Raw genomic sequence first — 57,671 nt, forward strand, 5'->3', positions numbered from 1 at the left:
TTATAAGTTATGATTTTGCCATTTTAAGTGTTACCTATCTGCCGTTCCAAGTGTTACCCATCTCCCGCTGCTATACACTTGTTCGCGGGATCCAGTTCGATCTTGATGAATACACTATGTTTGTTAATGATACTTGATCTCTGGATCCCACGAACAAGTCGCGAGACGTTGGAAATAAATAGATGAATTGTCAACACACCCTATATTCAATACATTTAAGTATATTTTTACCACAATGAATAAGAGATATCTCGATTAGATAATCCACGTTGATTAAAATAAATACAAAATTTTCTCTGTCACCTTGATAATTTGCTGTGCTACTGGTTATTTTCGACTATATTTTAATATAAGTGTCTTAATACTTGTCACTTGAATTAATAAGGCATGCTTGTTGGTTCTTCCTATTTGCAGGTGAACGTATGAGACGAAAACTTGATAAATTTATTGGTGGTTTATTTAAGAAAAGCCCTGACAAACCTGAATCCAGTTCTCATGAAGAGCACATTTCCAGCCAAACTCACAAGAAGACTACCCAAGCCATAAAAGCTCCCAAGATACCTGATGTCAATGCAATGCCAGAACTTAAATCCTTTGATGCAGGAGAATTGCCAAAGGACGAGATGAAGCAATTCAGATCGGATGTAAACAAATTGATACACCAATTTAACAAAAGTTCTGATTCGGTTCAAAAAAAACAGATTCTGGAACAGATTCAAGCCACAATAAAAGCGGTTGATTGTAAGTATCCCCCCAGTATGCTTGCTGAATCCAAAGGGTATAGAGCTGCACATGATACCTTGTTTAACGAAATTAAGAAGCAAATGGGACTTTTGGGAATTAATTCCTTGCTTCCGCCGCAATCCAAGAGTTCACCTCTTGCTCATGTCGTCGCCAATATGTCCCCAGAAAAGGCAGAAGAATTGCTTACCATTTTAGCTAAAGGGAAGCAAAGTAATTTAACATACAAGCTTCAGTCCATCTATGAAAAAAGCGATACCAGCGCTGAGGCGAAGTCGTTTCGCGAATTCCTGAGCAATCATGAAATTAGTTACCTGGGTGGAGGAAACTCAAAGAATTTTTCAGTAGTCAATAAAAACGATCAAAGTACTTTGGTATTAAAAGTAGATTGTCGGTTGGATATGCCTAGAAATGCTGAGATACATCTGAGGGAGAAATTGGGCACTAGTTTTGCTCCAAACCACGCAGAACGGCAACTAACCTATAATGATCCTGACGAAGGACTTCAATCACGTACCTTACTGGTTACTGAATATTATAGCGGTAGTGATGTATATGATTACAGGAAACAATCAAAGACTGCTCCTGATTTGGCGAGTAGTGCTTGTGATGTCTTTAGCCAAATGGCTGATGCGATGTTGAAAATTCAAAAACAGGGATGCATGTTTCCGGATGCAAAATTGACAAATTGGCTGGTAGATAAAGAGGGAAAATTAATTATTGCTGATACTAAAAGCTTTGTATTTACTGATAAGGATGGGAAGTATTCAAAAGGATTACCTGGAAATGAATATTCAGGGGGACTATTATGCACTAATAATTTTTCCCCCCCAGAGTTTGATAGTAAAGGTCCATATGCAGGGAAAGTTACTGCAGACAGTACCCATGCTTTTATACTGGGAAAGAATTTGTATACTTTTGTCACTGGTAAATTTGAAGAAAAAGACAACGGTTATAGGTTGGATTTTAGTTCTGAAGCATTTAAAACTGGAAAAGGGGTAGAACTCAAAAAGTTAATACAAGATCTTGTAAAACCGAATCCAGAGGATCGAATTTCTGTTGCAGAAGCTCATTCTCAATTATTTAATATCATTAAAAATGAAATTTTCAATGATCTGGAGTCTTTAAAATTTGGTTCCAAAGATGCAACAATGAATCGATTTATTAGCGACAAAAAAGAACAACTTGATGCTGCCAAGAACAATCCTGCCGAGCAATCCAGAATCATTAATGAATTAAAATCAACCGTTACTGCTTTAAAAGCAGATGAGGCAGCAAATGAAGTAAGAAACATTGCCAATAATTACAGAAATAAAGCCGGGCTGTTTACTGTTGGAATGAACGAAAAAGCTGATAAGATAGAATCAGCCATGTCAAAAGTTCCTATCGAGGCAAGAAAAAATTTACTTGCATCACCTGAATCAAAAGAAGTACTGCAAGCCCTTGCTTCCCATCGTTATATAGGTAAACGCGGAAATGTTTATTTTAAACCTGGGACTGAAGAAATTAATACCGAAAAGGCAGCTACAACTTATAAAAATTTTAAAAGTCGGTTTAACGACCAAATGCAAGCCATGAAAACAAGTAAAGAAGAGCCTTTAAAAGAGGTTGAAGAAGATCATAGCCCTAAAATGAGATAGCACGCTGGATAAAGGAACATTTAAAATGAACTTAGAAACATTATGCGAACAGTTGGGAGTCAATTCAACAAGTTCAGAAGAACATAAGCTGCACTTATTGGAGTCTTGGTGTCTGGAGCATGTTTCCACGGATATGCGAATGAATACTGGAACAATAAACGAACGATATACTCAATACTTGGAATTGGCACAGAATTATCTGGAGCATTTTGCGCCCTACATACCGCAAAACTTGAATATACCGGTACCCGAGTTTGAGGGTAAAACCACCATTGAAGCGGCATCTTATTTTGGCCTGGATCGAGTACTTGTTTCTTTAGCACCTTCTTCTGAACTGGTTAATACGCCAAATTCTTTTGGTTTAACTCCTTTACATATTGCTGCAATTGAGGGGAATTTTAATACAGCTCATACTCTTCTTAATTTGGGCGCAGATCCCGCCAAAAGAAATAATCAATTACAAATGCCGGTATTTAATGCCTTGCAATTGCCTGTACTTTATGAAGATGAGTTGAGAGAAAACAAAATTAAAATATACAGATTATTAAAAGAAACAGCACCTGAGACCGTCAATAATCAGGATAGCAATGGAGATACGGTACTTCAAAAGATGGCCATCCATAATTTTTCTTCTTTGATGAACGAGGTATTGAGTACCAATCCCAATCTTGCCTATATAAAAAACAATCACTCACATTATCCAATACATACTTCAATATTAAATAACACGATAATTTGTGCGGGCATTCTTTTAAGAGACAAAGAAATGGCACAGGTTGCGGACAGTAAAGGAAGAGTACCCTTACATTATGCTGCGCGTTATAGCGGTGCTGATATGGTTGCTCTATGTTCAGAAGCATCTACCATTATTGATCCTGTGGATTTTGAAGGTAAAACCCCCTTTATGTTAGCCGCCGAGGTGGGTAACCTGGCGGCAATGCAGGCACTTTTGGATCACGGTGCCAATGTACAATTAACTGACAATCAGGGATATACGGCATTACATCTTGCCGTGTACCAACGTGCAAAAAGTGCAGTACGTTGGTTGTTAGAACATACAAAAATTGATGTAAATGCCGTTGATCCACATCATCAAACGGCGCTTTCAATGAGTGAACGGGCTGGTACGGATGAATTGAGTGAATTGCTATTAAATAGTGGAGCCATTTCAAGCATGACATTAAGACAATAAGACGATTCTTAGAAAGGCAGGTAGCGTTTGTAACGAGTACCAGCCTTTCCAAATTACTAATTGTGCTATATTTATACTATGTGGCGCATATGAGTAACCTGAGGTCGTCATGAAAATTACTGAAATTCTCAACCATTTGAAAAAACAGCCTCCTAAACCACTGACCCAAGAAGTGTCGCAAAATCTACAAAAAATAAAAGAAATCTGCGATAACGAATTTTCTAATCAATCCTTTTATGGAAATGCTGCCCTTAATCGAAAAATGCTGCTGGATCCGCGAATTGCCAGGCTTCTAACTCCTGATGTTATTGCTTATTTGTTCACAAATGAGCCCACACAGGAGACTAAAATTTATCGAAATTCCGGTGGCTCGATTAATCTTAGAGATGCTATATATTATGGTTTTAATGATGGATTATATACTCTTAAATACATGACTAATAATGAACATGATTATAACTCCAAGCAATACGAACAACAAAAAGCAGAATTTGAGTCCAACACGTTGTTCATAACATCCAATATTACAATTGCTGCCGGAGTGAATGAAACGGAAGCTGAAGCCAATCCTTACAATATTTCTTTATCAGAACAATTTGAACAAATAGTGACAGAGATTAATTCTTTAAAAAAATCTGGAAAATCAGCTGAACTATTGAAAGTTCCAGGATATACCACCGAAAGTATGAGATCTCAGGTTGGTGGCGGATTTAAAACACTTTGTGGCGTTTTAAAGGTTAATTTAATTGTAGATGAGGACAGGAAAATACAAATACCCAATGAAACATTGGATGGTTTCTGTGAAAAATTTCTACAAAATCCTGATGCCATGCTCAATGGAACGGTCATTCATCTGTTTTACGACCGTGCTCATATTGAAGCGGCATTAGAACAAGACACGACAATACAAATTGGCAATGGAGAGTACAGTTATCAAGATATATTCAGAACAATGGTGAACAAAGTTGCAAGTCAACCTGATAATTACCCACCTTGCGCCAAAGAACAATTTTACCTGCGCATGGGATTGGTCGCTAAAGATTTAAACAATCGCTTTCAATCAGAAGTATCACTGGCTCAACAAAGTTTAACGGATGCAGATCATAAAATAATACCAATTCAAACTGATGATATTGCTCAAAGAAAGCGCTTTGTTAGCTTATTAAATCAAATAGAAGATAAAATTGGACAATTTCATGACAGAAAAGAAATCAAGGCTGAAGCAGCTGCTAGAACCTTACATTCGGAATTAACGAAAGAATGGGTCAATTATAATATTAATCCTAATCAACAATCCTACGAAAAATTTAAAGAGAATTGTGATCATGCTATAAAAGATGCAAAAGAAGTACTTCAACACCACAGAGGATGGAAAGATTTTTTTGTAAAAATAGCTTTGAATATTGTTAGTTTAGCATTAGCGATAGACAGTAAAATCAAAACTGGGAGTTTCGATTTCAGAGTAACTCAAACAGACAGCGACAAGAAACTGGATGAAATTTCAGAGAGTGTATCCAGCATGAGAGCTGGAATGGGGGGATAGATGCTATCGAATATCCTGTTCCCGCCAATCATGACGGGCTTATCGCTTGTCAATTTCAACAAGTTTGCCCACTATTCACGGTTGAAACCGAGGAGTAATGGGCTTTGTCTTTAGTTAAATGAATTACCAAGGTCCGTTTCAAGTTTTTGGGCATCCTTATTCGCATCTGACTGCTTTATAGTAAAGAAGCCTTGATGATTCGAATACCCAAAAGTGAACACCTGCGCAACGGTAGACGTTACTGCGTTCACAATCATTTTGGTGAGATTAACCAGATAGTCACCCCAACCCAAATCTCTTTGCAAAACGGGAGTAGCTTCTTTAATTGCCGATATCGCTTTGGTTCTAAATGTTGCTACTGATTCTTGACTTGGATTGCTAAACGCTTCTGATTTAGCATTCTTTAATGTATTTAACAGCTCCAATGCTTTATCTTTTGCCTCAGGATGATATGAACCAATGGTATTAATTTTTGCAGCAAAATTATCTAAAACACGATCCAGCTGTTCTGCTCGCCCTTGATAGGTTTGTTCCTGATGCTTTGGCTCATCAACAAATTGTTCTGGTTTGGTATCAATTTTTTGTTGAAGATCCGGTACATTTTGACGCGGAGCAACACCAAGGTTCTCCAGGGGATTTTGATCCTCCATTTTCTGCTGCTTCTCTGTTCTCGGCTCTGGCATTAACGCAATTTTTTGTCCATCATTAGAGACGACATAGACCGCTGCTGAAAAATTGATATTTTTTGCTTTGGCCAGAGCTTGCCAATTAGAATAGCTTTGGGGTGGTTCATAGGAACCATTCTTGGGGTTATATACTCCCTTCACGCCGGTAATGACCGCCATGGTATCGGTACTGGCAGCCTTAACACCATCGTCTGTTGCTCTGCTGCCAGGCCAGAAATCATTGCCAGGCCAGGAAAATTGATCCCACGCAACAAAAGAAGTTAATGTGTGAGTGCTTGCAGAGCTGCCTTTGGGGTACTCAAGTTGTCCTGTTGTTTCTTCAATGCTGGATGGAGACACTCTATAATCAATATGGCCTATATTTTTTGCTTGTGCTTCATCGCCACTATAGGGGTCGTAGTGGATGATATCGATTTGTGTCAGTTGAGCTTCATTCTTTTCTAATACGTATTCAAGAGCAGTTCTGAATGCTTCTTTTATTATATCGCCATACTGACCTGCGAATTGGCCGGTGCCTATGCCGGGAACGGTAATCGCAGCCAGTTTTCCTTCGTTTTTTGCTTGCGAATTGATGTTTAATAACAGAGGCAGTAATCGTCGTTCATATAACTCGTTAAATCGTTGTTGATTAAAGTGACCATCAACAATTACCTCTTGCAGATCTGCTGAAGTATTACTTAAATCAGAACGGAGTAAGGCTCCTGGAATGTAGGCTAAATTACCAGAAATTGGAGGCGTATGATTGTTAAAACTACTGTAATGTCCACCGTCATTGAAAAAAGAAACCGGCATATGGATGCCTATATCACCTAAAATACTTTCTTCTTGTAAGGTCCAGTCACGCTTGTCGTGGTAAACACCTGATTCAGCGAATATTTTAGGAATTTTGGATTGAATAATGAACTGGGTAAAAGTTACTAAATCCATTTCTTCAATGGGAAGAAGACTTGTTTCTAATTGTTGTTTTAAATAGGCTCCAGCCTCATCTATTCCTTGTGTACATAAATATTGATGATACTCTTTAATTTTTTTCAGGGTTATTTCACTAATTAATATCTCACCAGATGCCATGTTTTATTCCTATTTTATTGTGTAAAAATTCTCTAATTCTACGCCTCTAATATTAAGATTCTATTAAATCAGCATAGAGTAACCAATCCTATAAGGGGTGTGTTAAGGCATATCCATTCCATTGGAATGATGTGTATCCATATCGAGTTTGGGAGGCTCTTGCACTGATTTTGCTTGTTTGAAGAAACTGTTCACTTGAGCCATATCGACAAATAATCGATAAAAATTCTTTGTTTGCTCCGTGCGACCTCTAATCCAGCTCATAATACTGTTGTTATTTAATCCAGCACGAAAAGCAACAAGGCACATTTTGTTTAATATATCTAAATAATTGACCTTGGATTGCGAGCATCCAAGATCATGTGTATTGAGCATTGAAATCATATTTTCGGGAATTGGTTTGGAAATTTTTCTCCCATCCAGTTGGGTAATCTGAATCGTTCTTCCACGTTGCCAATCAGTGGTTAGAATTTTATTAACCAGATTATTGACAATAATTTGCGCAGTCGTTTCTTCGATATTATCCAGTTTGTCATTTATTATGGTGCGTTGATTTAATAATACAGCATACTCATGTGGCTCTGATGCGTTTTTTACTTCTTTTATTTGGTCTTCAACGTCATGAAGTTCTTGTTCCAAAAGTCGTTTTTGTATGGGTTTTTGCCAAATAAAAATTGAGCCGATATTCATGACTGCATATTCGATAAATTCATTGAGTTCTTGTCCATTAAAGAATGAAAAACAGTCTTGAATTGGTGTATCTCTAAGAATTTTATTATAGCGAGATGTAGGTTCTGGATGTTCTACCTGCTCTTCCTTGCTCAGATCGAGTGGTCTAAAATTCACAGTGACCAAGTCCATCAATCGGTAACTTGGGATAGAGAAACCATTTAAATGTTCAAGAGAAGCGCCACCGGCGATAAGAACCTGTTTACAAAAGTCGAAACAGTTATGCCATAATCCGCCCCAAAACCATCTTTGTTGACATAGTTTAACCAGTTCTTTACTTGCATTATCAGGATTTTCTAAAGGTACTTTTTGTACCGCTACTACCCTTTTTCTCCATTTATCCAGGTAAAAATCCCTGAACTCCTCATCACTGATATAGACAGGATAATTATATAACCCATCAATGTGCACATAACCTTTATCTTCCCCCAGGTGCAACAAAGTATGCCCCATGCCCGGTTCTATACCGCGGCCACCGGAAACATAGATAATTGAAAAATCTACGGCTTGTAATAATTTATGCAGAGGAGGTGGGCTGTAATTCCAATTGAACAGGCTCACTGCAACATTAGGACTGATTTTTTCATCCCGGGTATATTTAAAACGTCTCTTTTGATAAAAATCGCGATTTTTGCAGAGTTGTGCCAGATTTAGTAGAAGATGATTTTGATCATAGCTAAATTGGCCTGACTGAATTAATAAAACCAACCGCTCACTCAATCGATTTAACCTGGCTGAAAATAACTCTTTGTCTTGTGTTTCACCGAGTCGCTTGATTTTCTGGTGTACCTTGTCAATCAAGGGTTGTTGTTCCCGAGAGAGAGCAGGGAATTGTGTTTGCCTGGATAAATAGCTCACCAAATCCTTATCATCAAGTACATCATAATAAGATTTGAGCAATAGATTAAGATGTTCCTCGAATGCCTGTTCCAGATCTATAGTGTTGCGATCCACTAAATTAATTGACACCCCTTCCTGTTTCAATAGCTTCACAAGCTGATGAGCGGTTAATGAGTCTCTTTGAACATATAATTCTAACAAAGTTCGTAATTGATGTATGGACTTTAGCCTGTCTTCATTAAGCTCTTTTAGTTTTTTTTCATTAGTATTCACAAGTTGAGTGAATCGTTTGAGTTCTTTTGAATAGTTGAATAGGCTTGGCATATCGCTCACTTTAAACTTCAATTATGATTGAATGAGTAGTCTTGTCGATCAATTATAATATAAAATGAAATAAATATGAACACATTTGTGTTGAGATGAGCATAAATTGAGTCATTTTTGTGAGACTCTCATGGACAAGCCGTGCCATGTAGGAGTTATAGAGCTCTTGTCAACAGACTCTGGAGAGATTATAAATGAAGCAGTAAAATGATATGATCATCAGACTGAATCGTCTCTTTAAGAGTTCGTTAGATCACTTCAAAAATTAAGATTAAGTTATTTTATCCATTGGAAGGTACATTTGGACTTATTTCCTCTTTGAGCTCAACACTATGGTACAGCACATTAATTTACTTGAGTTGGATAAACAAAGTAACCAGTTGCTGGCTAAATTATTTGCAACATATCCAGATAAAGTGGACTGGGCAGCCGGATCGTATTTTATAGATAAACAAGAAATCTCCATCAGTCACAGGATAATCAAACATTATAACGCTACAGGTATAAAACACGTTTATGAAGTCCTGGATGATAACCCAATTGATCAAGGTTGTTTTGGGACCGTATTTTTAAGCAAGCTTACTTTAGTTCCTGATCAACAGTATGATGAATTGATAGTTAAAACTAAATCCGAGATACAAAAACGACTTATAAAAATCCAGAATCTTAAGTATTTCTCGAAAGAGCGAGCAGAACGAGAAGTTGAAAATTTACGTCAAATTGGTTTTTTTCATTGTAAACCATTAAGTTACAATTCAACTGATAGTTTTATAACCATGCGTAAATTACCAGGACAACCATTACAAAAAATTATTGAAGAGAATAAATTAACTCTTTTGGAGCGATATCAATTGACCAAATCATTGGTGCTGGCTTTGAAGGAACAGGTTCATGACGCTGATTTTATTCACAGAGATATTAAACCTCAAAATATATTGGTGGATGGTCACTCTATTATTTATTTCGTTGATTACGCTCTAGCGATTCATAAACATTATGATGATCGTTACGATACTCTACGTGGCTCAATACCTTACGTCGCTCCAGAAGGATTTTCTCCTCATGATTGTACTACCATCAAAAGTGATGTTTATGCTTTAGGAAGAGTATTAATGATGTTATGGGGAGATGATTATCGGAATAATCCTGATTTTAACCCAGTAGATTGTGTTCATTCTGCAAGAAATGTTTCTTTTGTTCGATTATATAATCGTCTGGCTGAAATCCCGGAGTGTCATATGGAACTTCGGTCGCTTTTATACTCTATGTTGCATGAAGAGTCATGTTATAGACCTCCTTTAGAGAACATCATGGACGTATTAAACGCTTTAAGTGAACGAATGCAACCAATACCCAATCCCAAATGGAATAATTGTTCATTTAAATTAACCAGCAGTACTAAGTCCACATCGTTTTATGCAGTTCCTTCAGATTCGATTTTGAATAATGCTCCTTGTTTAATTGATCAGAGCGAAGATTCAGATGAAGGATATAGTGAATATTATGGTTTCTGAGTTAGCAATGATTTTGCCAGGGTATGTTGACAGGTCACTCTAACCGCCCATGTTCCTTCGAGAAATGAATAAAAACGGAGCAGTCTGCTGGGTACAATACTCAGCAGGCTAGTACTCTTTTACGAGGGAAAAGAGTACGAAAGTAAGGAGTGAATGATTATTTTGAATAGAACAGATGCAGGATGCGCTTCTGTGCGAGGATAGGGAGTATTTTCTGATCGCTTTGACTTAACTGTTCTACATCAAGAGTATGGTGCTGTTTGATTTGATTAACCAAATCAATTTCACTTTGATTATTCAGAGTTTTATTAAGAAAGCTTCTTTTATAGTTTATGGACAATCCTAGTTCCTTTTCTGTAATAGAACTGATTGACCGTGATAAAGAAGCACGTACCGACTTTAAAGAATAAGGCATTTCTTGTTGTAACCATTCCCCGTTGTACGAGCATGAAGAACAATTGGCTAACAAGGCAAAAGTCATGGCTTCCTTGGGTGTAGTGATACGGGTTGTATCCAATTGTATGTCTACGAATACTAATTTTGGCTCAGTACCGATTCCAAAGAGAGTATTCAGATAGTGAGATAACTTTTGAGCGAGCTGCTCTTCTGATAAAGAACGCATTTTGGTATGACTTGCGGGCTGTTTTTTTGCCGTATAAACAACAATATTATCCTTTATGAAACAGCTGTCTTTCTCCATGCTTAAGGCAGCTTCAGCAAATTGATAGGAAAAAGCTGAGTATTCTGCTGGCTCAATGTTACATTTTTTAGAGAGATCATTCAGTTTATTGAACAGAAACTCATTGGCTTTTTCTATGGGTAACGGTTTCGTTATATCAGTAATCTGTTCCTGACATAACAGGATGCGTGGCCGCCAGGACAATTCGTATTTATTGCTACAGGCTAACCAATGTAATGCAGCTTTTACCCAATACTTTAAGGCTTGCTCAGGATTACCTGCTGCTTCAAACAGACTTCCCAGATTCATGTTGTAATAAATGTGATCGGAAGTAGAATACCCACCTTCACTAATTTCATTATAGGCGTATTGATAGTAATCCAGTGACTGTTCAAATTGCTTATTTTTTTTGTATAGACGCGCAATGTTAATGAAGTTAACGTATTTTAAACCAACTGTCTCAATGTGATGTTCTTCAATATGCTGTTTAATACGAAATTCCAAATCGAATGCTACATCGATTCTGTCTTGTAGTACTTGAAATAATGCGAACAGATTCAGGCGATATAGTGAATTTTCATCGCTTAGGGGCATATGTTCATCGATACCAAATCTTTTGAAAAAAACGTGTGCTGTTGACAGATTTCTACTCAGAGTGGCAGCGTAGGCTTTAAAAAACACCAAGGTTTTAATATCCGACTCTTTAAGGGTACTAAAGGAATCAGGAAAGTCGGATTCGGTAACCAATCCATACTGATGAGAAAAAAATCGCATCATTAATAGATGCATGAAGATTTGTTCCTGATCTGCGCGATTCAATGAGGTTTCTTTTTGTGCTTGCTCTAATAAAGTACAGGAGATATCGTATGCTCCTGCTTTCAGGTTCATCCAGCAATAACCTATTAATTGGTTCAATATGCCGGGATTTGACAAATTATTCTGTAAGACCGTCTCATTTAAAGTAAATCCCAATGAATTAATTAATTTAATGCGTTTGTCTTTCAGGTTGCTCAGATTGGTTGAGGAATTTGTTGTTGCATTAGTACTTAAATAATTAAATTCAAAGACTACATTGCCCTTGCTGGTTAATACTTCAAGCTGTTCTTCTAATTCAGAAGTCGATTGATGAGGTGTATAAAAAGTCAGTTTGAGGGATGGTACTGATTCGGCAAAGTAAATAAGACTGAATAAATTATCAGAGCCCAGAGTATGGGCCGATAAATAAATATCGAGGGACAAAACATGAAACGGGCTGCGATGGAATAAACTCACCAGAATATCAACCATTGCTTTTGCCCTGATCGCAACAGGTATTCCTAACGATTCAAGATTAATCCAGTCATTTGTTGATTCCAAATCACAAATTGGCATGAAGGCCATGTGCTTAAAACGTGGAGGGCAGTCAGCGATCTGCTCTGCAATGTCAATTAGAATTTGATAGGGGCATAGTAGGGGTTCATTTAAATTGGAAATAAACTTCATGTTTGATTCTCAACTTCTGGTTAAAATAAAAATTGAATGGCACTTGATTGGTTTTCTACCAAACTAAAAAATAATAGTGAATGTTCTACAACCATAAAAAAATCCCGAGCCAGTTGTTTCAATAACTAATTCGGGATTATCCATATTTTTTATAACAATTAATTATTCTTCAGTTTCTGATGATGCAGCAGTACAGCAGCAGCAGCAACTACCCAAAGAAGGGTCAAAATTAACACTGTCATCAAATAGTACATCGACTTCCAAACTGAATTCGTTATTTGAATTATCCATTAGCTTACTCTCCTATTTATAATATATTAGACTGGGAATCCGTAGTTTATTCCAAGAGCCACATTCAAATCACCATCGCCAAATTTGCTATTTACAGGAATTTGATATCCGGCGTTTAATTTAATCCCCAGATTATTAGCGAAGCGATACATTCCAAATAGTTCGACCTGAGGATCAATTCGTGAACGGCCTTGTATTGATTCAGAAGTTGCTCCATTAATACTGGTAAGAACGTATACATCACCATCATTAGTATTTTCTATTACCGCTCCAGCGCCCACTCCATAGCTTAAGGAATGAAAATCACCGAAGACTTTATCCACTGTAAAGGCCAGTTTGACTGGAGCAAATTTAATAGTTCCTGTATGAAATGGATTAACTTTGTCTTTTGTGCCATACATTTCATAACGGGCATTAAACAACCAGTTTGCAGGAACATAATAAGATGCTCCGATGTACCCACCCCAGAAATTATTCGGATAAAAATCATTCAGATTGATTGCAATTCCAAATGGAAATTGTGGGGTTATTGTTTCAGGAAAAACAGCAGAATCGCTATAAAAAGCATGGGTAAACGTAGTGCCGGCTTCTAATAGGAGATAGCGATCTGCGGTCATTACAGGTCCCATTGTACCCGCTATAGTTGTAGACGAAACTAATGCAAGAAACAGGGCGCTTAATTTATTGTTATACATACAAATTCCTTCTAATAAAAAGTTATCATCCTGAAAAACAAACTACACTATTTGATAGTGGAGTATATCAAATAGTGGCTTTATTTTTCATCATTACTAATTGATATTAAAATCGTTATTCACTTTACCATTTTCTTTTAATTTATGTAAGTTAATATTGATCCTTTTGTGCTGTTACATATTCCTGAACCCTGCTCCATCAGGGAAACGGAATTTTTCCCATAAATGCATTTTGGGGGGTAATATTTAATAACTGAGCATATTTGTTTTGGATATTAAGATTATTATTTAAAGACATATGAGTAAAAAAATCTGGGCTCAGAATCTTGGTAAAATGCAGTCCTAAAGCCCTGTCATGAGCATGATAATAATAAATATCATGCGATATGTGTTGTAGCTCTGTTAATAGCTCGTCGTATGAATATTTTCGAGCTTGATTTAAATCCTGAATTGAGTTTATGGAGCAGGGTCTTAGGTGTTGCATAAACGGGATGGTTTCTCGAACTGCTTTCGTGTTGCATTTTTGAAACTCCAGATGGTATCCAGAACCAGCTTTGTTTTCCAGACCAACCGAGCTTTCCATATTGTATAAAAAAGAATAACACTGATACAGTTCCTCAAAGGATGACAGTAACGCTTCCTCAAGGGTTAATCCACTGCTGGATCCTATAGAGTATTGAACCATATCTGCATCAGAAGATGCAAAATAAAACATAATGACCGTATGGCCGGGTAATTTGTTTCCATTATGAAAAATATAGAGTTCACCATTTTCTAAAAATAAATCAGCTAATTCGTCGTAAGGAGTTATATCTTTCAGTAACTGTGGATTGATGCGGTACTGATAACTTTGAGACAACCAACTGCCTAACAACGATTGGCGTTCAAGAAATTCCATCAACGAATTATAAAGTGCTTTTTCCTTTTGAGGATGTGATGCACAAGCACAGCTGTCGCTGTAATTAATAAATGGACTGTCTTCTTTGTTGCTGGTTAAAGATATTCCGTTATAAAAATATTCCTGTGGTTCATGGTGAAATAAATTGAACACTTGGGTAAAAGCGAATGAATGTTCCAGGCAGGTTTCTTTATCGGGGACTTTTAATTGACATAAGGAGCTCAATTGTTCCTGATAGGACAAGGGCTGTATCTGTTTTAACTGTTTGTGGCTGGTCACCTGAACACTGGTAAATAAATGATTACGCTCATAGTATTCACCATAGGCTTTACAGGGAAGCTTCATGCCAATCCCGGTACTGCCGCCGTAGCTTATAATTCCATCAATTATCATTGATTTGGGAGTAAATAAAAGACTTTCATTACTTAGTTTAATCTTCACTGGATAATGAATGGACGCATGTTTTACGGTACATTGTGGCAGGTGTGGATAATCTCTATAGCGGGCTAGATCCATTTTATTCTCCATAACCGAATAATTGCGTTGTTAAGGGTAAATAAATCCCATGATCAAGACCCAATTCATAGAGTATTTCTTGTTCACTAAAGGTTGACCAGACGTTAGTCCGCAGATTACTCTGTTGCGATATTACGGTAGCGTGCTGAAACATAGAGCCTGCTTCCATCAGTGCATGTCGATACCCTCGATAGCGGTATTTAAAGATGGCTTTGCCGAGGTGAGCTAAATACAAAATAGTGAAGTTAGGCCAACATTCCTGGTTGCTGCCAACTGATCCATGGAGGACCTTATCATAAAATGTCTGCAGTTCAATTTTTTTTATAAGCTGCAATTTTTTACTGATGGAACGAAAATGATAGCAGCCTGATGGCCCATTAAAACCCTCAATTCTTTCTTGAAACAAAAATACCAAAGGCTCAACCGGATAAAGACCACCTGCAGAGGGATAAGGTCTTTTATTCAATTCATTGGGGGAAAAGAAATTGACTAAAAGTTGTTGCAAAAGGGCAAAATCAATTTTTTGATTACTAAATCGGGGAGTGGAAGCTTTCCTCTGGAACGAGGTACTTTCCACAGAGCTGCAATCAATATCATGGCGATGAAAAGGAGATAGTTCACATTCGGTAAATTGCACCCGATTGATGAGCTTGGGATTAATGTTGGTAATCGATAGGTTACCATGTTTTATAAACGATATTGTTTCTCTGGCAAAGGTTCTACGTAAATCCTGGTACACTTGAGGGTCCAGGCTTCCCTCAATTAGTCCGTTGATAAATGTTGTTTTATTTTCCATAATTTAAGCCATCTCCCGCGCTTTCATATGATTTAAATTCAGTTTCATGTCCTGTTCTGCAAAAGGAGAATGAAGCGCTGCTTCACTGACAATGGAGAAACTATTGAGATCTGCCTGCCAAAAGCAATTAATTTGATCCAAAGGAGTAGGAGCCTGCCAGAGATTGGTAAATTGAGCAATAAATTGATTCAGACAATAAGCAATATACGCTTGTTGACAGCTATTGATTTCTGGATCAGGGAATTGAGCCATGGAATTTTTTATCATTTCACGGTATAGCAACAACCAGTTATTTTTAGTAGCAGGAATAGAGCTGTTCAGGTAAGCCATCATTTGATGCAGATTAGAACAATGAGTTGGTAATCCACTGCCAGCAATATAGAGGTTATCAATAATTAATAATTGGTGAATAACTCCTGCGGTAACAAGATATACATCTTCATCCAGATTTTGGTATAAAGAATTGAATGATTGATGCGAGTAGTTATTACGAAAATAAATCACCATGGAATTTTTTTCATAGGGATACATCTCTTCACTAACTAATTGTACATTATGATGTATGCTCAGAGTTTCCTGCAAAATACTCCGGATCAATGCGACATCGCAATTAATATAAATGAGAGGTATTTTTTGCTGCAGCATGGGTTTAAGAACATTCAACTGCTCAATAAGTACTTTTTTTAATGCATTAATATCCAATCCGAAGCGTTGCGACAGCTTCATCAAAAAATCTTCAGAGCACTCCAGATGATGACATTGCTTCAATTCAGCTAAAAGTTCTGCGAATTTTGGGTGAGGTATCTTGGCGCCAAGATTCGCGTTAGTCAGGTATACATCAGAAGCGACAGTAACCAATTGATATTCGTTAATTACGTACATGCATCATCCCCACGCAAATAAATTAAAGGGTTCAAGACCCCTGTACTCATCCTTTTCCTCTTTGAAAGAGTATTAAAGATGAGAAGCATTTTATACATAAAAATCAATAAGGGGTCTATCAAAAAGGACATTTAAAATGTAATTCAGCTTATTTATTTTCTATAAAGAATTGTGCTGATTCATTAATTTTACATTTAAAAGTAATTTTATTGGATAATGGCGTGAAATCTATCGCGTTTAAAGGAATCAAACTGATTGAAACGTCTCCGTTACTCGCAATAGTGTACCGATTAAACTCATAGATTGGTTGATTGGGAAACTGGGGATGATTCACGGTGAAGTGCATCATTGAGGCAGCCATATAACCTGCATCATTATTAATTGCAATTTCATTAGGGGTGTACGCTGAATTATAGTTGGCCATTTTATAATTTTTGGTCGGTCCAGAGCATTGAGCATAATCTACAAAAATGCGAACTAACTGTCCATTTGCAACGGCTTCTTTGATTTTTTCATAAGAGTGCAATTTATCCGCATAACCATTTAAAGCGGAGAATATCATGGTTAAAGCAACGAGTTTTCTCATATAACATCCTTCTTTTATTGTTGTGAAATCCTAAAGAAATAAAGCAAGTGCTCATTCAGTGGCGGCTAAGTTACAAGATAAGTGCTTTCTTATCAATATTTTTAAACAAGACTCACCCAAAACACCCTATCTCAAAGACTGTTCCTAATGAGCTAATTGCAAGGAATTTAATCTTACCTTATACTATGTGATCTAAAATAGAGCATTTGTTTTGTGAGATGTTGATGCCTAGAAAAAAGAATGCGCGCACTTTTAAATGGAATCTTGCTTTTGACAGATTATTGGCTGAAATAATAGATACGCGTTCTAGTCAAACCTGGACCAATATTGCAAAGCAATTAGAGACGAATATCCTCGCGGAAAAAAACTATGCACATCTGACGAAATTTCCAAATGGAAAACAGTGTCGTGAACGATGGGTTGATCATTTGGATCCAAACGTTTCACACGATTCCTTTACCCATGAAGAATTAGATTATATTTTTAAACGGAAAATGGAAGGTGCGGGATTTGCTGAAATTGGTCGAGAATTAGGTCATTCTGCGCGTCAGGTTAAAAACTCATACCATAATAACAAACATAAAAGAGTGGGTACTCCTACGGAACCCAGGGCTTTTGAAGTTGAATTGCCCAATCCAGAGAGCGATATGGGTACCTCTTCAACTTCAGTGTCTGATGATCCCGTTACTCCCAGGCTCTTTTCGGACCCCTTTATAAATCGGAATTTAAGTTTTTTTTCTGTATTATCAGAACCATCCTGTGATTTACTAAATGAATTACATGATTTGCGTGGTTTGGGCGAAGTGGTCGATGATATGCTCAGAGAACCTTGTAGTGGTTATGGGGCAATAGACAAGGGCTTCTAAGCGTTTGTTAGGGGCTTATTCTAGCGAATTGTAAACAGACCCTATATTAAATATCGGACATGTTCCTGATGATTCAGTTCAGTCACTTGCTGTTCAGGATTCCAGAAAGTTAAACCAAACACGCTGATTTTAACAGGGAGTTGTCTTACTTGAGTATTTATTCATACAGTATTTCATTTTTTTATGGAAATTGCTACCCGGTTTTCAAACCAGTGTTGCTATCTTTTGATTCTGGCTTATGATGCAGGAAATCTGAGTCCCAGAGCTTGTCTCTCTTTTAAATCAACAATTCATCAAATGAGTATGAGAGCATGGTCTATACTTATTTTGTACTAATCGAAACGATAAAATGGGTAAAGAGCCAGGATATAAATTGATCGGTATTCATTAGGAGTGGTTTTATTCCCGTGAGTGAGGGTTGATTATAAGATGTTCTATGATGTTTTGGTTCCTGGTTGAGTGCTGGCTTTGATGTGGTGAATAAATGGACAAGTACGCCGATAGAAGTGAAGCAGGAATAATTCTGGCTAAATATCTAAAATCATATGCTAACCAACCAAATGTTATTATTTTGGCATTACCTCGTGGGGGAGTCCCTGTAGCATATGAGTTAGCAACGGCACTTTCACTTCCATTTGATGTGTTTATCGTTCGAAAATTAGGCGTTCCAGGACATGAAGAGCTCGCTATGGGGGCAATTGCATCTGGTGGAACAGTACTATTTAATGAGCCCTTGATGACTCAGTTAAATCTGGACTCAACATCAATTCATAAGGTAATCGAACGAGAGCAAAAGGAATTGGAACGTAGAGAACTTTTGTATCGTGGAAATCGTTCTGCTCCACAACTCAATGGAAAAACCATTATTTTAGTGGATGATGGAATAGCGACTGGTTCTACAATGCGCGCAGCGATAGAAGCAATTCGTAAACAAAAACCTGCATCCATGGTCATTGCTGTACCGGTCGCTGAATCTTCAACATGTGAAGAAATGGCTTCATTGGTTGATCAAATAGTCTGTCCGCTTAAGCCAATTAATTTTTATGCAGTTGGTCTTTGGTATGAGAATTTTCCGCAGACCTCTGATGAGGAAGTGATTTACCTGTTAACGCAATCCATTTAAACAAAGGATATTATAAGATGTATCATACACCGTATATTTTAAACGAGAATCCGATTCGATTGAGTGAGCTTAAAGGGGTGCTATGTATATTTTTAGTAACGGATTCAGCAAGGAATCATGATGATACAGCATAGAGAGTATCATCGAATTGAACGAATAGGGTGGCTACGTGCCGCTGTGTTAGGGGCAAATGATGGGATTATTTCCACAGCGAGTTTATTAATCGGTGTTGCTGCAGCGAATACATCATTTAATAATATTTTAATCGCAGGAATTGCAGGTTTAATAGCCGGTGCTATGTCGATGGCCGCTGGCGAATACATTTCAGTCAGTTCTCAAGCTGATACGGAACAGGCGGCTTTGCAACGTGAGCGCAATGAACTGGAATTGAATATTCCTGGCGAAATTGAAGAGCTTACATCCATCTACACCAAACGAGGCCTGGAACCTGAGCTTGCCAGGGAAGTTGTATTACAGTTGATGGCTAAAGATCCCTTAGGCGCACACGCACGAGATGAGCTTGGCATTTCAGATTTACTGAGCGCACGTCCTTTGCAGGCTGCATTATTTTCATTCTGTAGCTTTACTGTAGGTTCAATTTTACCCTTACTTACCATTTTGATTGTTCCAACGGCTTACATTATTCCTTCCATATCAATAATCGCTGTTTTGTTTTTAGCATTATTGGGCGGGTTGGCAGCACAATTTGGAGGGTCAAGTATCTTCATTGGGTCGATTCGCGTTGCTGTATGGGGAACTTTGGCAATGATTGTCAGTGCAGGAATCGGGGCTGTACTTGGGGTGGTTGTCTGAGTTTATAAAAAGCGTGGAGCTCGCCTCTCGAACCATGGGATCAATTGTCCACATATTATAAAGGACGAGCATTTGGTTTTTAATCGATAATTTTTATTATATGCTGATGATCTTATTTAATAGTTAAGGATTTGAGATGAAAAAACATGCAACACACGCTGCATTGTTTTCTTTTTTTGTTTCGGGAAGTGTATTGGCCGGCACAATTGAGGAAGTCGAAGTTCCTTATAATTGGGCAAAAGTTCTGACTTTAAGTATTGGTCCTGCCTGGACCAACACTAATGAGACGCAAACCTTTTTTTTAAAATCTGATATTGAAAAAACTTATGCTGGAAGCACTAAATATCAGTCACTTGGCATGGCTGAATTATTCTTTGGCTGGCAAAAAATATTCAATGATACCTTTTCAGGTCATGCAGGTGTGGCTTTTGGAGCAACAACACATGCCGAAATTACAGGTGATGTCTGGGAGGACGCAGATCCTGATTTTAATAATTTCTATTATACTTACCAGGTAAATCAAGTTCGCGTCGCGATTAAAGGGAAATTGTTGGCGGATTTATCAACTTCCTTTTTTCCTTATGTCAATGGAAGTATTGGACTGGGTTCTAATAGAGCACGTAATTTCGTGTTGACTTCCAAGATTGATGAGGAAGTACCAGCGCCCGGTTTCACCGCACACAGACAAACTACAGTAACCTACACACTAGGTATGGGTTTACAAAAGTACTTAAATGATAATTTACAGGTAGGGATAGGGTATGAGTTTGCCGATTTGGGTAAAAGTCAACTGGGCATGGCGCCTGGCCAGACCTTAAATAGTGGCCTGCATCTGGATCATTTATACACTAAAAGTATCCAGTTTAGTTTGACCTATGTTGCTTAAATAATGTACGAAAATAATGGGATACACTACTATGGGAATGGGACGTATATTAGCCTGTATTGCAGTATTTTTTTGGGGTGCTGCTTACATTTGGGGTAAAATAACCATGACCTGGTTATCTCCACTGGATACCGCAACAGCACGATTTGGTTTTGGAGCGATAATACTCCTGATACTGATCCTCTTCGTGAAAAAACCAAAAAGCTCCTCTCTAAAAGGTCATTGGTGGCATTATTTTTTACTGGGGTTCATCGGAATTACCTGTTTCCAAGCCAGTTTATTTTTTGCATTAAGTGTGACCTCTCCAATTAATGTTGCAGTCATTATGGCCCTATCTCCTGTATTTACTGCGATTGCTGAAGCTATCGTTAGCAAAGAGATGCCAAGCATTCATACGGTAATCGCAATTATTATTTCAGTAGGTGGAGCAACTTTGGCCGTTCTAGGCTCCAACCTTGAAGGTACTTCGGATCTAAGTCTCAATTGGGGTGATACTTTTGCGATTTTCTCTGCTCTTTGTTTTACCTTTTATACCGTCGCGTCACGTCGTTGGTTGCCCGGCCATATTACCTCTTTAATTAATATAACTATTGTTGTGACTATTGGAGCTATTCTGTTGCTTCCCCTGGCTCTAGCTTTAAGCCCCATGCCGAAACTTCCCGTATCTTGGGAGCCGGTTTGGTCGTTGATTGCTTTGGTAATTGGCGCCACGGTGGTTGCATATATTTGCTGGACACAGGCAATTGAGCGAATTGGAGTCTCTGAACCGAATTTAATTTATAATTTTATGCCGCTAGTGACCATGATTTTATCCGCTTTTCATGGTGCTCCACCTACCTGGCTACAAGTATTAGGTGCGGGGATGGTTATTGGTGGAGTAACCTGGGCGATGGTGCAAAATAAGCCTGTGGTTGAGGAAGTCGATAAGCTCATCGTGTAATCAATTTTTATCAAGTTGACGCTGGGCTGAGTAATCCCCTCATTGTTCCAGTGAGAATAATGATCAACTACTCACTTTAATCAGAAACGTTCTTCTCTGCGTATGAAAATTATGCAATCCAGAACAGGTACCCAATGATGCTTCGTTATGGATTGCTTCGCAAAGACGGGTATTCATAGGCACAACAAGACTTAAATAAATACATTTTTGCCGTTATCAATAATGAGGGTATTACTCCGGACACCAGAGTTGGGATTTTGTCACTCAATCACCAAACGATCATTTTTTATTGGGAGTCTATTTTTGTGTGTGACTCATATTCTTGGTGCGCCGTCTCCAGAGCATCGATGTTGTTGTCGCAAATCAAGTTTTTTAATTGATTCCATTTCTCTTCCGGCCAATCGTAAAGTTTTAATTTAAGTATTCTTTGGATTACTTCATCCTCAAATCGCATTCGTATTGTTCTGGCTGGATTTCCCGCAACGACAGAATAGGGAGCAACATTTTTGGTCACCACCGTATTCGCACCAATAATCGCCCCTTCTCCTATGGTTACGCCAGGCATAATCATTGATCTCATACCCAGCCAAGCCCCGTCGTGTATAACCGTATCGCCTCTTTTTTCATAGGCCTCAAGGTATTTGTCAGCAAAGGGATAGAAACTGAACCAATCCACCTTATGGTTATGATTTCCGCCCATCATAATAATGACCTCGGCAGCGATGCATACATAATCACCAATGTACAATTGATCCAGTTCCCATTGTGGCGTCCAATGGTTTAAACTGAATTCATCCCCATAAAGATATCGGACTACTGTTTCTTCAAAACTTCCAGTCCAGGCATCGCTGTAGTAACTGTGTGTCCCTTTAATATGGATATTGGGATTTTTAACATTCTGGTGTAAGAACTCAATCTTGGACCAATGTTTTTCTTTAAGTGTTTCCATTAATTAGTTCTCATTACACTAAGTGACTCTATTTTAAACAAATTGAGGATTGTTGACAATTCATCAATTCATTTCCAACTCGAACTGGATATTACGAACGGATGGCGTGTTCTTAATAGTTGCTTAAGTTTCGTACTATATAATTGTCGGCCATGGCTTCTGAATAACAACTATCGGTATATCATTATGACTGTTGAACTAGCACAATTAGATACTTTATTTCTTCACATCAATTCAAAATTACCCAATATTAATTTAGAGGGAGGAATTAGTTTAACCAAAGAGCAACTCGATTTGCTCTTGAGTATTAATAAAGACAATCTGACCCAGGCTTTGTTAGAACACAGTGAATACACACAGGATCACCAATTAAACAAAGAAGGTAAAACGCGCTTGCGCCAAACTCTGTTGATACAACAAAAAATTGTAGAGAAACTGGAGACCGCAAAGAACCTTTTAGCGCAATTAAGAAATGCTTATGAACAGAATGATGATGCCTTGGTAAATGAACTTCATCGTGATTTTTTTAATGATTATTTAACCTGGTTTAATTTGAATTGTTTTGATGCAGAGCAATTGGATGTGTTGAGTCTCATTAAAGCGAATCAATTAATGCCTCACGAGATATCTGATCGTGTCACTGCAACCCATTTAAAAAATCGAACCGATGAACCAAAGGAGCTTGTTATTATAGGGGCAGGTCCAACTGGTTTAATGGCTGCATTAAAGCTCTATGAATCCGGTGCAAACATTACTCTTCTTGAAACACGCCAGGGTTCACAATTACATACCCGTAAACAGGCCGTTGTATTAGACCCATCAATAATGGCGGATTTACGCCATTATCTTGGCTCGGAAGATTATATCGGAATATTTAAACGTGGGTACATATATCCTGATGGCCGTGGCCACTTAGTCATTAGGGATTTAGAGCGGGCGTTAATGAGTCGGTTAATTGAGTTATCGAGAGTTAATTCATCGGATCTTAAAATTGTAACCGGGATGAAAGCTAATGAAATTATTCCGCCTAATGACCTCAATAAAAAGTTTCGCGTTGGTGTTTTGAATCATGATACGAGCTTTGATTGTGATTATGTATACTGCGCTGAAGGGGGTAGAAATGCATTTTCTAATCCGCTTTATATGCTGAAATCACCTAATAAAGCAGAAGTTAATCGCGATCAGACCCCAAACGCATACATTACAATGATTTATGACATCGTTGAAACCAATCCTCAAAACCCTTTTCAGATTGATGGACAATTAACTCATATTAAGAAAATTCGTGATGAATTTCAGCCATCAGTGATGCAAATTAAGTCATTTATTTCAGGTCTTTTGCGTTCATCTAATCATCTTTTTATTGATTTGCAACGTCTTATCGATAATAAGGAATTAGATCAACAACTGAATCAGGTGTTCAATAAATTGTTAAAAGCAGAAACGTTCAAGATCAAGGTTGATGAAAAAGAAGATAATTTGAGAACTTTTGAAACCAAGGGGCAATTTTATATTGCCACCAAGGTGCCCCCTGTACTACAGACGTTTATGCAATTGCTCAATCAAATAGCTAATGATTCTAAAGCTAAGGAAAAAAGCAAACAACTTGCACGAGATATCCAAATCAATATTCAATTGGAATGGTCTAAATTATTGACCCATAAATTCCCATTTTTAAATGATCGACGTGTTACATTAGATTATAAAAATTCGCAGAGTTTTGTGGTGAATCCTCAGGGAACTGCTGTTGCCGCGCGCATCTTAAAGCATCAAGAACAGGAATTGATGGTATTGGCGGGGGGAGACTTATTCAGAGCGCCCCATTTTTATAGTGGCTCCGGTCTATCAAGCGCTCATGCTGAAGTGAATGCCTTTAATCAGTATTTTCAATGGGTGAAGGATGATCCGAATAATCAGCGAAATTACCAGGCTTATTTTTTAGGGGAAATGCGACATATTGCGCATTTTGTTGATAAGAAGATGGCTGAATATTGTTATTTGGATCGCGTACTGCATTCACCAGTAGATATCACTATAGAGGAAGTTGGAACAGAAGCCATTAACATGGAGCGTATGCTACAAAATATTCGCTCTCATCGTGATTATTTACGTGAGGGACTTTCTTCATTCCGTATTGTAAGAACTTTGTTTCAGGGTTTAAGGCAAGAAAAATTAACCATTCTTGATTTATTGGTGAACAAGCTGGAGGCACAATCGTGTTATCATGATTGCCAGACCGCTTTAAAAGAGGTTTTAACTGAAGATAAAGTAAAAACACTGCAGCAGCATCGTTACTCTTTGTGGAGTTCAGCAAAAACACGATCTGCGAACTTTGTTGATAATCTGAAGGAATCCTTAGAAGTTATTAATGAAAGTGAGCGATTTTACTCTGAAACACCTGAGATAAAATTGTAAGTCGACGTGGCAGCAGTCCAAAGGCAGTTTACAAATTAATGGGGCGTTTATTTGCGGTTACTCTATTTAAAGTGACGCAGGTAAACTGCTCCTAACGAACTGTTCTGCTCCTTTACGTTGCGATGGGTGGTTCGTGGCGATATCCTCATTAATGTCACAACATGACCTATGCTATACTTTTACAATCACAAACCCTTAAGGGTACGTAAAGATGATTCCCAGACTGACAGCTTCCTCAGCTGTAGCTCCATCAGTTCTTTTATTTTTACAAAATCTTAAAGAATCTATCGGGTTTCATGGCGAGATTGATCAGTCTTTGAGTAGCCGCTTAATTGTTTCCACGGATAACAGCGTCTATCAGGTTGTGCCACAGGCTGTAATTTTTCCTAAAAATGAACAGGATATTGTATCCATTTTTACTTTGGCAAAGCGCAAAGAATTTCAGGATGTTTCTTTTTCCCCCCGGGGCGGTGGTACAGGTACGAATGGTCAGTCCTTAAGTTCAGGTATTATCATTGATTGTTCGCGATATATGAATTCCATAATTGAGGTGAATCCAGAAGAAGGATGGGTTATTGTTGAGCCAGGGGTTGTATTGGATCAATTAAATGAATTCTTAAAAAAATTCAATAAATTTTTTGCGCCTACCTTATCGCCAAGTAACCGAGCGACGCTAGGAGGCATGGTGAGTACGGATGCCAGTGGTAAGGGTTCTCGCTTATACGGTAAAACCAGTCAACATGTTCTGGCAATTACCGCGGTGTATCCAGATGGTCAGGTTCACACCAGTGAAGAAATAGATGTTTCTCGTCTTGACGAAATGAAAAATCTTCCAGGCAGGGTGGGGCAACTGTATCGGCAAGTGGAACAAACAGTTCGAGATCATCACTCTCTGATTAGCAGTCAATTTCCAAAATTACATCGTTTTATGACCGGTTATAATCTGACCCGTATTTATTCTTCGGATGGCAGGATATTTAACCTGAACGCGGTATTAACCGGTTCAGAAGGCACATTGGCTTATGTGACGCAAATCAAATTAAAACTAACCGATATTCCGAAATTCAAAGGTCTTTTTGTGGTGTTGTATTCTTCTTTTAAAGAGGCGCTTGAACATGCGAAAGATTTGGTTCTGTCCGAGCCAGAAGCAATTGAAACTATGGATGAAACTGTTTTGAATTTAGCAAAAACGGACATTATTTATCACAGTATTCGTGGGTTTGTCACATCGACAGGCTCTATTAATACTGCAGCGATCAATCTTGTTGAATTTGTTGCTGATGATGAGAAGCGATTGAATCAACAAATAGATGCTTTAAAAGTACATTTGCAGAACTACGACTATCATTACGTCGACAATAAAAAAGACATTAATAATCTCTGGGAACTTCGTAAACGCAGCGTTGGTTTATTGGGTAAAACAGAAGGAGTCAGAAAGCCGGTGTCGGGTGTTGAAGATACGGTTGTTCCTCCAGAACATCTTCCTGAATATGTGCGTGAATTTCGTGAGATACTGGATTCTTTGGATTTGAAGTATGGCATGTTTGGTCATATAGATGTGGGGTGTTTGCATGTACGTCCGGCATTTAATTTAATGGATGCAGAAGACAGGCAAAAATATTATGAACTCACTGAACAGATAGCACATCTCACCCAGAAATATGGCGGTGTACTATGGGGGGAACACGGTAAGGGTTTTAGAAGCGAATACGTCCCTTTGTTTTTCGGAGATACTTTATATGAAGAGCTCAGAAAAATTAAATCAAGTTGTGATCCTTATAATCAATTAAATCCAGGAAAAATCGCAGTTCCGCTTGGCATAAATACTCCCTTGATGAATGTGCAATCAGAACAGACCCGAGCCAGTTTGGATATGCAGATCCCTGAAGAGTTGAGGGATCCCTACCGATTAGCCTTAAATTGTAATGGTAATGGGGCTTGTTTTGATTACAAAAGAGAAGACGTAATCTGTCCTTCTTATAAAATCACCCGTGATCGAATTCAATCGCCAAAAGGACGGGCAAGTCTTGTAAGAGAGTGGCTGAGGCAACTGGGGAAATCAAATAGTGATACCTCGCCCGCAAATACAATGAAACGCTTTATTAATAGCTATCATAAAAACAGGGGGCAATACGATTTTTCTCATGAAGTGTATTCTGCCATGGAAGGGTGTCTTTCCTGTCAGGCCTGTAAGTCACAGTGCCCTGTAAATATTAATGTGCCTTCGTTCAGGGCACGATTTTTAGAAGCTTATCATTCGCGTTATATTCGGTCACTGAAAAACTATTTGATAGCTTATAGTGAGCGTATGGGTTATTACCAAAGCAAAGTTCCCAGGTTGAGTAATTTTTTTCTCTCTAATCCAATTATTATCCGGATTTTGGAACACACAGCGGGCTTCATTAACCCACCTTTGTTTAGCAGCCCCAATCTTTCCGTACTTCTGAAAAAAGTACACATTCCCCTGTTGAATTTAAATCAATTGCCTCCATCCAGAAAGTCTATAGTTTTGATCCAGGATTGGGTGACCAGCTTCTACGAGGCTGATTTAGTCATTAAAACCTGTTTGCTGGTGCGGCAATTAGGTTATGAAATTTACGTGATGCCCTGGTTTGAAAATGGAAAATCGCTTCATGTTCAGGGTAAATTGAAGCAGTTTGCTCGAGTAGCTCATAAAAATTCATTGGTCTTAGAGAAGCTGGCACAACATCATTTAACGATGATAGGTATTGATCCTGCTATGGTTTTAACGTACAGGAATGACTATCCGGAGATATTAAAAAAGGCAAATCAGTATCAGGTGATGTTAATTCAGGAATGGTTATCAGAAAGCATACGGACTCAGGATTCGTATCTATTGAAATTTAAAAATACCGGGATAAGGACTCAATATAATTTGTTGAGTCATTGCACTGAACAGGCGAATTGTGGTGAAGCACAGGAGCAATGGCAAAAAATATTTGAATACCTGGGACTCCAACTGACTCCGAAAAAAACAGGGTGCTGTGGTATGGCTGGTTCTTATGGTCATGAGGTTATCCATCAAAACGAATCTCAAGGGTTATTTGAGCTGTCATGGCAGCCATTTTTTGTTGATGAACATGAAGTAAACACTAATCTTGTGGATGGTTATTCGTGTAGATCTCAAGTGAACTATCGGACAGGTTATAAGGCGAAACATCCGGTTGAGTTACTGTATGAATTATTCACAGGAGTTATGAATAACACTCAGTCTCTTAGTTAAAAGTTTGGGAAACGTCATCCCGAATGCAATGAGGGATCTCCTGAACGAGGTACAGTGCCTGCATTTGGAGATCCTTCGCTGAGATCAGGATCTGAGTAATCCTCTCATAATTCTAGCGAGGATAATTATCTACTATTCAGTATAAACTTTCGTCTTTACGAACGAAGTGAAGTAATCCAGAATACAGTTCCAATAAGGCTCCGTTCTGGATTGCTTCGCTTTGCTCGCAAAGACGGGTATTAACTCGCAAAGACGGGTATTAACTCGCAAAGACTAGCGTTAAATTGATCATTGAGACTTAAATAAATGCATTTTCGGTGTTGTAAATTATGAGGGGATACCTCAGCACTGCGTTCAGGATGACGGACTTCCTGAGGTGATTAAGACGTGACATAACCTTCTTTTGCCTCGACCTTGGGGCTTTTCGTAAGTCCAGATTTAATGAAAATCATCAGCATATTAATCGGAGCTTATCTCGATTGACGCTAATCCAATCTTTTTTAAAGAAGTTGTTAACGACTCGTTTTCTCTGGTTGCATATAAATCAAAAGGATCACGAACTTGAACTCCCAGGGATTCTTCAAATACCTGTTGATTACCACTGGCCAGAACTGAATGAGGATTATTATCACCAAGATTTGAAGTAAATATTCCTGCTGCGCTAATGGGGAGAAAATCTTCATAAATAATGGGCGTATACTCCAAAAATCCATCGGAGATTAGATTGATCACGTTATTGTTGAGGATTGTTCCTGCATGTTGAATGCCTTTTTCAGTAGCATGATACTCAAGATACACCAAGCCTTGCTTCATCATTTCATCAAGCGAATCAGGGAACGCTAAAAATTGGTCTTGCAAAACCTGATAATATTCAGCTGAATTGCTTCCATCAAGTGAGGGAATGATGTTTAGGCGCACCTGATTGAGCAGGTTCTCATACAGCGCTTTTCCTTTGGGAGTCAAAGCGATTCCTCTCTGTTCAATTTCCCCAAAACGGGCTTTATGAGTTCCTTTGACCTCATTTCCTTGCTGCGTAGGAAAGTATATTGCTTCATCAAGTGCTTTGAATGAGGTTTGACGTAATAATATGGGAACGCTTCGTTCAGGAGGTCCTTCTATTATCGCCTTCGGGTTTAACCCTCGTTCATACATTTTTTGTTGAATGGTGCCGATGTCCAGGGTTCGTGGTGTGAGATGGTTAATATGTGGTCCTTTAAAACAAACAACATCAGCTATTAATGGATGGACTTGTTCCAGAAGATGATGCTGTTCAAGTGATGTTATTGCTTTATCATGCCAGCGAAAGGTTTCCAGTGCTTCATGCACAAATTCTTTTGCCTGAATCAGGGATAATCCTCCCTTATCAGAGTTGATCGCTATAAGTTCTCTTACTCTTGGAGTGAAAATAGAGCGAGAAGCCAATATGTGTTCTGCCATATGACGGATTTCAGGATCATCAATCAGCTCTGTTCGAAGCAATGAGGTAAAGATCCTGAATGGATTTTTTTTTAAATCCATATCACTTACTGGTCTGAATGCTGTTGCATGTACGGGTAGATCCGCGATGGATAGATCATAATAGCCTACTGGATACATCCCCATAACAGCAAACAGCTCTCTCATGGTCTGCAATTCTGCAGCTGTTCCCAGCCGAATAGCGCCATGGCGTTCCTCACTAATTCGTGCGAGTTCATTATTTTTTTTTAACGAAGCAAGTAAATCAGGATTCGCTGCCAGTGTAGTGGAATTCACCTCATCAACAAGATCCAATAGAGTTCCATATTGAGGAACTTCCTTGCGATACATGTCAGACATTGCTCTTGAAAACAGGGTACGAATCACATGTTGTTCCACACATTCCATGATTGCTCCATGAGCACCAAAAGGTTCATCTTCACAGTATAGTTGAAAAATAATTGATTCATCTGTTGTGAATTCTATCTTGTGATAGAGGCAAGTATCGGGTTAATTAAAGTTAAATGATTCTCATTCTTATGTTGACGTCTGAACATTTATATGTCACTTTAAAAATGAAGGCCGCTTTTTCAATTCATAAATAATCTAAGGAAGGATATTATGTCTCATAAGAAGAACCGCAGTCTTAAATTTGCTCAAGGATTAGGTTATGCCGTTTTAACCGGAGTCAGTGCCGTTGGAACAGTTGTACTAGCCACTGCTACTGTTGGTTTAGCCATGTCAGTTGTAGGAATTCCACTGGCAATCCTTACCGCTGCTGGTACTGCAGGATGTGTTGCGGGAACAGTGTATTTTGGTTATAAAACCGGTCATAAATTCGGTCGTGCTTTTGAATCAGATGATTATGATCATGATCAGGAGCATTACGTGACCCAAGTTGAGATAAAGCATGTATCGGAACATTTTACTGAAAGTCAGAATCAGGTCAAAGAATCTCAACTAAAAAATCAGGAAGATATTACTGGTACTTCAAAGCCACTCTTTGCTCCTGCATCCAAACAAAGCGCTTCTAATGCTCCTGTAATGGATACAGTTTCTTCTATCATTCTTGAGGATGAGACAGTTGCAAAGGCTGGTATGTAATTTGATGTAGCATCAGGGGCTCTGTCATGAGCCCCATCCCTCAGGTTCTGTGTAAATCTCGACTAAATCTCTGCCTGAATTTTTTGCTTTATATAATGCTTCATCAGCTCGTAATATAATTGTTTCCAAAGTGTCATTTTTTTGAAATGAAGTCACCCCAAAACTTACTGTAAGCGATATTTTATAAGAAAATTCATGAACTTTAAGGTTTTGCCGGATATGCTCTGCTAAAATTCCTGCTTGCTCCAAATTCGTTTTTGGGGTGACTATTAAAAATTCCTCACCTCCCCATCGTGATACAATATCGCTGCTTCTTACTGATTTTTTTAAAAGATTGGCTAATTCAAGTAATATTAAATCTCCTACTGTATGTCCAAAAGTATCGTTTATGGATTTAAAGAAATCGATATCAATAAGGATTACAGAAAGATCAGTTTTGTAGCGGTTGATTTGGTTTTTTTCATATTCAAACAGTTCTTTTATTTTATATCGATTGTATAAACCGGTCAGTTGGTCAGTATAAGACAATTTTTTTAAAGTTAATTTTTCTTGTTCCAATAAGTGGTTCGCCTGTCTGAGTTCATTGGTTCGTTCCTGCACCTTAAGTTCCAAATCCAAATTTAAGGCTCTCAGCTCTTCGGTTTGTTTTTCTTTAACCTGTTCATAGCTGTTAACGATAAAAAACAGGCATATTATTGCGAAGCTGCTGACCAAAATATCGAGGTGAGAATAACCAATTGCATCAATAAAAAAGAAATCCCCTATAAAAATAGCAATCATAATTGCCAACATCCAAAGCAAACCTTGCTTTCTCCCTTTTAGGAATAATGCCGTGGACATTAATAAATAAAAGAAAGACAAACGCAGAGTATAAGGAAAATTTAATAAATAAAGACCTATTGCCATAATATAGGATTGTATTAATACTAAAGTACATACCCGTTCAATTTGTTCTATATGACGTTTTAAATAATAAAGGAAGTAAAAGCCAGTGAATGAATAACTCAAAGTAATCAGTGCGAGAAGGGTGCTTTCGTAGCAACGAATCAAACCCATAATAAAGCTGACAATACATACTATAAAATAGATGCTGTTTAAAAAATCATATTTATAACGAATACTCTGAAGTTCTTTAGGAACTTCTTGATTGAATAATCGAAATCTATGATACAGTTTCTTCAAATTCACACCATCAATTAAGATTGATATGTTGATTATAACTCATGTACTTATATTTTATGTAGCAGAATAAGGTGTGCTTCCAATTCATGCCTTCTGGCAATTGTTATAAGATTAGAATTACCTTGATATTGAAGTATCTCTGATTGATAGATTACACTCTAAAAGAGCGTTCAACTAAACGCAGATTACCTACCTTGGAAAACTCAATTCAGCCCTGATTTCTGGAATGTGATTTACAAACTCGTTTTATACTTAGCAGAGGGGTTTTCAATGTGAAGACAGGATTCTAACAGTGACTTAACAATATCCACCTTTTCTATAGGATCCAAAGCAGAATTAAGAATTTGTTTTGTCATGTTTTGAAATATGACTACCAAAGCGGGATAAGTAGTTTGAGGTCCATCTTGTAAAAATTGTGTGATCTCCGGGTGGTTTAAAGCCAAATTAAAGCCCTCAATCATTGAAGAGATAATCAGCTTGCAACTTGCTGATGAAAGGATAACATCATCTTGACTGGAAGATGCGGCAGAACTAGTATTATTGTGTTCCATCATGCTCATTGGTTGATCCGATTCGCTGGATAATCCCTGCAATTGTTTGTGGCGACTGGACTTTTTGGTCTCCGGTACTGTGAAAAAAGCGTGTCCCTTTTCTTTACTGGGATCTCTATCACCTTTTGGGGGATTATAATTTACAAAAGTGGGTTCTAACCAGTTGACCAGTTTGTTGGGGTCTGCGACATGCGTACTAAGAGAACTGTGGGCACAATCATCCGATATGCTCTGGCCATCACGTATATAGGGTTTATGGTCTTTTACCAAAAAGTACTTTTTGGTTTCTTCAAAAGAGGACAGGATTTTACCTGGATAAATGATAAAGTTGTAACCTAGACTGCCCCCTAACCACATAATCGAAGGGTTTTCCTCCGTTAAATAGTTCACCGAGCGATGTCTCCATAATTCCTGAGATGCTGCTGTATCATCTCTATGTCTCATGACAAAACTATCTACATCGGTATCTATGGCTGCCCTGAGTCCATCCGTTGTTTTATAAAGTGGGATCATTTCTTGTATTTTTTCTTCGGCATTGTCTTGGCTAATCCATGTATGCCAACGCATGATTTCAAAATTCTTGCCCATGTCCAATGCAAGTTTATTAATAAAAGCAATTTGCTCATCAACAGATTTATCTGCATTACTGGAACTAAATTCAATACTGTTTAACCCGAGGGGTGCAAGAAATTGGTCTAAATTGGCTTTAAAATAAGCTTCTCCCATGGCTAATGCCTGTCTTTTCAATTCCTCTTCGCTTTCAGCCTCAGGAGGCAGGGATCGAAGATTATGCCAGTAAATTTCATCAGCAATTAAAAAAGTAGTTTTACCTTTAGAAGTAACACCGTCAGGTTTGTTCTGGTGCGTATCAACAGCATATTGAACCAAGGCTCCCAAATATTTTCCTTCACATTGTTCATTTCCTTTAATACTCAGCAGTACTAGATCTTTTGTGTCTGTTAGTGATGGGAAACGGCTCTTTACCGTTCCGTTGGCTTTCCCTTCGAAAATGGCAGATGAAAATACACTGTCTTTGGGGCCTTTAACTTTAGACATTTTATATTCCTCTGTGTGTTAATCGTACCGCTTAGTTCAAGACAATCAAGGCACTAAGTTATTAATATATTCAATTATTTAAATCGGTCAGGTAGTTTCTTGTTTGGGCTATTAGTGTGTACCAATAAAAGGAAAACCTGTAGTTTTGTACTGCATATAGCATAGTATAAAGCATTTTGAAGAAAAAATAACCATTTTATTTTAAATAGTACTAATTAATCTGATAAAATACAGTTGCCTGTTGGACTGTTCTATAAATATACTGATTTCGCTCACAAAAATGTACAGAAGTCGATTAATTATCACGCGTTATTTGTTTTGCTGGGAATATTAATTGATGTTGTTTGGAATATACGACAAGGGTGTTGTCTCTCAGCTATAATGTTAATAAAGGCAGGAAATGGTTTTGAAATAATGAACGATATGCAAAATATTATTGAACAAAAAAATAAAGAAATACAAAAGCTTACTCAAAGTCTGGAAGAAGAGAGATTAAAATTTCAGAATGAGTTACAGGCTGTTCATGATTATTATGAGAGTATTATTGCTTTTATGCCGGGGCATGTGTATTGGTTGGATAGGAATAATGTATTTTTAGGGTGTAATGATTTACAGGCTAAAAATGCCTGTTTGAATTCACGAAAAGATATTGTTGGAAAAACAAATTTTGATATGCCCTGGAAGGATCAGGCAGAAGAATTGAACAGAATTAACAATTTGGTTATGGAAACAGGAATACCTCATACGGCAGAGGAATATGCCATCATGGCTCAGGGCATGGCTATTTACATTTCTCAAAAGGTTCCATTACGTAATAAAAACAATGAAATTATTGGTGTTCTGGGTATTTCACTGGATATTACTGACCGGAAAAAAATGGAAGTTGCCCTTCGACGCGCAAAAGAATCTGCTGAAGTGGCAAATCAGGCCAAAACTGAATTTATTGCAAGCATGAGTCATGACATTCATACCCCGTTAAGTGGTATTGTAGGTATGTCAAAATTATTAGAAGAGCAGGCACTGGTACCTGAGCAAAAACAGTATGCTCGCTGGATCAATGAAAGTGGCGAACAATTATTGGGATTGCTTCAAGGAGTATTGGAAATTGTAGCCGCTGATAATGTCAGAGAGAATGATGTTCAGGTCGAGTTATTTGATTTATATAAAAATATTCAGGATATAGCTTATCTGGTTCGACCTACCGTTCAAATGAAACAAATTCAACTACGAATTGAGATGGATAAACATGTACCTCGCTGCGTGATTACAGATGGTTCAAAATTGCATAAGGTACTGTTAAATCTTTTGGGAAATGCAATTAAATTTACTGAGCAGGGTGTTGTTACGATTAAAGTAACGACTTTGGCTAATGAAAATGATTATGTTCAACTTCGATTTAATGTGATCGATACTGGAATTGGTATCCCCCCCGAGTTACAACTTCGAATTTTTGATCGGTTTTTTCGAGCCGTTCCCTCTCATAAAGGCAGGCATACCGGTTATGGTGTTGGATTGCATATTGCTCAGAAATATGTAGGTTTGTTAGGTGGCGAAATTAAACTGGAAAGTGAACCAGGAAAAGGCTCTAATTTTTATTTCACTCTAACGATGAAAGTGGACAGCAGTGAACGGGAACGATTGGCTAATTGCTCGTCAAAAGTAGAGGCATTGCCTGATTCTCCGCTGATTTTATTAATCGAAGATAATATTCTCTCCCTTCGTCTCCTTGAAACGGTTGTGGAACAGGCTGGTTATCATTTTTATTCAGCAGTTGATGGTGAACATGCAATGGAATTAATAGAAACGAATGATTTTGATTTAATTCTTACTGATCTGGGAATATCAGGATTTTCCGGTAAAAACATCACTCAGATCATTCGTGATTGGGAAAAAACAATGCATAAAAAGTCGATACCAATTATTGGCTTGATGAAAGAAGAATCCAACGTATCAGAAAAGGAATATTTAGAGTACGGAATGAATAAAATTCTGAAGAAACCAATGCATTTAAAATCTTTGCAGAATGCAGTAAGTGAACTGGTTGAAGTGGAACATAGTGAACATGAGGGAAATCAAAATCATTAAGATGCTGAACCGCAGGAGTATCGGGCTATGCACCATTTAAAACTGCTTTTACTTGCGTTTTTTATGTTGGTTTTTTTGCCTTTTTACAGTTATGCGGCGAATGGCGTTAATAATGAGCCCTATTTGCAAATGGATAAAGTCTGCGTTACTAATGGAATGAATAACTTAAAATTAAAATACCCGAATTTGTCTGATGAAGATATAAAATATATTACTGTTTATGGTTGTTTTTGTGCTTATAAAGAAGCCCTGAGAAGCTCACTCCCTTCAGTGGCAAGCGACTTTAGAAATGCATCAGATTGCACCTACTATGCGGTCTTGCGCAATTCAATGAGACAGCAAGTGGATGCCAATTCAACGAAGGACATGAATGGTACCCTGATTGAAAATGAGTGTTTGAATGGTTACCCGCATGATACAACTGATGACAGTGCAAATGATGATCTGGCCAGTTTTTGCAAGTGCGCTGCAATTCCTATCACTAAAATTAATAGTGAACGACGTACTATGAACTTAAATGAAGATCAGATCTACGATAAAATTATTAGAGTGATAAAAGGATGTCGGTATAACTTTTAAGTGACAAGGTTTATTCAATCGTCAATAACCAGAATTTCTGGGAGACACAGGGTGCCTGAATGAACTCTTAAAAGGGGTACATGTTGCGTTGAGTCCGATCCCAATTAAGTGTTTTGGTCTCATCAGTGTAACCAGTTGTAAAAAACCCAATTCCTGATAAAGCAGAAGCGAATCCCAGACTGGCTGTTACAATTCCAGCGGTTCCCAATGAAGCAGCATGTAGCACAGTAAATGCAAGGGCAATAGCAACAGCCCCCAGAGCCATCATAAATCCAGATACAATCTTATAGTCAATGTGGTCAAATAGAGAGTCCAGAGTGTGTTCTTTTTCAATATCAGTAGTTCCTGGTGTTGAAGAATAGGGTTGGGGAGTGATTTCAACCTCAGTTTGTTCAATCAAGGTAGATTCAGTTCGGTCTTCATTATCTATGATCAGGTGGGGATATAGAGCCCTTGCTGTCTTCTTACTTTGCTCAGTCAGTTCATAATTATAGGTGCCATCCTGTAATTCATGAAGTTCGTATATTAATTCTCTGGTTATTGCTGCACAATAAGCATTCATGCTAATAAAACGTATCCAGGAATCGAACAGTGCGTTTTGCCAGGTATTTTCTTGCCATGGCTCAAACTCCTTAATGCTACTGCTGCTAAAAATCTCCAGTTTTGATTCAATAGCTTTTTTGTTCGTGCTGTCTGTTCTGATTTTTAATATGCCTTTACGGTTCTCTTCAGCAAACTCCACTTGAAAGCAAACATAGTAATTCGGTTCTTTATCAGAATAAGTCTCTGAATAGACTAGAGTACAAGCAGCTGATATAGGTTTTCTGGGGCGCATTGTGTTCTTAAGTGATATCAAAAGTTGAACTGATTATATCTTATATTTAAAACAGGGAATACAACACAAGGTTAGGACTTACGAACGATACCCAGTCTTCGTTGAAAGGAATTTTTAATTATTTCGAGAGGCGTCATCTCGAACGAAGTGAGCGATCTTCTGAAATCGGCATGGTGCCTGCTTTTGGAGATCCTTCACTGCGTTCAGGATGACGAAATTTCTTATAAGTCAGATTCAGCGTCCACCATCCAACACATGATGAGCATTATATAAAAAACTAATAACAGGTATTAATATTTTGTATGTACATTTAATGAACAGTTAATCCAGTTAATTATATGATGAGATATCAACGCAGCAGGAGGTATCTTAATCATGCCAGATAATGATAACACGAACACGAGTAGCAGTTCTCAAGCATCAATTGATTTCTTAACAGATCTTGAGTTGGCTGATTATCATTCAGAACCTGAACAATGCTCTGTTTTGTCTGGAATTCGTGACCTTGGGGTTGCGGGCAACCAACGGTGGCTTATGCCTGTAGGCGCAGGGTTTATTTCATCCAATGCCATGTATGATTTGCTAGTTACGGTATTGCAAGGTTATCCAAATCTGATTCCGCAAATGAAAAAAATATTGGCTGAGTATCAAATCCCTGCTGTGGCCGCAACCTATGCAACTCTTGGTGCTTTAGATGCGGTAGGAATTGAGGAAGTTAAAGAATCGAATCGAGTTGCTTTATCCGTCATGTCTGGGTTAGGTGCTACGACGTTTAGTCTTCCAATGACCATGGAGATTTTGACGCGATTTATTCAATTAATTCAGGACCAACCACGAAGTTCCGACGTACTAATTCCCAACTGGTCAGCTGCTATTATAATTACGTTTTGTGGTTTGTTAGGAGTAATACAAGCACTGCAATCAGATTATCTGAAAACCAACGCTGCAGATCCGGAGCGTGAAAAATCGTGGATAAATGAAATAGTCACTCATCCATTTATGTTAACGGCTTCGGCTGTAATGAAATCAGCATCAAGTATCCACGGAGTCACTATGGCCGCCATGGATTTGGCACAGGTGGATACTCAGGCCAATTTGGAATATTACTTGCGCTGGGGTATTACCTTGGCCGCTGGAGTAGTTGGGGGATATGTGCTTGGCAGACCTAATCCTGAGGAACGAAAAGATGCCGTGATTTTTAATGGTGCATTAACAGCAGCACAACTTTTTACTTTATGTCTTGCTTTTGCGGGTACCTTTTATTTTTCTCCTCATGCCGAAGAAATCTATGGTGATGTGATTGAAGAGCAAACCCTCTTGTGGACTGCCATGATTCCCGCTCTGGTAACCATGATTAATTTGTTTCAGTATCTTTGGGTGGCTAGTCCTTCGTTAATCAACAAATTTGAGAATGTTCTGAATCCCTATTTTGAATCCTCTATATCGGCTTCCGAACTGGTGGTGAATGAAGAACTTCCGCTCAATTCAATAAATAGTACAACTTATGGCACAAGTACTGTTGATAGCAATTACAGTAGCTCAAACTCTCAAACTTCATTAGATTTCGAGCTTGATACCAGTAGTTTAAGTGACTCAACTTCTTCAGTTGATGATGCATCTTCTGAACCAGAAGAGCGTTCATCGGATGATGAACAGTCTCAACTCAGCGATGAAGAACATGAAGAATGTGATCCTGATGAACAAACAGAAATAGTGCGTGAATCCCAAAATAAAGAGGAGCCGATAAGTTATGCACGATTAATTGGACAATCCAGCCCCATCTTAAGGGCAGCTGCAGTTGCAGCTAAATCTGATGACTCGACGGATTCAAATACGTTAAACACAGAATTAAGAATTAATTAACTGGAGAACTAAGATGAACAAATTATTAATCGCGTTATTTGCGCTTGTCACGGTACTTGTATCACCATTTGCTCAAGCCAAATCACTCACAGAAAACACGCTAAACACCAATGTGAACTACATGTTTGTGCAAACAGGAAAATACGGATCTTTAATGCCTATTAAAGGAAAAGCCGGATTTTACCAATTAACATTAAAGAATTCAGGTGAATATGTGCATTATTTTTCTGATAGGCCTAATCGCATCACTGGAGTATATCCAACTGCACAATTCGTCAATAAATGGATTAATAATAATACACCGGATGGTTTTAATAAAATGGCACCTAATGCCGCTCTAAGTGCGTTGAATGTGCATTTATTAAAAAACAATCAAGTGAATATTATCGTGCAGTTATCCGAGCCTGCTTATAACCCTAAAAACCAGACGATGACCTATATTGCTCAAATATTGCCTGGAGAGAACAACATAAAACCAATGAAACATCTGGAACAGGTCGCTTTATTTATTGATAGTTATTGTGCCAGTTGCGTAGGTAAAGGATTTTAAAGCATCCTTTTTGTCAATGCCCCGCTATCACGGGCGGGGTAATCCCCTCATTGTTCTAGTGAGTATTATTTTCTACTGTTCAGTATCAATGTTCGTCTTTGCGAACGAAGTGAAGCTGAATACGTATCCAATAAGGCTCCGTTGTGGATTGCTTCGCGTTGCTCGCAAAGACGGCTATTTACATGGCCGTTTGTTGCGCTACTTTATTGGTATTTATTTTATCAATATGTACTATAATTATCTCGCTGTGGACTCAAATCACTGTTTCAGGACACAGTACATTGGAGTTTTTACAAGGAGATTTTATGAATAATAGCAGATTAGCCAGAAGCTTCGGGTTCTCTATATTACTGGGATCAGCACTATTTTTCACTTCAATAGAATTTGCGATGGCGGATGAAGCCTGTCAGGCCGGATGCAGTGTTGCGCAAAAGCGATGTGAAAAAGGCTGCAATGGTGATACTGATTGCATGTTGGGTTGTTCGGATACCAAAGACAATTGTATCCAAAATTGTAATTAATAAAGCAAATGAAACAGGTACTGTTATTGGCTAAATTTCAGTATCTGTTTGTGCTCTGTCTCTGTACTTCTCAATAGCACTTACACTTCCTGTATAACCTTCTAGTACTCAGTCACAGTGAGCACAGGAGCTATCCCGAAAGCAATTTTTTCAATAATAGTCTAATATTTTAATCTAGAGAATTTAAAATTCAGAAAAATAGAGTATTTTCAATTTTAAGTGACTTAAGGATAATAGGGACTTACGGCAGAAACTTTTCAATACTCTTGGGAAGTTTGTCCTCCTGAACGCAGTGAAGGATCTCCCAATACTGGCATTATGCCTGTTTCAGGAGATCTTAAGTCCCCTGGATAATTGACAGGTTATTTAAGGAGCGTTTTTTGTGCGTTCTGATACAAAGAGTATACAACGATTAAAAATAATCTCTGTGGTCTGCACTTTGGTTTCTACTATTGTATCGTGCGCTGTAATTTTTGGCTGGTTAACAGATACTCTTATTTTTAGTCAGTTTGGTTTCAGTTATAAACCCATGAATTTAATCTCAGCATTCAATATGCTTCTTCTTAATTTGGTATTTCTTTTCTATATATTCAGGCCGCGCAATAATGTGTTTTATTATTTTGCTCTAATTATTCCAATTGCAGTCGTAGCTATCGCATGGATCATGTTGATAGATGGCCTCACTGGGATGCATTTAAATTTAGAGAAATGGTTTTTAATAACGTCAATCAGTTTGGGGAACTATGCAGTAAGTCCTATATCGCCAGTGACATTAATCGTACTAATATTGATTGGTACTGCTCTTTTATTATTTTTTATTTTCAATGAAAACTCCAAAAAAATGAGAGTTACAGCTGCGTGGATGCTTATCATCACAATAGTCATTTCTTTGGGTAATGTGTTGGGATATCTCTATAATGCACCTCTTTTGGTTTATGCTGGCGGTCATCAGTTTACCACAACAGCTCTTCCCGCTTCTCTTTGTGCTTTTTTTCTTGCGATAGGAATGATAAGTGCTAACGGAACACGCTATCCCCCTTTAAGCCAATTCGCGGGTTCCTCTTTGTATGCTCAATTTATGAGAGTTCTTGTGCCATTTATAATTGTTTTGTTTATTGTACAGGCTTGGATTAATGTATTTTTTCTCTCATCTTTTAGAGGATATGCTCTTGTTGCAGCTTTTTTAAGTGTTCTATCTACCATAATTATTAGCATGTTGCTGTCGAAGCTGACTCTGAAAATTACTCAGGACATGGATGATCTTATCCATAAACAAAGTAGTACGGCGGAACAATTGAATGAAGCATTATCCTATAATCGCAGTTTAATTGAGGCCAGTCTTGATCCATTAGTCACTATTAACAATGATGGTAAAATAATGGATGTAAACGAGGCAACTATTAAAGAAACGGGTGTATCACGGGATCAATTGATAGGTAGTGATTTTTCTCAATACTTTACTGATCCCCAACGCGCCAATCAAGGGTATAAAGAAGTATTTAAAAATGGATTCGTGAAGGATTATGAATTAACCATTCAGTCTGTTACTGGAAATAAAATTGATGTTTTATATAACGCATCGCTTTATAAAAATAGAAGTGGTGCTATTTCAGGGATATTTGCTGCCGCCAGAGACATCACCGCACGAAAAAAAGCTGAAGAAACTACATTGATTTATGCAAAGGATTTAGAACGATCTAATGAAGAGTTGCAACAATTTGCTTACATCGCTTCTCATGATTTGCAAGAACCCCTAAGAGTAATAACCAGTTATCTGCAATTAATCGAACGGCGGTATAAAGACCATCTGGATCAAGATGCTAACGAATTTATTGCTTTTGCAGTTAATGCTGCTGAAAAATTACAACGCATGATTATGGATCTGCTTGCTTACTCACGCGTAGGAACCAAAGGTAATCCCTTTAGTGAAACTGATTGTAATAAGGTATTAAAGCAAGCCATTGATAATCTCAAGGTGGTTATTGATGAGACAAAAGCAGTCATCGTCAGTGATGATCTTCCAGTTTTGATGGCGGATGAAAATCAATTGGTCGTCGTGTTCCAGAATTTACTTTCTAATGCTATAAAATTTCGGAAACCGAATCAGACTCCAGAAATCAAGATTTCCATAGAAAAAAAAGAACATGTTTGGCTTTTTAGCATTAAAGACAATGGAATTGGTATTGATATGCAATACAAAGACAAACTGTTTATTATTTTCAAACGATTGGTCAGTAGCCAATTTTCTGGTAATGGCATTGGACTTGCTCTGTGTAAACGAATAATTCAACGGCATAAAGGACAGATATGGGTGGATTCTGAGGTGAATAAGGGATCTACTTTTTATTTTACTATTCCTGGTTAAGGAGATTTATAATGGATTTTTTAAGACCCATAGAAATTTTATTAGTTGAAGACAGTCCTGCTGATATTCGCTTGACTCAGGAAGCCTTAAAAGAGAATAAACTCGCGGTTAATCTGAATATAGTGAATGACGGTGTAGAAGCAATGGAGTTTCTAAGGAAAGAAAATAAATATGCGAAAGTCCCCAAACCGGATTTAATTTTACTGGATCTTAATATGCCAAGAAAAGACGGTAGAGAAGTTCTAAAAGAGGTCAAGGACGATCCTGAGTTGCGGACAATTCCGATTGTAATCCTGACGATATCAAAAGCCGAAGAGGATATTTTGCTAACTTACAAACACCATGTGAATTGTTATATTAGAAAACCATTGGATTTGAATCAATTTATGGATGTCGTAAAAAAAATTGAATCATTCTGGTTTACCATAGTTACTTTGCCACCCCAAAAATGATGATGAACACTCATATTCAAGTATTAGTGGTAGAAGATAATCCTGCATTTATTCGCTTGATAGAGGAATTATTAAAAGAATTCAAGCCATCACAATTTGAATTGATTCCTTCGGATTCAATTGCATCCGCAACTAGCATTCTCAAAGAGCAGAATGTAGATGTTATTTTATTGGATTTAGGTTTACCGGATTGTTCCGGTATCGATACGTACAGAAAAATTAATAATTTTGCCTTTAATATCCCTATTATTATTTTAAGCGGTTTACAAGATGAGAATGTTGCTTTAGCTACAATAGCTGAGGGTGCGCAAGATTATTTTATAAAAGGCACTTTTGATGGGAATCTTTTGGCAAGAGCAATATTGTATGCCTTGGAAAGGAAACATAATGAATTAATGATTAGTGATTACACCAGTATTATAGAAAATACCAATGAATCCATTATCAGTATAAATAATGACGGGTTAATAAGAAATCTGAATCATGCGGCACAACAATTGTTTCAATATTCAGAACAAGAAGCTATTGGGCAGTCTGTTTATATTTTAGTACCTGAAGAACATAAATATCTGATGCAGCAAATGTTACATCACACTCAATCAGGTGGTTTCGTTACCGAACATGAATTTATTTTAATAAATAAAAATGGAGTACACATTTGTTGTTTTATTAATGCATCGCCAATAAAAGATAAAATGGATGCAATTATAGGCACCGCGATAATGGCTCTGGATTTTACTATTAGAAAACAAATAGATCTGCGATCCGCAATTCAACTACGCGTAGCTACTATTTTGGCAGAGATGAATAATTTGCAGAATGTAGCACATAATATTTTAAAAACGATTTGTGAATTATTAGATTTTCAAGTAGGTGAAATATGGGCTTTGGATATAAAAAATGATGAATTAATTCATGCTGCGAGCTGGTGTACGCATAATATGCCATCTGAATTTACCAAAGTGAGTCACGAGCTATCGTTCCTGAGAGGAGAAGGTATTCCAGGATATGTTTGGGAAACGAAACGCACTTATTGGCTTAATGATTTGTCCAAATCGGATAAAGTGGCGCGCAGAATATTATTAGAGCACAATGGATTAACCAGCGCGCTAGGTATTCCTATTCTCTTTGGTGAAGATGTATTGGGTGTGCTGCTTTTTTTTGGTCACCATCTGACTCAACCCGATGTTCCTATGATGATTTTATTTGAAATCATAGGCAAACAAATCGGTACCTTTTTAAAACGTAAACGCATGGAAGATGAGTTAGTGCATTTGGCAAGATATGACATTCTTACTGGATTAGTTAATAAAGCGACAATGGATTCTGCATTAAATCATGCAATAGACGAGGCAAAAATAAATCGAAAGCTCGTCGCTTTTCTATATATTGATCTGGATTATTTTAAAAGCATAAATGATATATTGGGCCACCCCAAAGGGGATCAGGTGTTACAGGAAGTGGCGCATCGCCTACAGTCAGTAGTACGTGAAACAGATCTTATATCCCGTTTTGGTGGAGATGAATTCGTCATTATGATTCCACAAATCCAGTCCAAAGCGCAGATCAGTCATATTGCCCAAAAAATTTTAGACATCATTGCATTACCTTATGTTATTGATCAAAAGGAGTTTTATTTATCCGCCAGCATAGGAATCAGTCTTTACCCGGATAATGGAAAGGATGCAGCAACTTTGTATGTAGCAGCGGATTTAGCTTTATATACAGTCAAGCAAAGTACACGAAATGGATATCAATATGCATCTAAAATTTTAGGAAAAAAAGCGCAACAAAAAATGATGTTGGAAAATCAACTGCACACCGCCTTAAAAAATAATGAATTTATTTTATATTATCAGCCTATAGTTACTATTCAATCCAATAAAATTGAGAGTGTTGAAGCATTGGTTCGTTGGAAGAAACCTAATGGACGAATTTTACTTCCTACAGAATTTATTTCTTTACTTGAACGCAGCGATTTGATTTTATCCATTGGCGAGTGGGTACTTAGGACAGCTTGTGAGCAGATAAAGTTATGGGAACATGCTGGAATTCATTACGTCAGTGTCAATGTATCAATCCATCAATTGAATAATAATTTTATTAAAATGGTTATCAATATTCTAAATGAAACAGGAATTAATCCTCGTAATCTTATTATAGAAATTACTGAAAGCATGTTGATGCAAGAAAAGTTAATGTTCCGTATTATTAATTCTTTGGGAGACCTGGGAGTATTAACTTCTATTGATGATTTTGGAACGGGGTATTCTGCTTTTTCTTATTTACAAACGTTTAATTTTGATACTCTAAAAATAGATAAATCCTTTATCGATAAAATTAACAAAGATAAAACATCGAACTCTATTGTAAAAGCAATAGTAGCGATGACAAAAATATTAAATCTAAAAACAATTGCCGAAGGTGTTGAAACCAGAGAACAGCTTGAGTTCTTAAAGGAAATTGGTTGTGATATGTATCAAGGATTTTACTTTAGTAAACCACTACCGCCAGAACAATTAAATAAGCTTTTGAAAAAGAATAACAAATAGATGGCCAAGTTTTATAAGAATTGGCCATCGGCGCTTTTTAATTCCAGGTGCAACACTCATTAATCGCTGTAACTGTTTAATAACTTTGTGAAAAAACGTCATCCTGAACATCAGTTGTGTCTTTAATCAGATTTATGAACTGTTGTAATTCACATACTGTACCGCCACAAGCAGGAATGGAAACTGGTGTATTATTGTAGGTGACTTTTACTGTGTAATAATTGCTGCCACTTTCATAGAGCGAGAAGTTGAGGTTTGAGGCATAGGGTGGTGCTTTGTACAGTGGGGCGCCTAAAAAGCTCAATGCTCCTGCAACAGTCGTATCATGGGCTGATAATAATACGTATTTTAGTTTGGAGTTTTGTTTGCTGCCTTTCTCAAGAAACTTCGCTATGTTGGTCATTATTTTGGTGCTGTACGCATTGGCTACTTGTTTAGGTCGTTCCTGAGCCATAAATGCCCAATTACTGGCATCAATAATTGTTTCAATATCAGTAGTACTTAATCCTGCAGGCATAGGTGCGTTATGTATCTGGTGAATATATAAAGTATCTCCAATAGGTTGCAGATCGTCTAATGACGTGATCGTGTAACCTATCAGCTGGCTCCAGAGCGGGTATTTATCTTTTAGTGCCTCATTTTTTTGTAGCCATTCCTTGGTTGAATAAACGTATTGTTGCATGAGCTTATCATGCTCTTCTCTGCTTAAACGTTGCAAAATGATCTCATCATATTTCGATGGAGCACTAAAAATCGGGATGGGTTGAAATCCATTGGGTAATGCTGGTGTTGAGGACTCTGTTGTTTTTGGTCCTGTTCCTTGAGGGTATAGACCTAAGAGCAAGGACTGTGCGCTCATTAGCGTGCGTTCATAATCTGTAGAACGAACATAAAGAGTTCCATATTCATAATGTTCAGGCAACAGGTGGGTTTGTTCTATGTATTTTTTTCTGAACTCTACACCCAGGTTATATTCTTGTCGCATGCCTTCTGCGGTTAATTGGCCTGGGCCATCTTGCCATTGATACGGAACAGAGGGTAATAGAGTAATCGGAGTTCTATCGCCGTGACGAATAATATCGACTGCAAAAATAAGCGTATCGGCTGCAAATAAAATAGAGGGAGCGCCCAGCAATAGCGCACATGTTAATCGAATAATATTGCCCATATATTGTACTCCTTAATCTAATAATACAGTGCTCATTTGATTATTTAAGATTGATGACATCAAACTTAACGGCTATAGCTTTGCCATTCGCACTATGACGAGTATTAAAACAAAAATCAAGGATTGATCCTGAACTGGATAATTGCATCAGAACGCACCACAATTGTTTAAGCGAGCGAAGATAGCGAAAAGTACTTGATTAGCCATTTCTTTGTTTTGAACTCACCTATGCCATTATTTGACTTTATTGTTGCGTATTTTTACGTATTGATACTTTTTTATCGTATTTTTATAATTTAAGTATCTAAACTAAATTAAGAACCTTTGAATCGGATTCAGGGTTCAGCAAGGGAGCGAAGATTATGAATCAGTATAAACGTATTTTTATTGTAGGCCATCCTGGAGCCGGTAAAACGCTGCTTGCCAAAACGCTGGCTGAACACCTTGGATGGCAGTTTCTGGATGCTGATTTTGGACTTGAATTCCGTATCGGACGACACTTAAATGAGGTAGTGGGCAAAGAAGGTGAACAAAAATTGCTTCAATGTCAGTCGGATATCATCGCTAATCTTATTTCTAAAGAACATATAGTAGTAGCTACAGATGCAAGTATTGTCTGCAGCGAACGAAATCGAAAGATGCTTTCTTCAGAATGTGTTGTGTTTATAAAGGTTAGTACAGCAGTTCAAATTGATCGAACTTCTCGCAATCCTGTCTCATTATTACCCGTAGCGGATCTTGAAGCATTCCTGGATGGCATGCATCATGAACGTGATCCATTATTTGAACAGGTCGCTACTGTATCAATTGATAGCGATGATAATGCTCTTGAAGAACATGTAGCACGCATTTGCGCGTACGCGTTAAGTTCTGGTGATATAAAACAAAAAACGGGTAAAGTTCAATTAGATAAGCAAGACTCAATAATTTTTCATAAAGTGTTGCATAGTCCGGTACATTTAACAGAGCAACAGGCTATAAGTCTTAAATTATTGGCAAAAGGAAAAAGTTCTAAAGAGATTTCGCGAGCCATGAATATATCGCATAGAACGGTAGAGGGGACTATTGCCAAAACCATGGAGTTATTGGGTTGTACATCAAGTAAAGAATTGATTGCTCTATATCATAGTCAGCATTAATTAAAGACGTAACACTTTGGTTTTACGATCTTATCTTTAACTGGATGTAAACGAATGACAGACAGGTTATTTGATAAATCGAGCTGCTGGCATAATTTTTTTAATCCAGTCACGGACATGACCTATTCGGGGAAACCAGGACATATCCCCATAAGCCGCATTGCCGCTGCCATGTGAATTAACTGCTGCGATTGCCCAACCGTTTTCTGTCTTAATCCATGCAGGGCCACCACTGTCTCCAGAACCAAGAATACCCGAAAGAGGAGAGACCGGTTGGTTAATCCCTTCATCATTAAAAGGATTGTCCAGGGAGCCGTCTTCTTTGGGTAACCAAATTTCCAGATAGTTCCCTGCGTCTCCTTTTTTAGGTGGCGGCTCTACAGCTTTGATGACTGATTCAATTAATCCAACGGCAGCAGCCGGTCGATCGCCAGTATCAATGGACGTGTCTTCTCCTTTTGTTCCGGCTCCACGCCATCCATAACCGATGAAGGTCAGCATCTTGCCGAGTTCAGCAGAACCTTCATACAAGGCCGGTTGCGTACCTGCATCGCTTACACATTCTTTTAAACGTACAATCGCAAAATCATAACCTGTTCTATCGTCCGGATTTTCATTCCATAAGGGATGAACAAAAACAGCTTCTCCATGATATTCTGATCCATCTATCGTTTGATACGAATAATCAGAGGCCTTGGTTTCTGGCAGAAACATATGCCCGGCAGTCAAGACATATCCATGTCCTTTATAATTGCCAATCCAGCTACCGGAACCTGATTCTGATTCACCCTCGAGAAATATCAACGATGAGAATTGTGGCGCTAATGCAAGAGCTTCGGCTTGCTTGAAGCCTGATTTTTTATAAGTGCTTTCAAGAATAATTACAGCTCCTGCAGAGGCAGGGATAAGCAGAGTGAGCGAGCTGATAACGAAAGCGATTAAAAATCGTTTACAGGATTCCATCTGGCACTTCTCCTTGTACTTATTCATCTTTGGACTACTTGCATCGCTTTTTAATTTTAACTTTATTAGTATAGCAAGTTAACTGAATATCAGTTGAATCTGCAACGAGACTCGATTACACTGCTTCATGAAATTATTCCTATCTTCTTAAAAAATCTGGGAATTTTTTCATCATGAGCGTAGTGTAGGATCTCCCTCATTGCATTCGGGAAGACGTTCCCTGTGGTTATTGAGATGTTACGGGGATTTGTGCTAATCGCTATGAAACACCTGACACATTTTGAATGATGTAATTTACACGGATAATTAATAATGGAATGATGTGAAGACGACTTTGTCGACAGATACACTTCACCATAAGGAACTGATGGATCGCATATGCATTTAAGTAGTGTCAACATGTACTCGTTTATGTCTTTGTTTGTTTTGATGTCTTTAAGCAGTCTGATCATCTTTCTTCTTAAACCCCGTTTATCAACAGCCAATTGGGTCGAGCTGGACAAGCGCATGCAGTCCTGGTGGGTGATGATACTCTTGTTAATTCTGGCTCTTGCTATCAATACCACTCTGATGTTGTGTTTTTTTGGATTTGTCAGTTATCTCGCATTGAAAGAATATATGACCATCATTCCAACTCGTAGAGTTGATAGACGTATTATTTTTATCGCCTATATCTCAATACCCTTGCAATATTATTGGATTGGCATTCACTGGTATGGCATGTTTATTATTTTTATTCCAATTTTTATGTTCCTGTTATTACCCATGCGTATGGTTACTTTAAAGCAGACCAAGGGTTTTTTAAAAGCTTCTGGAACGATGCAGTGGGGCGTCATGATGACTGTATTTTGTCTGTCTCATATCGCTTATCTTGGAGTTCTGCCAAATGATGAAGATTGGCAAAATAAGGGGATTAGTCTCATCCTGTATCTGATCGTATTGACCCAATTAAATGACATCAGCCAATACGTATGGGGAAAATGCCTGGGTAAGCGCAAAATTATTCCTGAAATCAGTCCGAATAAAACAGTGGCGGGCTTTTTAGGTGGTGTTTTTACAACCTGTATTCTTGCGGTGGTACTGGGCAACTATTTAACTCCATTTAACTGGTATATGGCTTTGGGTGCTGGGTTGATAATCTCTGTTTCCGGTTTTATTGGTGATTTGACGATGTCTGCTGTAAAACGAGATTTGGGGATAAAAGATACCGGTCAGTTACTTCCCGGACACGGGGGTATTCTTGATCGTATGGACAGCGTTATTTATACGGCGCCATTATTTTTTCATTACATGAGATATTTTTACTACTAATGAATACTGTACTGCGATTTATTTTTTATCAAATTTTTATTCGTCCATTTATCTATGTGATACTTGGTTTGAATGTAACACATAGAGAACGGTTGCCGCTCCAAGGACCGGCTATTATTGTTGCGAATCATAATTCTCATTTGGATACTATGGTCTTAATGAGTTTGTTCCGCTGGAAAGTACAGAAAATAATTCAACCTGTAGCCGCTGCGGATTACTTTTTAAAAAAACCGATTCTGTCCTGGTTTTCGCAAAAAATTATTGGAATTATCCCCATATCGCGCAACAGTGGTAAAAATAAAACCGATCCCTTGTTTAAAGTTCAGGAAGCAATTAATGAACAAAAAATCATTATTTTTTATCCTGAAGGTTCACGTGGGGAACCTGAAAAATTGAGTGAGATTAAAAAAGGAATTGCTCATTTGCTTAATGCTAACCCTGATATACCCGTTTATCCAATTTATATTTATGGTCTGGGTAAATCCTTACCTAAAGACGAGCGATTATTGGTTCCTTTTGTGATTGACGTTATCGTTGGTGAACCGTTTTCTGGAAGCCGCGTGGAATTTTCTCATATGGTTGATACAGTACGAAGTTCATTTAATGAATTAAAATTGGAAATTCCAGAACGTGAATGGGAATAGCTTTTTATGGGTTATACAGGGATATCAATACAATGAATGAACGAAGAGAAATTAACTCCCGCAATGCTAGCTGGGCCAGGTCAATTGCAAAAGCTTTGGCAAAAACTAAAATAACTCCCAACCAAATTTCAATGTTCAGTGTATTCATGTCTGTATTGGCACTGATCGCTTTTTATTATTCCTTTAATCACCCATGGTTATTATTGCTTGCCGTTTTTTTTATTCAAATGAGATTAATGTGTAATCTTTTTGATGGAATGGTAGCGATTGAATACGAAAAAAAATCATATCTAGGGGATATCTTTAATGATCTGCCTGATCGATTCGCGGATTTATTTATTATTCTCGGTTTTAGCTATTCGGTTCAAAATATGCCATTTGCCGTGCAGCTTGGTTGGGTTTGTGTGGTGTTTTCAATGATGACTGCTTATATACGAGTGTTAGGGCGTTCTCTTGGAACCAAAACTTATTTTAGCGGTCCTATGGCCAAACAGCATCGCATGTTTGTTTGTTCTTTATGTGCTGTTCTGCAATATGTGATTTATTTGATGAACGGTACTTTTTCCATAATCTATTGTGGATTGTACATTATCGCTGTAGGTTCAATAATTACTTGTTTTAATCGTCTGTATAAAATTTCAAGTGAAATCAAATTAATACAATCCAGGCTGAGTAGTGAGGTTGCATAGTAAAAAAAGAGTCTATATGATTATTTCGTAGTTAAGTCGTACCAATTTAAATTGGTGAGTCAGTTACTTAGGGATAAGGAGTTACTATGGGCCACGATGGAAAAAAACCAACATCTGATAGTGTTGATAACAATTTTAATATTGAAAAAGGATTAGTTGCCAAGAGAAGAGATGAGTTACTATTGGCAAAAATTTCAGCATTAGTCGAAGCAGATAAAAAAGATACCGAAGTGATTAATCAACGGGAATATACACCAACCGAATCAGCAACACGCTTAACACACCCTACACAATCAAGACCTATCCCTCATCATAAACCTCCTACTCGTTTCCAACGTCAATTTTTTTCGGAAAATCAGGAAAATCAGGGCGAGGAAAGTCATTCTGATTCCAATTTGAATGTTATCGATCAGATTAAAAAAGCGATAGATCGGGCTAAAGATCGTTATGAATCACACATCAAAACGGGAAAAAATCCACGCCATGAATCTGGCTGGTTGACTGGTTGGCGACATGGTTCTGAAGGAATTGATAAGGCAGCAGAACTCAGTGAACAAATAAAGGGTTTAGACGCTATTGATTCAATGATTTTGAATTTGTCTCATTTCTTTATGGATGATAAAACGCGATATAATAATCATTCTTTTGCTTCCTACTTGTTAGATGAACTGAACAGTGTGATAGAAAATGGTTCATTATCTTCATATCGACCTGCTGGAGACGCATCTTATGATAAATTTTCCTGGGTGAAAATTGCTGGCCAGTTGAGGATATTAAGCATGGATAAAGAGGAAATGGTCTCTTCATTCCCTGGTTTATCTAATAATTAATCGGGATTGTCGTAACTTCTCAATGATCTCGGACTTCCGTCATCCTGAACGCAGTGAAGGATCTCCTGATGCAGGCACAGTGCCCTATTCAGGAGATCCCTCATTACATTCGGGATGACGATTTCTATTCCGGACGACGTGACGTGTTTTACTCCAAGACTATCGTCATCCTGAACGCAGTGAAGGATCTCCCAATTCATGCACCATGCCACATTCAGGAGATCCCTCGTTACACTCGGGATGACGGTTAAGTTTCGTCATCCTGAACGCAGTGAAGGATCTCCTGATGCAGGCACAGTACCACATTCAGGAGATCCCTCATTACATTCGGGATGACGTTTTCTATTCGGGATGACGTTTCTCGTTCGCGATAACGTATCTCTGAATAATTGATCTTTTTATTATTCCCCTGCCTCAATACATTGATTTTCAGCATTTTGCTGACACGCATCTGAGCAGGCAATATCATTCGATTTTTCGCATTGAGTCATACAGGCTTGTACCGTTTGTTGTATGCAGAGCTCTTGATCTTCCAGTTCAGAAGCTAATGCAGATTGAACAGGTATTAAACTCAGTACCAGGAGCATCCTGATATATTTTATTTGCATGATGAAAGTTCCTTTGCAAAGGATACTTTAAATTTAGCACATAAAATAGACAATAGAATTGAATAGTAAGAAATAGAATGCAACGATTTTTTACTATCAAAAAAAAAAGAGCTTAGTACACATGATGAGATTTATTTGCGCTAAGCAAAACGATTATTGGAGCGTACTAATAAGCGCAATGCGATCCTTCGCGCATAAAGACGCGCTCAGGATGAAGTAGCTTGGGAGTTATGAATAATTTTAATATTCGTAATCAATGGTAATAGCAGATTCAAGACCATTTTTTAAAATGGGTACGATGAGTTCCTGCGCTACTCTGATATGCTCGGGGTGATTCAAATAGTCATCTCTGCCTTTGATATCAGAAAATTCCATAACGAATGCGTGGTTAAAGCCTTTATTTAATTGTTCAGGGCTGCAATTCGCACCGAATGAGAATTGTTTCATAGCTGGAATTTCAGAATTTAACCTGCCGAGTTGGTTCAGGACAGAACCGATTTGATCATCGGTTATTTCTGGTTTAAATTGCAACAGGACTATATGTTTAATCATGTGATTCTCTTGATTTTAAAAGAAAGAACTCATCCTTTGAGTTTTATCGGATTAATCTAATCTGTTTCTTTTTAATTCCCGATAATCATCAATAGATGCCATGTCATGCCATTTCATTGTAGCAATAGTTAAATTAGGTGCCAAGCAAACGTTGCCGAATGCTATTTTAATGCAGACTGTTCTATTTTTGCCTGATATAATAGTGGTTTTATCAGGTTAAAATATCACTATGGATTTGTCATTTGTATCGGGTTTAATTCTGGGTTGTTTTACCGGTCTAGCCGGAAAATATGTTCTGCAAAAAATAAAAGTTAAAAGAAAATATGATGAAGTCAATAAAAATAAACACTTGGAGTGGGATCAAATAAGTCTGGATTACCCTCAGTTTACGAGTCAATTAAGAGAGGACATAAACAATCCAGAATACAAAAATATAAGGGAGTTTTTTGTAGTCGAGCAGCATGCAATATTAAATACTCAGATACCCCGATTAAGATACGATGTAACGGATGAAATCATCCTCGTTGTCAATCGCCTTGAACGTCTGGGGTTTATTGAACAGGTTAAAACCAATTGCCTGCTCTATAAAATGAAAGACGATTTTATTGCATTATTAAGGTCTGTTCATCACTCCTAAGTCTCTGGTGATTCATTTCACGCCCTTAGACAGTATCCATTTAAGTGATCAATTATTAACGCGTGTATTATGTTATTAATACACGCGATTATACCATTGAGGCGGCAATTGGGGCTATTTTAACGTCACAAAGTCTGTTTAGAGTTATTCGCTGTGGCAAGTGCTTCATTCAAGGGGCTGTTATTAAAGTCTTGAACAATCGTCGTTATAACGCTGGTATATTCTTTGCTCTTAGGCAGTTGAGTCACGAGAGTATCCAAACCTTCTTTGATTTCTGGCCACATCTTCTCAAAGTTGCTTGCAGTCATTGCGTTTATTGTTTGCTTTAACTGTTTTGCCAGGGGAACTTGAGGTACGTCTTTGAGTTGGGCTCCAAATAGGCCACGAACCATATTACGGCCATCTGCTATAGCAGTCCAAAGTTTATCTCCTGTCTCGGTATCGGTGTAGCTGCCTCTCGCTTTGATGTATGCATTGAGCCGTAAGGTAGCAACACTTTGAAATGAAATTAACTCATTTTCATCGATATGTTCTAAAACAACAGCAGGAGAAGAAGGGCTTGATTTCTCATCTGGTTTTATTTCTATAGATGCTTCAGCATCCTCGTCTATGATGATGGTGGGATCCATATGAGTGGCTATAACTTCGTTAAAAGCCTGGTTTTGCGTTTGGGTGTTACTTTCAATATAACTCATGGTCAGGTGCGCAACTGCCGCGTGTCCCCATTGTTGGGGAGTCGTTTTGCCCAGTATGCTGTTATATCCTATATAGGCAATATCATGAATAATCGTTTTCCCTGGCTCACCATCGTGGCCATGTCTAAAGCGTACCTTATACTTGGGCATTTCAATTGGGGGTGATTTTTTGATTTCCTCCAGACGTGTCCAAATAAACGCATTGATTGGATTGCTGCTGGACGGTTTGCTGGTTAACGCTTTATATAGGATACTGGTTGGTTCTGAAAGTCCTGTAACAAACACAGTGTTTAGTTTGTCTAAAATCAGTGCGATATTATCTACTGACGCATAGATATCTAAGTGCTGATCTGAAGGCAGGAGTTGTTGCATTGCTTTATTGATGATATCAGGGGTTATGGGGGCGTGGGCCATGATATCGATGCCACCATCTTCTGTGCGTACGTAATCAACAAATTTTAATGCAGGAAGATAAGCCGTTTTCATCATGGCATCGAACTCAGCATAAGATATAATGTTGTTGTCTATTAAACTTTTTAGGCGGATTAAAGAGGAGCAGGGCTGTACTTCAAGGTTTAATTTTTGTCCTGGGCGTAAATTACCACTTAAGTAATTACTTAATAACGATTTATCATGGTTCGATATTAAAATAGTTCCGCGTTGATCTGGGAAACGCTTCCGTAGCTCATCTAAAATTATCAGCGATAAAATATCATTGCTTCCACGGTCTGCAAACATATCTCCAAAACAGCGTAAATGTATGCCCTCAGGAACATGAGCATCTGCAAATCCTTTAATTATAATTTGCCTGAATTGATCACATTGGATCCTGGTTAATTGGCTAAGCCTGGAGATTGAATCCACATCATATATTTTTATCAATTCATTATATTGTTCTTGATCTATATTGATGATTCCCGCTTCATATAAATACCTTATGAGTACAATAGCGTTGCCATGTGTATCTCCTACAGAGAACGAAGTATTAGGTTTTGGTTTCGTATAGGAGCCAGGCAGGGTTAATAGCTTGGATACATCTTGAGAAACAAGATTTTTGGTATTTTTGGTCATTAGTTTTTATCTCGTGTAATTTAGCAAGAACACATAATTTATATTAAGTATAATATAAAAGTGCCAGAGCGCTTGTATTTTGGTCAATTTTTTGGTGTCGAATAGTGTACTCAGTGATTATTAAGGGAGCATTAAAATGATGAAAAATACTGAGGAAAATTCATATCCTGCGTAGGGTGATCGTTTTAAACATTTAGAACGATATGGTGAAGAAATGCAAAAGTTTTGCCCTGGTTCTTTACCTTTAGAAGTTCTGGCCAACAGGCAACTGCATATACTTTGCTAAAATGTCACTTTAAGTCTAATATTTACTCATAATCAATAATGGCGCACATGGAGGTTGATCATGAGATTATTTTATAGTGGCATTGCGTCACTGCTCATGTTATTCACAACACAAGCCTTTGCTGTTCTCTTATCTTATCCTGTTGACCAGATGCCCGAGTGTAATCAAAGTTATGAGCAGGCACGTGAGCCTAAATTAGAATCTCAGATATTTTCTAAAATGAATGAAATATGCGTAGAAAAGGGTGGAATCCGAGTGAATACTCAATATATTCGTTCAGGAAACTCCAGTGAGCCCTATGATGTCATCTTAAATTGTATTGGGGAAAATCCTTCTGACTATATCATGTTTACTTGTACCTTCAGTACCTTTAAAGATTAAGGGAGGCAGAACAATGAAAACAATCCTGCATATTGGTTTGAATTTGATTTTCATGTTATGCAGCCCTTTAGTCTTTGCTCATATTCCTACCCATTCTCATAAAATTCCTGTTACAGGTTATCCTGTGTACTTGGAAAACCCTCGGTCTATGTATCTCGTTCCTGATACGTTTGAGACTAGCGTAGATGGTAATTTTGTCACCATAGATAATGTAAAACATGTCTGTTACCTATTCCCTCAGTCAGAGCTTAATCCATTAAATAAGAAAATTATAACTGCGAATATTAAGGGCGTGATGCTCTACTGGACTTGTTATCAATTTGACCCCAATTATTTTATTATTATTCCTTAATAATATCGATTAATGACATAGTAACTGAATGCATGTAACATCATTTTGGTATGTGATTCAATAAAATGCGCGTCAAGATTGGTCCATGCCACGTCAACCAGCTTTCGTGCGTCGGAACAACAGGCTTCCAGAGCGCCGCAAGATTCCAGTAACTCGATTACCGCCTGATGCGCCTTATTGTCTTTTGAACCATAAGCGAGTACTTCCCAGATCCTTTGAGATTGTTCGGTGTTGAGATATTCAAGTGATTTAGCAATAGGGTAGGTTACTTTACCGGCGGCTAAATCTTCTGCCAGACACTTCAGGTTGTTTTTGAATCCCCTTAAATTCAGGACATCGTCCATAATCTGAAATGCGATGCCAACGGATTCAAAAAAATGACCCAGAATGGTAATCTGTTCTTTTGTTCCATTACCTAATATTGCTCCCATTTGCGCAAGAGAAGCTGCCGGAACTGCAGATTTTAATCGATGAGTTGCCAGAACATGATTCTGTAATTTTCGATAGTCATTTGATTTAATGCTTTCAGCCATCAGATTTATGTGACCTTCAATATCGATTGCCTGACCGGTATGGGCTGCTCTAAAGGTATCAAAATACAGTTCATAGACTTTACAGCGATCCTCACTGGAAAGAGGTGTTTGTTTTAAGACGATATGAAATAATCCATAGGCCAAAGTTCCGGCATTGATTGCATGAGGTTCACCATAGATAATATGGCAAGCAGGACCTCCTCTTCGAATTGGAGATTTATCCTGAATATCATCAATAATCAGTGAACCAGTATGGATTAATTCTGGCACTGCCAACCAGGGTTGAAATCGGGAAAAGTCACCACCTACCAGATTACAACA

At 37.9% G+C, this 57,671-nt stretch carries 48 protein-coding genes (1 of these 48 running past the window's edge); 28 read left to right on the plus strand and 20 right to left on the minus strand.

Annotated features, from left to right (window positions below; translation table 11 throughout):
* Positions 1–422: 422 nt before the first annotated feature.
* From Lqua_RS01005 to Lqua_RS01015, 3 genes are all read left to right on the plus strand, one after another.
* On the plus strand, positions 423–2,381 hold the full coding sequence (locus Lqua_RS01005) for a protein kinase family protein (RefSeq protein WP_058472457.1): 1,959 nt from the start codon (positions 423–425) through the stop codon (positions 2,379–2,381).
* A 25-nt stretch (positions 2,382–2,406) separates the two neighbouring features.
* Positions 2,407–3,573 (plus strand): ankyrin repeat domain-containing protein, encoded by a 1,167-nt coding sequence (locus Lqua_RS01010; protein ID WP_058472458.1) that lies wholly within the window; start codon positions 2,407–2,409, stop codon positions 3,571–3,573.
* A gap of 109 nt (positions 3,574–3,682) precedes the next feature.
* Complete coding sequence (locus Lqua_RS01015) at positions 3,683–5,116, plus strand: hypothetical protein (protein ID WP_058472459.1); 1,434 nt, start codon at positions 3,683–3,685, stop codon at positions 5,114–5,116.
* A gap of 110 nt (positions 5,117–5,226) precedes the next feature.
* Here Lqua_RS01015 and Lqua_RS01020 read toward each other — a convergent pair whose 3' ends face one another.
* Both Lqua_RS01020 and Lqua_RS01025 read right to left on the minus strand, forming a co-directional pair.
* The gene (locus Lqua_RS01020) at positions 5,227–6,873 is read right to left on the minus strand and encodes a hypothetical protein (protein WP_058472460.1); all 1,647 of its coding nucleotides are present in this window, start codon (positions 6,871–6,873) and stop codon (positions 5,227–5,229) included.
* 102 nt (positions 6,874–6,975) lie between these two features.
* On the minus strand, positions 6,976–8,766 hold the full coding sequence (locus Lqua_RS01025; RefSeq protein WP_058472461.1) for a hypothetical protein: 1,791 nt from the start codon (positions 8,764–8,766) through the stop codon (positions 6,976–6,978).
* Positions 8,767–9,098: 332 nt separating this feature from the next.
* Here Lqua_RS01025 and Lqua_RS01030 point away from each other — a divergent pair, with 332 nt between their 5' ends.
* Positions 9,099–10,280 carry a protein kinase domain-containing protein gene (locus Lqua_RS01030; protein WP_058472462.1) on the plus strand — a complete coding sequence of 394 codons (1,182 nt, stop codon included), beginning with the start codon at positions 9,099–9,101 and terminating at the stop codon, positions 10,278–10,280.
* 157 nt (positions 10,281–10,437) lie between these two features.
* Here Lqua_RS01030 and Lqua_RS01035 read toward each other — a convergent pair whose 3' ends face one another.
* The 7 genes from Lqua_RS01035 to Lqua_RS01060 all read right to left on the minus strand — a co-directional run bounded on the left by Lqua_RS01035 (position 10,438) and on the right by Lqua_RS01060 (position 17,105).
* A complete protein-coding gene (locus Lqua_RS01035) occupies positions 10,438–12,441 on the minus strand; it encodes a tetratricopeptide repeat protein (protein WP_058472463.1) in 2,004 nt (667 codons plus the stop codon).
* Positions 12,442–12,603: 162 nt separating this feature from the next.
* Positions 12,604–12,732 (minus strand): hypothetical protein, encoded by a 129-nt coding sequence (locus tag Lqua_RS18855; protein WP_274519346.1) that lies wholly within the window; start codon positions 12,730–12,732, stop codon positions 12,604–12,606.
* Positions 12,733–12,758: 26 nt separating this feature from the next.
* Positions 12,759–13,427, minus strand: coding sequence for a hypothetical protein (locus Lqua_RS01040; protein WP_058472464.1), 669 nt, complete (start codon positions 13,425–13,427; stop codon positions 12,759–12,761).
* A 199-nt stretch (positions 13,428–13,626) separates the two neighbouring features.
* Entirely contained in the window at positions 13,627–14,841 is a 1,215-nt protein-coding gene (locus Lqua_RS01045; protein ID WP_058472465.1) for a YcaO-like family protein, read from the minus strand.
* A 1-nt stretch (position 14,842) separates the two neighbouring features.
* A complete protein-coding gene (locus Lqua_RS01050; protein ID WP_058472466.1) occupies positions 14,843–15,637 on the minus strand; it encodes a nitroreductase family protein in 795 nt (264 codons plus the stop codon).
* A gap of 3 nt (positions 15,638–15,640) precedes the next feature.
* Positions 15,641–16,519, minus strand: a complete 879-nt coding sequence (locus Lqua_RS01055) for a hypothetical protein (protein WP_058472467.1) — start codon at positions 16,517–16,519, stop codon at positions 15,641–15,643.
* A 148-nt stretch (positions 16,520–16,667) separates the two neighbouring features.
* Positions 16,668–17,105 (minus strand): VirK family protein, encoded by a 438-nt coding sequence (locus Lqua_RS01060; protein ID WP_058472468.1) that lies wholly within the window; start codon positions 17,103–17,105, stop codon positions 16,668–16,670.
* 224 nt (positions 17,106–17,329) lie between these two features.
* Between Lqua_RS01060 and Lqua_RS01065 the strand changes: the two genes are divergently transcribed.
* The 5 genes from Lqua_RS01065 (at position 17,330) to Lqua_RS01085 (ending at position 21,733) form a co-directional block, all read left to right on the plus strand.
* Complete coding sequence (locus tag Lqua_RS01065; RefSeq protein WP_058472469.1) at positions 17,330–17,971, plus strand: SANT/Myb-like DNA-binding domain-containing protein; 642 nt, start codon at positions 17,330–17,332, stop codon at positions 17,969–17,971.
* A gap of 484 nt (positions 17,972–18,455) precedes the next feature.
* Complete coding sequence (locus Lqua_RS01070) at positions 18,456–19,094, plus strand: phosphoribosyltransferase (protein ID WP_058472470.1); 639 nt, start codon at positions 18,456–18,458, stop codon at positions 19,092–19,094.
* A 117-nt stretch (positions 19,095–19,211) separates the two neighbouring features.
* Positions 19,212–19,907: a VIT1/CCC1 transporter family protein gene (locus Lqua_RS01075; protein ID WP_172459524.1), complete on the plus strand. Its 696-nt coding sequence runs from the start codon at positions 19,212–19,214 to the stop codon at positions 19,905–19,907.
* Between the two features lie 136 nt (positions 19,908–20,043).
* On the plus strand, positions 20,044–20,793 hold the full coding sequence (locus Lqua_RS01080) for an outer membrane protein (RefSeq protein WP_065240131.1): 750 nt from the start codon (positions 20,044–20,046) through the stop codon (positions 20,791–20,793).
* Between the two features lie 16 nt (positions 20,794–20,809).
* Positions 20,810–21,733, plus strand: coding sequence for a DMT family transporter (locus tag Lqua_RS01085; protein ID WP_083501219.1), 924 nt, complete (start codon positions 20,810–20,812; stop codon positions 21,731–21,733).
* A 286-nt stretch (positions 21,734–22,019) separates the two neighbouring features.
* On the opposite strand, the gene Lqua_RS01090 is transcribed toward Lqua_RS01085, so the two are convergent.
* Complete coding sequence (locus Lqua_RS01090) at positions 22,020–22,682, minus strand: CatB-related O-acetyltransferase (RefSeq protein WP_058472472.1); 663 nt, start codon at positions 22,680–22,682, stop codon at positions 22,020–22,022.
* Positions 22,683–22,868: 186 nt separating this feature from the next.
* Here Lqua_RS01090 and Lqua_RS01095 point away from each other — a divergent pair, with 186 nt between their 5' ends.
* Entirely contained in the window at positions 22,869–25,097 is a 2,229-nt protein-coding gene (locus Lqua_RS01095; RefSeq protein ID WP_058472473.1) for an FAD-dependent oxidoreductase, read from the plus strand.
* Positions 25,098–25,308: 211 nt separating this feature from the next.
* The gene (locus Lqua_RS01100; protein WP_058472474.1) at positions 25,309–28,341 is read left to right on the plus strand and encodes an FAD-binding and (Fe-S)-binding domain-containing protein; all 3,033 of its coding nucleotides are present in this window, start codon (positions 25,309–25,311) and stop codon (positions 28,339–28,341) included.
* Between the two features lie 459 nt (positions 28,342–28,800).
* On the opposite strand, the gene hglS is transcribed toward Lqua_RS01100, so the two are convergent.
* On the minus strand, positions 28,801–30,204 hold the full coding sequence (hglS, locus tag Lqua_RS01105) for a 2-oxoadipate dioxygenase/decarboxylase HglS (RefSeq protein WP_058472475.1): 1,404 nt from the start codon (positions 30,202–30,204) through the stop codon (positions 28,801–28,803).
* Positions 30,205–30,417: 213 nt separating this feature from the next.
* Between hglS and Lqua_RS01110 the strand changes: the two genes are divergently transcribed.
* Entirely contained in the window at positions 30,418–30,900 is a 483-nt protein-coding gene (locus tag Lqua_RS01110; protein ID WP_058472476.1) for an MntP/YtaF family protein, read from the plus strand.
* 24 nt (positions 30,901–30,924) lie between these two features.
* Here the strand turns inward: Lqua_RS01110 and Lqua_RS01115 are convergent, their stop codons facing one another.
* Both Lqua_RS01115 and Lqua_RS01120 read right to left on the minus strand, forming a co-directional pair.
* A complete protein-coding gene (locus tag Lqua_RS01115; RefSeq protein WP_133141089.1) occupies positions 30,925–32,082 on the minus strand; it encodes a GGDEF domain-containing protein in 1,158 nt (385 codons plus the stop codon).
* A gap of 233 nt (positions 32,083–32,315) precedes the next feature.
* Positions 32,316–33,689 carry a hypothetical protein gene (locus tag Lqua_RS01120; RefSeq protein WP_058472478.1) on the minus strand — a complete coding sequence of 458 codons (1,374 nt, stop codon included), beginning with the start codon at positions 33,687–33,689 and terminating at the stop codon, positions 32,316–32,318.
* 414 nt (positions 33,690–34,103) lie between these two features.
* Here Lqua_RS01120 and Lqua_RS01125 point away from each other — a divergent pair, with 414 nt between their 5' ends.
* Positions 34,104–35,774, plus strand: a complete 1,671-nt coding sequence (locus Lqua_RS01125; RefSeq protein WP_238585504.1) for an ATP-binding protein — start codon at positions 34,104–34,106, stop codon at positions 35,772–35,774.
* A gap of 27 nt (positions 35,775–35,801) precedes the next feature.
* Entirely contained in the window at positions 35,802–36,353 is a 552-nt protein-coding gene (locus Lqua_RS01130; RefSeq protein ID WP_058472480.1) for a hypothetical protein, read from the plus strand.
* A 67-nt stretch (positions 36,354–36,420) separates the two neighbouring features.
* Here the strand turns inward: Lqua_RS01130 and Lqua_RS01135 are convergent, their stop codons facing one another.
* Entirely contained in the window at positions 36,421–37,188 is a 768-nt protein-coding gene (locus tag Lqua_RS01135; RefSeq protein WP_058472481.1) for a hypothetical protein, read from the minus strand.
* Positions 37,189–37,563: 375 nt separating this feature from the next.
* Between Lqua_RS01135 and Lqua_RS01140 the strand changes: the two genes are divergently transcribed.
* The 6 genes from Lqua_RS01140 (at position 37,564) to Lqua_RS01165 (ending at position 45,491) form a co-directional block, all read left to right on the plus strand.
* Positions 37,564–39,051, plus strand: coding sequence for a hypothetical protein (locus Lqua_RS01140; RefSeq protein WP_058472482.1), 1,488 nt, complete (start codon positions 37,564–37,566; stop codon positions 39,049–39,051).
* Between the two features lie 13 nt (positions 39,052–39,064).
* Positions 39,065–39,601, plus strand: coding sequence for a hypothetical protein (locus Lqua_RS01145; protein ID WP_058472483.1), 537 nt, complete (start codon positions 39,065–39,067; stop codon positions 39,599–39,601).
* 305 nt (positions 39,602–39,906) lie between these two features.
* Positions 39,907–40,122, plus strand: a complete 216-nt coding sequence (locus tag Lqua_RS01150; RefSeq protein WP_058472484.1) for a hypothetical protein — start codon at positions 39,907–39,909, stop codon at positions 40,120–40,122.
* Between the two features lie 382 nt (positions 40,123–40,504).
* Positions 40,505–42,487: an ATP-binding protein gene (locus Lqua_RS17775; protein ID WP_058472485.1), complete on the plus strand. Its 1,983-nt coding sequence runs from the start codon at positions 40,505–40,507 to the stop codon at positions 42,485–42,487.
* A gap of 11 nt (positions 42,488–42,498) precedes the next feature.
* Complete coding sequence (locus Lqua_RS01160) at positions 42,499–42,939, plus strand: response regulator (RefSeq protein ID WP_058472486.1); 441 nt, start codon at positions 42,499–42,501, stop codon at positions 42,937–42,939.
* A complete protein-coding gene (locus Lqua_RS01165; protein ID WP_058472487.1) occupies positions 42,936–45,491 on the plus strand; it encodes an EAL domain-containing protein in 2,556 nt (851 codons plus the stop codon). Before Lqua_RS01160 ends, Lqua_RS01165 begins: the two co-directional genes overlap by 4 nt.
* 76 nt (positions 45,492–45,567) lie before the next feature.
* Here the strand turns inward: Lqua_RS01165 and Lqua_RS01170 are convergent, their stop codons facing one another.
* Positions 45,568–46,659, minus strand: a complete 1,092-nt coding sequence (locus Lqua_RS01170; protein WP_058472488.1) for a histidine phosphatase family protein — start codon at positions 46,657–46,659, stop codon at positions 45,568–45,570.
* Positions 46,660–47,021: 362 nt separating this feature from the next.
* Between Lqua_RS01170 and Lqua_RS01175 the strand changes: the two genes are divergently transcribed.
* The gene (locus Lqua_RS01175; protein ID WP_058472489.1) at positions 47,022–47,798 is read left to right on the plus strand and encodes a shikimate kinase; all 777 of its coding nucleotides are present in this window, start codon (positions 47,022–47,024) and stop codon (positions 47,796–47,798) included.
* A 66-nt stretch (positions 47,799–47,864) separates the two neighbouring features.
* On the opposite strand, the gene Lqua_RS01180 is transcribed toward Lqua_RS01175, so the two are convergent.
* A complete protein-coding gene (locus Lqua_RS01180; protein WP_238585505.1) occupies positions 47,865–48,788 on the minus strand; it encodes a serine protease family protein in 924 nt (307 codons plus the stop codon).
* A gap of 351 nt (positions 48,789–49,139) precedes the next feature.
* Between Lqua_RS01180 and Lqua_RS01185 the strand changes: the two genes are divergently transcribed.
* The 4 genes from Lqua_RS01185 (at position 49,140) to Lqua_RS01200 (ending at position 52,235) form a co-directional block, all read left to right on the plus strand.
* Positions 49,140–50,072: a phosphatidate cytidylyltransferase gene (locus Lqua_RS01185; protein WP_058472491.1), complete on the plus strand. Its 933-nt coding sequence runs from the start codon at positions 49,140–49,142 to the stop codon at positions 50,070–50,072.
* The gene (locus Lqua_RS01190; protein ID WP_058472492.1) at positions 50,072–50,716 is read left to right on the plus strand and encodes a lysophospholipid acyltransferase family protein; all 645 of its coding nucleotides are present in this window, start codon (positions 50,072–50,074) and stop codon (positions 50,714–50,716) included. Before Lqua_RS01185 ends, Lqua_RS01190 begins: the two co-directional genes overlap by 1 nt.
* Before the next feature lie 32 nt (positions 50,717–50,748).
* On the plus strand, positions 50,749–51,405 hold the full coding sequence (locus Lqua_RS01195) for a CDP-alcohol phosphatidyltransferase family protein (RefSeq protein ID WP_058472493.1): 657 nt from the start codon (positions 50,749–50,751) through the stop codon (positions 51,403–51,405).
* A gap of 86 nt (positions 51,406–51,491) precedes the next feature.
* Positions 51,492–52,235 carry a hypothetical protein gene (locus tag Lqua_RS01200; protein ID WP_058472494.1) on the plus strand — a complete coding sequence of 248 codons (744 nt, stop codon included), beginning with the start codon at positions 51,492–51,494 and terminating at the stop codon, positions 52,233–52,235.
* 401 nt (positions 52,236–52,636) lie between these two features.
* Here Lqua_RS01200 and Lqua_RS01210 read toward each other — a convergent pair whose 3' ends face one another.
* On the minus strand, positions 52,637–52,843 hold the full coding sequence (locus tag Lqua_RS01210) for a hypothetical protein (RefSeq protein ID WP_058472496.1): 207 nt from the start codon (positions 52,841–52,843) through the stop codon (positions 52,637–52,639).
* Positions 52,844–53,083: 240 nt separating this feature from the next.
* On the minus strand, positions 53,084–53,395 hold the full coding sequence (locus Lqua_RS01215; RefSeq protein WP_058472497.1) for a Dabb family protein: 312 nt from the start codon (positions 53,393–53,395) through the stop codon (positions 53,084–53,086).
* Positions 53,396–53,624: 229 nt separating this feature from the next.
* Between Lqua_RS01215 and Lqua_RS01220 the strand changes: the two genes are divergently transcribed.
* Complete coding sequence (locus tag Lqua_RS01220; RefSeq protein ID WP_058472498.1) at positions 53,625–54,032, plus strand: hypothetical protein; 408 nt, start codon at positions 53,625–53,627, stop codon at positions 54,030–54,032.
* A gap of 125 nt (positions 54,033–54,157) precedes the next feature.
* Here the strand turns inward: Lqua_RS01220 and Lqua_RS01225 are convergent, their stop codons facing one another.
* Positions 54,158–55,798: a hypothetical protein gene (locus Lqua_RS01225; RefSeq protein ID WP_058472499.1), complete on the minus strand. Its 1,641-nt coding sequence runs from the start codon at positions 55,796–55,798 to the stop codon at positions 54,158–54,160.
* Between the two features lie 346 nt (positions 55,799–56,144).
* On the opposite strand from Lqua_RS01225, the gene Lqua_RS01230 reads away from it, so the two are divergent.
* Both Lqua_RS01230 and Lqua_RS01235 read left to right on the plus strand, forming a co-directional pair.
* Positions 56,145–56,465 carry a hypothetical protein gene (locus Lqua_RS01230; protein WP_058472500.1) on the plus strand — a complete coding sequence of 107 codons (321 nt, stop codon included), beginning with the start codon at positions 56,145–56,147 and terminating at the stop codon, positions 56,463–56,465.
* 13 nt (positions 56,466–56,478) lie between these two features.
* Positions 56,479–56,817 (plus strand): hypothetical protein, encoded by a 339-nt coding sequence (locus tag Lqua_RS01235; RefSeq protein WP_058472501.1) that lies wholly within the window; start codon positions 56,479–56,481, stop codon positions 56,815–56,817.
* On the opposite strand, the gene Lqua_RS01240 is transcribed toward Lqua_RS01235, so the two are convergent.
* On the minus strand, positions 56,814–57,671 hold the 3' portion of the coding sequence (locus tag Lqua_RS01240) for a polyprenyl synthetase family protein (RefSeq protein ID WP_058472502.1). Its footprint extends 1,359 nt past the window's final position; only the last 858 of its 2,217 coding nucleotides appear in the window; the start codon falls outside the window, past its right edge — the gene reads right to left on this strand; its stop codon occupies positions 56,814–56,816. The two genes, Lqua_RS01235 and Lqua_RS01240, sit on opposite strands and share 4 nt — an antisense overlap.

The organism is Legionella quateirensis (genome assembly GCF_001467955.1).
GTDB classification, from domain to species: domain Bacteria; phylum Pseudomonadota; class Gammaproteobacteria; order Legionellales; family Legionellaceae; genus Legionella; species Legionella quateirensis.

Coding starts and splice junctions, on each gene's coding strand:
- Lqua_RS01005 (WP_058472457.1), top strand. CDS start 423: ATGAGACGAAAACTTGATAAATTTATTGGTGGTTTATTTAAGAAAAGC.
- Lqua_RS01010 (WP_058472458.1), top strand. CDS start 2,407: ATGAACTTAGAAACATTATGCGAACAGTTGGGAGTCAATTCAACAAGT.
- Lqua_RS01015 (WP_058472459.1), top strand. CDS start 3,683: ATGAAAATTACTGAAATTCTCAACCATTTGAAAAAACAGCCTCCTAAA.
- Lqua_RS01020 (WP_058472460.1), bottom strand. CDS start 6,873: ATGGCATCTGGTGAGATATTAATTAGTGAAATAACCCTGAAAAAAATT.
- Lqua_RS01025 (WP_058472461.1), bottom strand. CDS start 8,766: ATGCCAAGCCTATTCAACTATTCAAAAGAACTCAAACGATTCACTCAA.
- Lqua_RS01030 (WP_058472462.1), top strand. CDS start 9,099: ATGGTACAGCACATTAATTTACTTGAGTTGGATAAACAAAGTAACCAG.
- Lqua_RS01035 (WP_058472463.1), bottom strand. CDS start 12,441: ATGAAGTTTATTTCCAATTTAAATGAACCCCTACTATGCCCCTATCAA.
- Lqua_RS18855 (WP_274519346.1), bottom strand. CDS start 12,732: ATGGATAATTCAAATAACGAATTCAGTTTGGAAGTCGATGTACTATTT.
- Lqua_RS01040 (WP_058472464.1), bottom strand. CDS start 13,427: ATGTATAACAATAAATTAAGCGCCCTGTTTCTTGCATTAGTTTCGTCT.
- Lqua_RS01045 (WP_058472465.1), bottom strand. CDS start 14,841: ATGGATCTAGCCCGCTATAGAGATTATCCACACCTGCCACAATGTACC.
- Lqua_RS01050 (WP_058472466.1), bottom strand. CDS start 15,637: ATGGAAAATAAAACAACATTTATCAACGGACTAATTGAGGGAAGCCTG.
- Lqua_RS01055 (WP_058472467.1), bottom strand. CDS start 16,519: ATGTACGTAATTAACGAATATCAATTGGTTACTGTCGCTTCTGATGTA.
- Lqua_RS01060 (WP_058472468.1), bottom strand. CDS start 17,105: ATGAGAAAACTCGTTGCTTTAACCATGATATTCTCCGCTTTAAATGGT.
- Lqua_RS01065 (WP_058472469.1), top strand. CDS start 17,330: ATGCCTAGAAAAAAGAATGCGCGCACTTTTAAATGGAATCTTGCTTTT.
- Lqua_RS01070 (WP_058472470.1), top strand. CDS start 18,456: ATGGACAAGTACGCCGATAGAAGTGAAGCAGGAATAATTCTGGCTAAA.
- Lqua_RS01075 (WP_172459524.1), top strand. CDS start 19,212: ATGATGATACAGCATAGAGAGTATCATCGAATTGAACGAATAGGGTGG.
- Lqua_RS01080 (WP_065240131.1), top strand. CDS start 20,044: ATGAAAAAACATGCAACACACGCTGCATTGTTTTCTTTTTTTGTTTCG.
- Lqua_RS01085 (WP_083501219.1), top strand. CDS start 20,810: ATGGGATACACTACTATGGGAATGGGACGTATATTAGCCTGTATTGCA.
- Lqua_RS01090 (WP_058472472.1), bottom strand. CDS start 22,682: ATGGAAACACTTAAAGAAAAACATTGGTCCAAGATTGAGTTCTTACAC.
- Lqua_RS01095 (WP_058472473.1), top strand. CDS start 22,869: ATGACTGTTGAACTAGCACAATTAGATACTTTATTTCTTCACATCAAT.
- Lqua_RS01100 (WP_058472474.1), top strand. CDS start 25,309: ATGATTCCCAGACTGACAGCTTCCTCAGCTGTAGCTCCATCAGTTCTT.
- hglS (WP_058472475.1), bottom strand. CDS start 30,204: ATGGAATGTGTGGAACAACATGTGATTCGTACCCTGTTTTCAAGAGCA.
- Lqua_RS01110 (WP_058472476.1), top strand. CDS start 30,418: ATGTCTCATAAGAAGAACCGCAGTCTTAAATTTGCTCAAGGATTAGGT.
- Lqua_RS01120 (WP_058472478.1), bottom strand. CDS start 33,689: ATGTCTAAAGTTAAAGGCCCCAAAGACAGTGTATTTTCATCTGCCATT.
- Lqua_RS01125 (WP_238585504.1), top strand. CDS start 34,104: ATGAACGATATGCAAAATATTATTGAACAAAAAAATAAAGAAATACAA.
- Lqua_RS01130 (WP_058472480.1), top strand. CDS start 35,802: ATGCACCATTTAAAACTGCTTTTACTTGCGTTTTTTATGTTGGTTTTT.
- Lqua_RS01135 (WP_058472481.1), bottom strand. CDS start 37,188: ATGCGCCCCAGAAAACCTATATCAGCTGCTTGTACTCTAGTCTATTCA.
- Lqua_RS01140 (WP_058472482.1), top strand. CDS start 37,564: ATGCCAGATAATGATAACACGAACACGAGTAGCAGTTCTCAAGCATCA.
- Lqua_RS01145 (WP_058472483.1), top strand. CDS start 39,065: ATGAACAAATTATTAATCGCGTTATTTGCGCTTGTCACGGTACTTGTA.
- Lqua_RS01150 (WP_058472484.1), top strand. CDS start 39,907: ATGAATAATAGCAGATTAGCCAGAAGCTTCGGGTTCTCTATATTACTG.
- Lqua_RS01160 (WP_058472486.1), top strand. CDS start 42,499: ATGGATTTTTTAAGACCCATAGAAATTTTATTAGTTGAAGACAGTCCT.
- Lqua_RS01165 (WP_058472487.1), top strand. CDS start 42,936: ATGATGATGAACACTCATATTCAAGTATTAGTGGTAGAAGATAATCCT.
- Lqua_RS01170 (WP_058472488.1), bottom strand. CDS start 46,659: ATGGGCAATATTATTCGATTAACATGTGCGCTATTGCTGGGCGCTCCC.
- Lqua_RS01175 (WP_058472489.1), top strand. CDS start 47,022: ATGAATCAGTATAAACGTATTTTTATTGTAGGCCATCCTGGAGCCGGT.
- Lqua_RS01180 (WP_238585505.1), bottom strand. CDS start 48,788: ATGAATAAGTACAAGGAGAAGTGCCAGATGGAATCCTGTAAACGATTT.
- Lqua_RS01185 (WP_058472491.1), top strand. CDS start 49,140: ATGCATTTAAGTAGTGTCAACATGTACTCGTTTATGTCTTTGTTTGTT.
- Lqua_RS01190 (WP_058472492.1), top strand. CDS start 50,072: ATGAATACTGTACTGCGATTTATTTTTTATCAAATTTTTATTCGTCCA.
- Lqua_RS01195 (WP_058472493.1), top strand. CDS start 50,749: ATGAATGAACGAAGAGAAATTAACTCCCGCAATGCTAGCTGGGCCAGG.
- Lqua_RS01200 (WP_058472494.1), top strand. CDS start 51,492: ATGGGCCACGATGGAAAAAAACCAACATCTGATAGTGTTGATAACAAT.
- Lqua_RS01210 (WP_058472496.1), bottom strand. CDS start 52,843: ATGCAAATAAAATATATCAGGATGCTCCTGGTACTGAGTTTAATACCT.
- Lqua_RS01215 (WP_058472497.1), bottom strand. CDS start 53,395: ATGATTAAACATATAGTCCTGTTGCAATTTAAACCAGAAATAACCGAT.
- Lqua_RS01220 (WP_058472498.1), top strand. CDS start 53,625: ATGGATTTGTCATTTGTATCGGGTTTAATTCTGGGTTGTTTTACCGGT.
- Lqua_RS01225 (WP_058472499.1), bottom strand. CDS start 55,798: ATGACCAAAAATACCAAAAATCTTGTTTCTCAAGATGTATCCAAGCTA.
- Lqua_RS01230 (WP_058472500.1), top strand. CDS start 56,145: ATGAGATTATTTTATAGTGGCATTGCGTCACTGCTCATGTTATTCACA.
- Lqua_RS01235 (WP_058472501.1), top strand. CDS start 56,479: ATGAAAACAATCCTGCATATTGGTTTGAATTTGATTTTCATGTTATGC.